Annotated in this window: 61 protein-coding genes and 1 other annotated feature (2 of these 62 cut by a window edge); of the genes, 40 read left to right on the top strand and 21 right to left on the bottom strand. The window is 36.8% G+C overall.

The genetic code is table 11. The features are described 5' to 3' along the window. A protein-coding gene (locus AC1RNS_RS03670; protein ID WP_492990836.1) for a deoxyribonuclease IV crosses the window boundary here: on the top strand, positions 1 to 20 show its end. The gene continues 877 nt to the left of window position 1, outside the view; only the last 20 of its 897 coding nucleotides appear in the window; its start codon lies beyond the left edge, outside the window; the stop codon is at positions 18 to 20. A gap of 55 nt (positions 21 to 75) precedes the next feature. Here AC1RNS_RS03670 and AC1RNS_RS03665 read toward each other — a convergent pair whose 3' ends face one another. Then, positions 76 to 312, bottom strand: coding sequence for a Nif11 family protein (locus tag AC1RNS_RS03665; protein ID WP_492990835.1), 237 nt, complete (start codon positions 310 to 312; stop codon positions 76 to 78). A gap of 249 nt (positions 313 to 561) precedes the next feature. Between AC1RNS_RS03665 and AC1RNS_RS03660 the strand changes: the two genes are divergently transcribed. From AC1RNS_RS03660 to AC1RNS_RS03650, 3 genes are read left to right on the top strand one after another with little or no spacing between them, the layout of a single operon-like run. Further along, complete coding sequence (locus tag AC1RNS_RS03660; protein ID WP_492990833.1) at positions 562 to 1308, top strand: metal ABC transporter ATP-binding protein; 747 nt, start codon at positions 562 to 564, stop codon at positions 1306 to 1308. Between the two features lie 15 nt (positions 1309 to 1323). Further along, positions 1324 to 2187, top strand: a complete 864-nt coding sequence (locus tag AC1RNS_RS03655; protein WP_492990831.1) for a metal ABC transporter permease — start codon at positions 1324 to 1326, stop codon at positions 2185 to 2187. Beyond that, complete coding sequence (locus AC1RNS_RS03650) at positions 2184 to 2609, top strand: Fur family transcriptional regulator (RefSeq protein WP_492990830.1); 426 nt, start codon at positions 2184 to 2186, stop codon at positions 2607 to 2609. Before AC1RNS_RS03655 ends, AC1RNS_RS03650 begins: the two co-directional genes overlap by 4 nt. Positions 2610 to 2991: 382 nt before the next feature. On the opposite strand, the gene serC is transcribed toward AC1RNS_RS03650, so the two are convergent. Further along, complete coding sequence (serC, locus tag AC1RNS_RS03645) at positions 2992 to 4080, bottom strand: 3-phosphoserine/phosphohydroxythreonine transaminase (protein ID WP_492990829.1); 1089 nt, start codon at positions 4078 to 4080, stop codon at positions 2992 to 2994. 679 nt (positions 4081 to 4759) lie between these two features. Between serC and AC1RNS_RS03640 the strand changes: the two genes are divergently transcribed. Continuing rightward, on the top strand, positions 4760 to 5410 hold the full coding sequence (locus AC1RNS_RS03640) for a DUF2306 domain-containing protein (protein WP_492990828.1): 651 nt from the start codon (positions 4760 to 4762) through the stop codon (positions 5408 to 5410). A 138-nt stretch (positions 5411 to 5548) separates the two neighbouring features. Beyond that, positions 5549 to 6085 carry a hydrolase gene (locus AC1RNS_RS03635; RefSeq protein WP_492990826.1) on the top strand — a complete coding sequence of 179 codons (537 nt, stop codon included), beginning with the start codon at positions 5549 to 5551 and terminating at the stop codon, positions 6083 to 6085. A gap of 110 nt (positions 6086 to 6195) precedes the next feature. Here AC1RNS_RS03635 and AC1RNS_RS03630 read toward each other — a convergent pair whose 3' ends face one another. Both AC1RNS_RS03630 and AC1RNS_RS03625 read right to left on the bottom strand, forming a co-directional pair. Then, positions 6196 to 6720, bottom strand: coding sequence for a PCYCGC motif-containing (lipo)protein (locus AC1RNS_RS03630; protein ID WP_492990825.1), 525 nt, complete (start codon positions 6718 to 6720; stop codon positions 6196 to 6198). A 76-nt stretch (positions 6721 to 6796) separates the two neighbouring features. Further along, positions 6797 to 9094, bottom strand: a complete 2298-nt coding sequence (locus AC1RNS_RS03625) for a YhgE/Pip family protein (RefSeq protein ID WP_492990824.1) — start codon at positions 9092 to 9094, stop codon at positions 6797 to 6799. Between the two features lie 193 nt (positions 9095 to 9287). On the opposite strand from AC1RNS_RS03625, the gene AC1RNS_RS03620 reads away from it, so the two are divergent. From AC1RNS_RS03620 to AC1RNS_RS03595, 6 genes are all read left to right on the top strand, one after another. Continuing rightward, positions 9288 to 9767, top strand: coding sequence for a thioredoxin family protein (locus AC1RNS_RS03620; RefSeq protein ID WP_492990822.1), 480 nt, complete (start codon positions 9288 to 9290; stop codon positions 9765 to 9767). A 108-nt stretch (positions 9768 to 9875) separates the two neighbouring features. Beyond that, a complete protein-coding gene (locus AC1RNS_RS03615; RefSeq protein ID WP_492990821.1) occupies positions 9876 to 10577 on the top strand; it encodes an O-linked GlcNAc transferase in 702 nt (233 codons plus the stop codon). Between the two features lie 254 nt (positions 10578 to 10831). Further along, a complete protein-coding gene (locus tag AC1RNS_RS03610) occupies positions 10832 to 13009 on the top strand; it encodes a bifunctional diguanylate cyclase/phosphodiesterase (RefSeq protein ID WP_492990820.1) in 2178 nt (725 codons plus the stop codon). Positions 13010 to 13393: 384 nt separating this feature from the next. Further along, on the top strand, positions 13394 to 14593 hold the full coding sequence (locus AC1RNS_RS03605) for an NAD(P)-dependent malic enzyme (RefSeq protein ID WP_492990819.1): 1200 nt from the start codon (positions 13394 to 13396) through the stop codon (positions 14591 to 14593). An 84-nt stretch (positions 14594 to 14677) separates the two neighbouring features. Beyond that, positions 14678 to 15235 carry a hypothetical protein gene (locus AC1RNS_RS03600; RefSeq protein WP_492990817.1) on the top strand — a complete coding sequence of 186 codons (558 nt, stop codon included), beginning with the start codon at positions 14678 to 14680 and terminating at the stop codon, positions 15233 to 15235. A gap of 585 nt (positions 15236 to 15820) precedes the next feature. Then, the gene (locus AC1RNS_RS03595; RefSeq protein WP_492990816.1) at positions 15821 to 16474 is read left to right on the top strand and encodes an alpha/beta hydrolase; all 654 of its coding nucleotides are present in this window, start codon (positions 15821 to 15823) and stop codon (positions 16472 to 16474) included. A gap of 48 nt (positions 16475 to 16522) precedes the next feature. On the opposite strand, the gene proC is transcribed toward AC1RNS_RS03595, so the two are convergent. Beyond that, positions 16523 to 17323 carry a pyrroline-5-carboxylate reductase gene (gene proC / locus AC1RNS_RS03590; RefSeq protein ID WP_492990814.1) on the bottom strand — a complete coding sequence of 267 codons (801 nt, stop codon included), beginning with the start codon at positions 17321 to 17323 and terminating at the stop codon, positions 16523 to 16525. A 328-nt stretch (positions 17324 to 17651) separates the two neighbouring features. On the opposite strand from proC, the gene cyoE reads away from it, so the two are divergent. Beyond that, complete coding sequence (gene cyoE, locus AC1RNS_RS03585) at positions 17652 to 18575, top strand: heme o synthase (RefSeq protein ID WP_492990812.1); 924 nt, start codon at positions 17652 to 17654, stop codon at positions 18573 to 18575. A 30-nt stretch (positions 18576 to 18605) separates the two neighbouring features. Here cyoE and AC1RNS_RS03580 read toward each other — a convergent pair whose 3' ends face one another. Further along, positions 18606 to 19340 (bottom strand): metallophosphoesterase, encoded by a 735-nt coding sequence (locus AC1RNS_RS03580; protein ID WP_492990811.1) that lies wholly within the window; start codon positions 19338 to 19340, stop codon positions 18606 to 18608. 298 nt (positions 19341 to 19638) lie between these two features. Here AC1RNS_RS03580 and AC1RNS_RS03575 point away from each other — a divergent pair, with 298 nt between their 5' ends. Both AC1RNS_RS03575 and AC1RNS_RS03570 read left to right on the top strand, forming a co-directional pair. Next, positions 19639 to 20148 (top strand): RNA polymerase sigma factor, encoded by a 510-nt coding sequence (locus tag AC1RNS_RS03575; RefSeq protein ID WP_492990810.1) that lies wholly within the window; start codon positions 19639 to 19641, stop codon positions 20146 to 20148. After that, complete coding sequence (locus AC1RNS_RS03570; protein ID WP_492990809.1) at positions 20141 to 21091, top strand: hypothetical protein; 951 nt, start codon at positions 20141 to 20143, stop codon at positions 21089 to 21091. Before AC1RNS_RS03575 ends, AC1RNS_RS03570 begins: the two co-directional genes overlap by 8 nt. A gap of 74 nt (positions 21092 to 21165) precedes the next feature. Here the strand turns inward: AC1RNS_RS03570 and AC1RNS_RS03565 are convergent, their stop codons facing one another. The 5 genes from AC1RNS_RS03565 to AC1RNS_RS03545 form a co-directional block, all read right to left on the bottom strand. Beyond that, complete coding sequence (locus AC1RNS_RS03565) at positions 21166 to 21615, bottom strand: helix-turn-helix transcriptional regulator (RefSeq protein ID WP_492990808.1); 450 nt, start codon at positions 21613 to 21615, stop codon at positions 21166 to 21168. A 277-nt stretch (positions 21616 to 21892) separates the two neighbouring features. Further along, a complete protein-coding gene (locus AC1RNS_RS03560; protein ID WP_427544735.1) occupies positions 21893 to 22297 on the bottom strand; it encodes a hypothetical protein in 405 nt (134 codons plus the stop codon). 166 nt (positions 22298 to 22463) lie between these two features. Beyond that, positions 22464 to 23792, bottom strand: coding sequence for a hemolysin family protein (locus tag AC1RNS_RS03555; RefSeq protein WP_492990806.1), 1329 nt, complete (start codon positions 23790 to 23792; stop codon positions 22464 to 22466). A 32-nt stretch (positions 23793 to 23824) separates the two neighbouring features. Beyond that, positions 23825 to 24166 (bottom strand): MerR family transcriptional regulator, encoded by a 342-nt coding sequence (locus tag AC1RNS_RS03550; protein ID WP_492990858.1) that lies wholly within the window; start codon positions 24164 to 24166, stop codon positions 23825 to 23827. 253 nt (positions 24167 to 24419) lie between these two features. Then, positions 24420 to 24914 carry a hypothetical protein gene (locus AC1RNS_RS03545; RefSeq protein ID WP_492990805.1) on the bottom strand — a complete coding sequence of 165 codons (495 nt, stop codon included), beginning with the start codon at positions 24912 to 24914 and terminating at the stop codon, positions 24420 to 24422. A 189-nt stretch (positions 24915 to 25103) separates the two neighbouring features. Here AC1RNS_RS03545 and AC1RNS_RS03540 point away from each other — a divergent pair, with 189 nt between their 5' ends. From AC1RNS_RS03540 to AC1RNS_RS03530, 3 genes are all read left to right on the top strand, one after another. Then, on the top strand, positions 25104 to 25232 hold the full coding sequence (locus AC1RNS_RS03540) for a hypothetical protein (RefSeq protein ID WP_492990803.1): 129 nt from the start codon (positions 25104 to 25106) through the stop codon (positions 25230 to 25232). A gap of 688 nt (positions 25233 to 25920) precedes the next feature. Continuing rightward, a complete protein-coding gene (locus tag AC1RNS_RS03535) occupies positions 25921 to 28008 on the top strand; it encodes a methyl-accepting chemotaxis protein (protein ID WP_492990801.1) in 2088 nt (695 codons plus the stop codon). A gap of 163 nt (positions 28009 to 28171) precedes the next feature. After that, entirely contained in the window at positions 28172 to 30259 is a 2088-nt protein-coding gene (locus tag AC1RNS_RS03530; protein WP_492990799.1) for a methyl-accepting chemotaxis protein, read from the top strand. Between the two features lie 62 nt (positions 30260 to 30321). Here AC1RNS_RS03530 and AC1RNS_RS03525 read toward each other — a convergent pair whose 3' ends face one another. The 4 genes from AC1RNS_RS03525 to AC1RNS_RS03510 all read right to left on the bottom strand — a co-directional run bounded on the left by AC1RNS_RS03525 (position 30322) and on the right by AC1RNS_RS03510 (position 33033). After that, on the bottom strand, positions 30322 to 30894 hold the full coding sequence (locus tag AC1RNS_RS03525; protein ID WP_492990797.1) for a 5' nucleotidase, NT5C type: 573 nt from the start codon (positions 30892 to 30894) through the stop codon (positions 30322 to 30324). Between the two features lie 12 nt (positions 30895 to 30906). Then, positions 30907 to 32022 (bottom strand): flavodoxin-dependent (E)-4-hydroxy-3-methylbut-2-enyl-diphosphate synthase, encoded by a 1116-nt coding sequence (gene ispG / locus AC1RNS_RS03520; protein WP_427544747.1) that lies wholly within the window; start codon positions 32020 to 32022, stop codon positions 30907 to 30909. A gap of 95 nt (positions 32023 to 32117) precedes the next feature. Beyond that, positions 32118 to 32462: a hypothetical protein gene (locus AC1RNS_RS03515; RefSeq protein WP_429982421.1), complete on the bottom strand. Its 345-nt coding sequence runs from the start codon at positions 32460 to 32462 to the stop codon at positions 32118 to 32120. A gap of 52 nt (positions 32463 to 32514) precedes the next feature. Then, a complete protein-coding gene (locus AC1RNS_RS03510; protein ID WP_492990794.1) occupies positions 32515 to 33033 on the bottom strand; it encodes a DUF1189 family protein in 519 nt (172 codons plus the stop codon). A gap of 194 nt (positions 33034 to 33227) precedes the next feature. Here AC1RNS_RS03510 and AC1RNS_RS03505 point away from each other — a divergent pair, with 194 nt between their 5' ends. From AC1RNS_RS03505 to AC1RNS_RS03490, 4 genes are all read left to right on the top strand, one after another. Beyond that, entirely contained in the window at positions 33228 to 34859 is a 1632-nt protein-coding gene (locus AC1RNS_RS03505) for a Na/Pi cotransporter family protein (RefSeq protein WP_492990792.1), read from the top strand. Between the two features lie 67 nt (positions 34860 to 34926). After that, positions 34927 to 35406, top strand: a complete 480-nt coding sequence (locus tag AC1RNS_RS03500) for a DUF456 domain-containing protein (RefSeq protein ID WP_492990790.1) — start codon at positions 34927 to 34929, stop codon at positions 35404 to 35406. 173 nt (positions 35407 to 35579) lie between these two features. Then, complete coding sequence (locus AC1RNS_RS03495) at positions 35580 to 36185, top strand: superoxide dismutase (RefSeq protein ID WP_492990789.1); 606 nt, start codon at positions 35580 to 35582, stop codon at positions 36183 to 36185. 314 nt (positions 36186 to 36499) lie between these two features. Further along, a complete protein-coding gene (locus AC1RNS_RS03490) occupies positions 36500 to 38704 on the top strand; it encodes a peptidoglycan D,D-transpeptidase FtsI family protein (protein ID WP_492990788.1) in 2205 nt (734 codons plus the stop codon). A 122-nt stretch (positions 38705 to 38826) separates the two neighbouring features. On the opposite strand, the gene AC1RNS_RS03485 is transcribed toward AC1RNS_RS03490, so the two are convergent. Beyond that, positions 38827 to 39021, bottom strand: coding sequence for a hypothetical protein (locus AC1RNS_RS03485; protein WP_286927283.1), 195 nt, complete (start codon positions 39019 to 39021; stop codon positions 38827 to 38829). A 229-nt stretch (positions 39022 to 39250) separates the two neighbouring features. Between AC1RNS_RS03485 and AC1RNS_RS03480 the strand changes: the two genes are divergently transcribed. The 9 genes from AC1RNS_RS03480 to AC1RNS_RS03440 all read left to right on the top strand — a co-directional run bounded on the left by AC1RNS_RS03480 (position 39251) and on the right by AC1RNS_RS03440 (position 48341). After that, positions 39251 to 40225, top strand: coding sequence for a PstS family phosphate ABC transporter substrate-binding protein (locus AC1RNS_RS03480; protein WP_492990787.1), 975 nt, complete (start codon positions 39251 to 39253; stop codon positions 40223 to 40225). Between the two features lie 64 nt (positions 40226 to 40289). After that, positions 40290 to 41237, top strand: coding sequence for a phosphate ABC transporter permease subunit PstC (pstC, locus tag AC1RNS_RS03475; protein ID WP_492990785.1), 948 nt, complete (start codon positions 40290 to 40292; stop codon positions 41235 to 41237). 1 nt (position 41238) lies between these two features. After that, complete coding sequence (pstA, locus tag AC1RNS_RS03470; protein ID WP_283868682.1) at positions 41239 to 42117, top strand: phosphate ABC transporter permease PstA; 879 nt, start codon at positions 41239 to 41241, stop codon at positions 42115 to 42117. Between the two features lie 12 nt (positions 42118 to 42129). Further along, complete coding sequence (pstB, locus tag AC1RNS_RS03465) at positions 42130 to 42963, top strand: phosphate ABC transporter ATP-binding protein PstB (protein ID WP_283868681.1); 834 nt, start codon at positions 42130 to 42132, stop codon at positions 42961 to 42963. Between the two features lie 13 nt (positions 42964 to 42976). Continuing rightward, the gene (phoU, locus tag AC1RNS_RS03460; RefSeq protein WP_283868680.1) at positions 42977 to 43636 is read left to right on the top strand and encodes a phosphate signaling complex protein PhoU; all 660 of its coding nucleotides are present in this window, start codon (positions 42977 to 42979) and stop codon (positions 43634 to 43636) included. Between the two features lie 173 nt (positions 43637 to 43809). After that, a complete protein-coding gene (locus AC1RNS_RS03455; RefSeq protein WP_492990782.1) occupies positions 43810 to 44682 on the top strand; it encodes a vWA domain-containing protein in 873 nt (290 codons plus the stop codon). Between the two features lie 71 nt (positions 44683 to 44753). Continuing rightward, the gene (locus AC1RNS_RS03450; RefSeq protein WP_492990780.1) at positions 44754 to 45827 is read left to right on the top strand and encodes a mechanosensitive ion channel family protein; all 1074 of its coding nucleotides are present in this window, start codon (positions 44754 to 44756) and stop codon (positions 45825 to 45827) included. A 39-nt stretch (positions 45828 to 45866) separates the two neighbouring features. Then, positions 45867 to 46074, top strand: a binding site (T-box leader). A 312-nt stretch (positions 46075 to 46386) separates the two neighbouring features. Continuing rightward, complete coding sequence (gene trpE / locus AC1RNS_RS03445; protein ID WP_492990779.1) at positions 46387 to 47772, top strand: anthranilate synthase component I; 1386 nt, start codon at positions 46387 to 46389, stop codon at positions 47770 to 47772. Further along, positions 47769 to 48341 carry an anthranilate synthase component II gene (locus AC1RNS_RS03440; RefSeq protein WP_492990777.1) on the top strand — a complete coding sequence of 191 codons (573 nt, stop codon included), beginning with the start codon at positions 47769 to 47771 and terminating at the stop codon, positions 48339 to 48341. Before trpE ends, AC1RNS_RS03440 begins: the two co-directional genes overlap by 4 nt. A 52-nt stretch (positions 48342 to 48393) precedes the next feature. On the opposite strand, the gene AC1RNS_RS03435 is transcribed toward AC1RNS_RS03440, so the two are convergent. After that, entirely contained in the window at positions 48394 to 48885 is a 492-nt protein-coding gene (locus tag AC1RNS_RS03435) for a hypothetical protein (RefSeq protein WP_492990856.1), read from the bottom strand. A 3-nt stretch (positions 48886 to 48888) separates the two neighbouring features. After that, on the bottom strand, positions 48889 to 49341 hold the full coding sequence (locus AC1RNS_RS03430; RefSeq protein WP_492990776.1) for a hypothetical protein: 453 nt from the start codon (positions 49339 to 49341) through the stop codon (positions 48889 to 48891). A gap of 285 nt (positions 49342 to 49626) precedes the next feature. Between AC1RNS_RS03430 and rpmG the strand changes: the two genes are divergently transcribed. The 5 genes from rpmG to AC1RNS_RS03405 all read left to right on the top strand — a co-directional run bounded on the left by rpmG (position 49627) and on the right by AC1RNS_RS03405 (position 53196). Next, positions 49627 to 49776: a 50S ribosomal protein L33 gene (gene rpmG, locus AC1RNS_RS03425; protein ID WP_008408521.1), complete on the top strand. Its 150-nt coding sequence runs from the start codon at positions 49627 to 49629 to the stop codon at positions 49774 to 49776. 152 nt (positions 49777 to 49928) lie between these two features. Then, positions 49929 to 50513, top strand: a complete 585-nt coding sequence (locus AC1RNS_RS03420) for a 5-formyltetrahydrofolate cyclo-ligase (RefSeq protein ID WP_492990773.1) — start codon at positions 49929 to 49931, stop codon at positions 50511 to 50513. A 1-nt stretch (position 50514) separates the two neighbouring features. Further along, the gene (locus tag AC1RNS_RS03415) at positions 50515 to 50727 is read left to right on the top strand and encodes a YqgQ family protein (RefSeq protein WP_283868673.1); all 213 of its coding nucleotides are present in this window, start codon (positions 50515 to 50517) and stop codon (positions 50725 to 50727) included. A gap of 278 nt (positions 50728 to 51005) precedes the next feature. After that, positions 51006 to 52901, top strand: a complete 1896-nt coding sequence (locus tag AC1RNS_RS03410; RefSeq protein ID WP_492990771.1) for an LTA synthase family protein — start codon at positions 51006 to 51008, stop codon at positions 52899 to 52901. 157 nt (positions 52902 to 53058) lie between these two features. After that, a complete protein-coding gene (locus AC1RNS_RS03405; RefSeq protein ID WP_492990770.1) occupies positions 53059 to 53196 on the top strand; it encodes a hypothetical protein in 138 nt (45 codons plus the stop codon). A gap of 135 nt (positions 53197 to 53331) precedes the next feature. On the opposite strand, the gene AC1RNS_RS03400 is transcribed toward AC1RNS_RS03405, so the two are convergent. Then, a complete protein-coding gene (locus AC1RNS_RS03400) occupies positions 53332 to 53508 on the bottom strand; it encodes a DUF2759 domain-containing protein (RefSeq protein WP_492990769.1) in 177 nt (58 codons plus the stop codon). Between the two features lie 169 nt (positions 53509 to 53677). On the opposite strand from AC1RNS_RS03400, the gene AC1RNS_RS03395 reads away from it, so the two are divergent. From AC1RNS_RS03395 to yidC, 3 genes are all read left to right on the top strand, one after another. After that, positions 53678 to 54322: an MBL fold metallo-hydrolase gene (locus AC1RNS_RS03395; RefSeq protein ID WP_492990768.1), complete on the top strand. Its 645-nt coding sequence runs from the start codon at positions 53678 to 53680 to the stop codon at positions 54320 to 54322. Positions 54323 to 54385: 63 nt separating this feature from the next. Next, a complete protein-coding gene (locus AC1RNS_RS03390; protein ID WP_492990766.1) occupies positions 54386 to 54646 on the top strand; it encodes a hypothetical protein in 261 nt (86 codons plus the stop codon). Between the two features lie 31 nt (positions 54647 to 54677). Beyond that, on the top strand, positions 54678 to 55334 hold the full coding sequence (gene yidC, locus AC1RNS_RS03385) for a membrane protein insertase YidC (protein WP_492990765.1): 657 nt from the start codon (positions 54678 to 54680) through the stop codon (positions 55332 to 55334). A gap of 104 nt (positions 55335 to 55438) precedes the next feature. On the opposite strand, the gene AC1RNS_RS03380 is transcribed toward yidC, so the two are convergent. Both AC1RNS_RS03380 and AC1RNS_RS03375 read right to left on the bottom strand, forming a co-directional pair. Further along, positions 55439 to 55681, bottom strand: coding sequence for a DUF2626 family protein (locus tag AC1RNS_RS03380; RefSeq protein ID WP_024361272.1), 243 nt, complete (start codon positions 55679 to 55681; stop codon positions 55439 to 55441). A gap of 117 nt (positions 55682 to 55798) precedes the next feature. Beyond that, a complete protein-coding gene (locus AC1RNS_RS03375) occupies positions 55799 to 56509 on the bottom strand; it encodes a helix-turn-helix transcriptional regulator (protein WP_492990763.1) in 711 nt (236 codons plus the stop codon). Between the two features lie 325 nt (positions 56510 to 56834). Here AC1RNS_RS03375 and comGA point away from each other — a divergent pair, with 325 nt between their 5' ends. Further along, positions 56835 to 57671, top strand: partial view of a competence type IV pilus ATPase ComGA gene (gene comGA / locus AC1RNS_RS03370; RefSeq protein WP_492990761.1) — the 5' portion only. It continues 183 nt past the right edge of the window; only the first 837 of its 1020 coding nucleotides appear in the window; the start codon lies at positions 56835 to 56837; its stop codon lies off the right edge, out of view.

Raw genomic sequence — 57671 nt, 5'->3', positions numbered from 1 at the left:
CTGCGCTAAAAGAAGGATAAGAACACAAAATGCCCGAAATCAGTGAATTGAACACTGTTTTTCGGGCATTTTCAATTATTTCGTAAAAAGTGCGATAAGCTGACGAGAGCGCTTTCTACCTAAAACAGCTTCAACCTCTACAAGTATATCTTTTGGTATGCCTAAAAAAAGCCAAGAAAATGAGAATTGCTCCAAATGGGGCCGAAGCTTTTTTACTTCAGATGTCGTAATGTCAAATCCTTCAGCACGAGCGATGGAAACAATTTCCTTATCACTACTTTGCGCTAATTGCTGTAAAAATTGAATACTCAAAGAGAATCCTCCTTCAAAATTTTATTTTATGAAAATTTTCACATGAGCATATGAGCACGCGACAAATAGGGCAATCGTTCAAATTGCACTGGAAGCAACTTCAACCCTTTAAATAAAATTGCTTGAACACAACATTTCTACCAGAACATAAAACATAGGAATCTTTTTTTCTTTACAAAAACCAAGCTTTCATATATACTAACATTTTGTAAATCGTAATGATTTTGAATTAGAAAGAAGCGATCATGCATGAAAAAATCATTAATTAACATTGAAAACGTGTCATTTCAATATGACTATACACAAGTATTAAAAAATATCTCTTTCCGTGTAGAAGAGGGAGATTTTTTAGCACTGCTCGGTCCAAATGGCTCTGGGAAATCTACATTATTAAAAATTATTTTAGGACTATTAAGACCTATGTCTGGAGAAATAAAGTTATTTGGTGAACCAAGCACAACTTTTAAGCACCGTGAATGGATAGGGTATGTTTCACAAAAATCCAATGCCTTCAATTCAGGATTTCCAGCAACCGTCCAAGAGGTAGTAAAAAGTGGATTAACAAAAAAATTAGGGCTATTTAAAAGACCAGGACGCGATGCAAAAGAAAAAGTACTGGAGGCCTTAAAAGCTGTTGGAATGGATGCTTTTATGCATCGCAATATTGGTGATTTATCAGGCGGGCAGCAGCAACGGGTCTTTATTGCACGAGCCTTAGTTAGTGAACCGAGGTTGCTAATATTAGATGAACCAACTGTCGGCATTGATCATGAGAATGTGCAATCATTTTATGATATGCTGGCGAAATTAAATCGGGAACAGGGAATTTCAATGATTCTTGTCACACATGATGTCGATACAGTGTCCAACCGCATCAGTCATGTGGCATGTTTAAATCAAACAATTCACTTCCATGGTTATAAAAATGAATTTGATAGCATTTCTCAGGATGCGCTTGATGCTTGGTATGGTCATTCTGTCCGAAAGATTCATTAAGAAGGGGAAGGCACTATGATTGAAGCGATTTTACATTATGAGTTTTTACAAAATGCCTTTTTCTCTGGGCTATTAATCGGCATATTGGCGCCACTATTAGGTGTCTTTATTGTTGTACGTCGATTGTCTCTGATTGCAGATGCCTTGTCACATGTAACACTAGCTGGTATAGCAGGAAGCTTATACATCAGTCAGTCTGTGACAGCCTTAGCAATGCTTAATCCTATTTATTTAGGCATACTTGCCTCTGTAAGTGGTTCCATATTAATAGAACGACTGAGACGGCTGTATAAGCACTATGAAGAGCTTGCCATTCCCATTATTATGTCTGGTGGTATTGGTATTAGTGCTATCTTTATATCGCTTGCTAGTGGCTTTAGTACAGATTTAATGAGCTATTTATTTGGATCTGTATCGGCTGTTTCACGTCAGGATTTGTGGGTAGTTATCGGCATTGCTGCGGTTGTTATCATTTTTTTATTATTATTTTTTAAAGAGCTTTTTGTTCTATCTTTTGATGAAGAATATGCGAAAGCGAGTGGTCTACCTGCACGTTGGATTCACCTACTATTTATGATTGTGACAGCACTTGTCATTGCTGCAAGTATGCGCATTGTTGGAATCTTACTTGTGTCATCTCTTATGACACTTCCTGTGGCTGCTGCCATGCGGCTTGCTAAGGGCTTTAAACAAACAATTATTTATGCCATAGTGTTTGGGGAAGCGGCTGTGCTAATAGGGCTAGTGAGTGCTTTTTATTTGGATTTAGCGCCAGGTGGTACGATTGTGGTCACTTCCATCCTCATTTTGTTACTTGTTATACTAGGGAAGAAAATAGCATTTAAAATGGCTGCAAAGCAAGGGGAGGTAGCGTCATGAATATTACAAGAGCGTGGGAAATTTTAAAAGAGAACGGCTATAAAAAAACAGATAAGCGGGAGTTAATATTAGATATGTTTGCAGCAACTGATAAATATCTAACTGCTCGTGACTTATTGGATGTGTTGAAAAAAGATTTTCCTGGTATGAGTTTTGATACCATTTATCGCAACCTAGCTACATTTGTGAAACTTGGCATACTGGAGGAAACAGAATTATCTGGAGAACGTAATTTCCGTATGCATTGCGAGTCAGAGCATCATCACCATCATTTTATTTGTATGGATTGTGGTAATGTCAAAGAGCTAAACGTATGTCCAATGGAAATGCTTGGAGAAAAGCTGCCAGACTATGAAATTGAAAATCATAAATTTGAGATTTATGGTAAATGTCCAGATTGTAAGCATGAAACGCTGTCTTAATCTTTCAAGCCTACAAAAAGCAGTATTGGAAAAGGGGTAGTGCCAAGTCTCGGTACTATCCCTACTTTAGTGTGTGCCTGGCATGCGCAACAACTAGGTGGCGAAAGTCCACTACAGGCTTGGCAGTAGGAACTGTTAGCGAAGGGTGTCCATGGTGACGTGGAATCTGAAGGAAGTCGGACGTGAAATCTCGAACTGACGAACAGCAATCAGATATAAGGCTGAATTGGAATGAAATAGTACTAAACAATCGACTACTTTTTAGAAGGATAGTGGGGGATTAACGGAGAGACAAAAAGACGAAAGAATAAGTAATCTATTCTTTCGTCTTTTTACATAGGTTGAATAATATAAGTGAAGTGTTAGAGCCAATACTCTTGGACTATTGATGCTTTTGTTGGAAAGCTACCATGAAGTCACGTAATGCTTCACAAGCCTCTAGTGGTACAGCATTGTAAGTTGAGGCACGGCAACCACCTACAGAGCGGTGTCCATTTAGTCCGATAAATCCTGCTGCTTTTGCCTCAGTCAGGAATTGTTTTTCAAGCTCCTCGTCTGCGACACGGAAAGTAATGTTCATTAAAGAACGACTTTCTGTTGTAGCATGTCCTTGGTAAAAGCCATTGCTATTGTCAATCGCATCATAAATAACCTTTGCCTTTAATTCATTGTGCTTCGCGATTTCAGCAACGCCGCCCTTTGCTTCCACCCATTTTAATACCTCACCTAACATATAAATCCCGAAAGTTGGTGGTGTATTATATAAGGAATTGCCATCAGCATGTGTTGTATATTTCAACATAGTTGGAATATTTTTATTCTCTTTTTCTAGTAGATCTTTACGAATAATGACAACAGTTACGCCAGATGGACCAAGATTTTTTTGAGCTCCTGCATAAATAAGTCCAAATTTGCTTACATCGATTGGTTTTGAAAGAATATCACTTGACATATCTGCCACTAATGGAACATTGCCTGTTTCAGGGAATTCCTTCCACTGTGTACCATAAATAGTATTGTTTGAAGTAATATGCACATAAGCATCCTCTTCGTTAAAGTGAATATCTGCTAACGCTGGGATATTACGATATTGATTTTCTTTTGTACTTGCCGCTTCTACAGGTGTACCAAATAATTTGGCTTCCTTGAAGGCTTTTTCAGCCCATGAGCCTGATAAAATATAGCTTGCCTTTTGATCTGCTTGAAGGAAATTCATTGGTATCATTGTAAACTGAAGGCTGGCACCACCTTGTAGAAACAGAACTTCATAGTTTTCTGGGATAGCATAAAGCTTTTTTAATAAAGCAATTGCTTCATTATGTACTTCATCAAAAATAGCACTACGGTGACTCATCTCCATAATGGACATACCTGAATCACGGAAGTTTACTAATTGCTGTTGAGCTCTTTCTAGTACTTCTAGCGGTAGAGCAGATGGACCTGCGTTAAAATTGTATGCGCGTTGTGTCAAAGTGGTACACTCCTTGTTTTTTAAAGTGAGTTTTGTTCATTCAATGGGAGTCAGTTCTCCTAGTGAATGTTAGATAAATCCATCAGGCTTTTACGGAACGTTCATATACACACATTCTAAAACAATGGATGATTAACTAACCGTGAAAGCAGGATAAAAGAACTTTACTGGATTATAACTCAATTTTCAATAGAAAAAATAAAATTCTCAATATTTAAGCAAAATAGTGTCAGTCTCGCTACAAAATGTACACAATTAAGTAAATTAAAAAAGACTATTAAGCTAAAAATACGAACAAAAATATAATTATATAGGTGTTTATTGAGATTATATTCGTAATTTATTAACCATTATAATTTGTTTTATATTAAATGTTCGTGTTTGTGTGGCGGGAAAAGGTTTGAGTACCCAAACTTCTATCTTCTTTTTATAGCTTTATTCTTTTCTTTAAATCTAAAGAATTTATTTTCAGGGGCTATATAAGACCACTTATATTCGTTTTAGGACCACTTGTAGAGCAAAGGTAGAATCCAATAAATTGAAATGCTACAGTATAAAACAGAGCGAGGGAATGTGGTTAAAATTATCTACTATTCATATATTTTCAGAGGTGTATGGAGAAAAGCATACTTAACTTATGTAGAAAAAGTTAAAAAACTAAATTTTAGGAGATTGTAGTATGAATAAAAAAGCATGGCTAATTGTTAGTTGTTGTTTAGCGGTTATAATATCTAGTTATTCTATTGTTCAATATTTTTTTATGGACGCACATGAAGCAGGGTTTGTAAAACTAAAGCTTATGTTGAATTCTACATTAAGCTCTCTGTGGTACATAATGCTATATATACATATTATATTTGGTGTTTTAGCATTAGTAATCGGTCCCTTTACGTTATTCTCAAAATTTAGAGAAAAAAATATTAAACTCCATCGTACAATGGGAAGAATTTATATGATTGGTATTTTATTTGGTGGTATTTCAGGGCTTTATTTGGCATTTCATGCAACTGGAGGGGTAATGTCTCAGTTAGGCTTTGGCCTTTTATCTATATTTTGGCTGATTACAGCTTCACAGGCACTTGCTAACATTAAGCATAAAAAAATTGATACACATGAAAAGTGGATGATTAGAAATTATTCCTTAACCTTTGCAGCTGTCACATTAAGAATCTGGCTAGCTTTATTTACGGGATTATTCGGATTTCAACATTTTGAAATTAGTTATACAATTATCGCTTGGGTCTGTTGGGTACCTAATTTAATGGTTGCGGAATGGTTTATTAAACGGAAACATAAAAAGAGGGAATCAAAGTTACTAGTTGGAACATAAAATTTTCTAAAGTCGAACCTATTATTTAGCTATCAAAACATGCTGACTTATGCAGCTTCAAAAAACAAGGCTGAAAACAGATAAACAACACAACTTTCGGTATAATGAATATTGACAATGATTCAAAGGGGTGTTCAAATGTTTACAGTAGAAGAAGCATGTTTAGTGGTTGTCGATGTACAAGGGAAGTTAGCAACGATCGTGGATGAAAGTGATGCCATAATTCAAAATGTCTCTAAACTGACTCAAGCAATGCAAGTACTGGGAGTACCGGTTTTATGGCTAGAGCAGAATCCAAGCCGTTTAGGTGGTACCGCATTAGAAATTGCCCAACATATTCAGGGGCAGCCGATAGCCAAAATGGCATTTAGTGCTTGCCAAGAGGAAGAATTTATGACAGCATTAAAAACCACTGGTCGTTCACAATTTGTTGTGACTGGAATTGAAACGCATATCTGTGTCTATCAAACAGCCCGACAGCTGAAAGAGCAGGGCTTTGAGGTTGAAGTTGCCGTAGATGCGGTATCCTCTCGTACAAAGGAAAATAAAGAGCTAGGGATAGAGAAAATGAAGGCGCTTGGCATTTTACCAACAAGTACGGAAATGATTTTATATGAGCTCCTGCAAAGAGCAGATCATGAGCATTTTAAAACAATACTGCAACTTGTAAAGTAAACGATAGAAAAAATACGGGTTTTTCATGGATGTTTGAAGGGGTATTAAGGATTTGTTCAAACATCTCCAAAAGAAAAAGCAAAGTCGCATATAGGTGCGACTTTGCTTTTTTATGCAGGCATTTCAGTTGGTGTTGGTTTAGCATAGCCTTCTTTATATGTGTCATCTATTGCTTGACGAATTTCCTTAAGACTCATGCCGTCCTTATGCATTTTGGCAGATTGTACAGCAATTTCGAGACATACCAAACAGCGAGTACCATGATCATCCCAGACGATTACACCATCTTTACGTTTCTCCTGGATAAAACAGTTTAAATTACTTTTATGTCCTACAGATTCGCCACAGCCACAATAGCATGGAATCCACTCCAGAATTTCTGTGGCTTGTCCTGCAACTTGATACACTAAGCGAATATTTTCAGGTTGACTGTCTAAAAAGGAAGGGAGAACGTCAGCAGACGCTGTTTCTTCCTGAATATCACCAGAATCATGGGCATGTCCCTCATGTGAAGCTTCTTTTTGCTCAGAGTTCTGATTCGAATCCTGATTTGATTCCACAGCCTTTTTTTCATCACTGCAAGCACTTAACACTAATAACGACATAGCAAAAAGAAAAATTAGTTTTTTCAACATAACGCCTCCTAGATGTTAACACTACTGCCATTATAGCATCGGTAGCTGAAACAATTATAGGAAGAGTAGGGAAGATTTAATGAAATATATCTAAACCACGTGTTTTGTTCATGAAATGTTCCATTTTCTCACTCAATAATTTTTTTAAGAAGTAGCCAAATAAAATAAAGACTAACCAGAAGCAAGTTAAAAAGGCTAAATCTATCCAGACCTTTGTCCAAATTATACCGCCAACTGCCTCTCGCATCATTTCTATTGCGTAGGTAAAGGGCAGAAATGGGTTAATCAACTGGAAAAAACTTGGAAGTAATTCAACTGGATATGTGCCACCAGAACCAGCAATTTGTAGCACTAGCATAACAATTGCTAATGCTTTTCCTACATTTCCGAACACGGATACGAGTGTATAGACAACTGTTACAAACACTAAGCTAATAAAAAGGCCAAAAGGTATAAAGTAATATGGAGAACTAATGGATCCATCTAAAAGAACAATATCGCCAATTGTAATAATCAGTGTTTGGATTAAAGAAAACGTAGCAAAAGTTAATAGTCGCCCAAAATAGATAGCACGAATACTATATTGTGAATGATTGTAAACATCTACGGCTAATAATGAAATTAACAATAAACAACCCACCCATATAGACAATACTGTATAAAATGGAGTCATAGCGGTTCCATAATTTGCGATAGGAAACATTCTATGCTCCACAAGCTTAATAGGCTCTTCAAAGAATTCACGTTCCGCATTAACGTCATTTTTTAGCAATTGAACAATTTCAGATATGTCTGCTTCATTTTCTAATGTTCGAAGCTTCTCTGCAAGATCTCTAATTTTGGTACTAAGAGTAGGAAAATCGGCTTGTACTTTAGAAATGGTATTATTGGCTGTTTCTAATGTTTTTTTGGCATTTTTTAAGCGATTTGTTGCATCTGGTATGGAATTTTTTACATTTTTTAACATGGCGGATGCATTTGTTAATGTATTTTTAGCAGATGACAAGGTTGTATAAATTTGTGGTTCCAGATTATTATTATAATGCGTAACGAATTGTTGAAGGTTGTTAGCAGCAGTTTGTGCAATGGCTTGAAGATCAGCGAGATCCTTTTTTATGGTTTCTTCATCCAAGACATTAAGTTTCTGCACGTTTGTGTGGACATCTAATAGTAACGTGTTGAGCTGCTGTAAGGATGTTAATGTGTTGAATGAATAGTCAGTTAAACTTGGATTTACCTGTAAATTTCCTCTTATAGCTTCAAGTTTTGCGATAGGCTCCTTATTGACATTTTCAGCATTGTTTTGCTGAAGAGACGCAATAATCGTATCAAGTGTGCTTTCAAGTTGCTTGCGTGAAGATGTGTCAGCTTGGGTTAAATCTTGGAGTGCTTCAAGAGTCTTGATGCTATTATTGACTTTTTTACGTGATTCCTCTAGCTGTTTTTGAATCGTTTCCTTTGTTTGTGCAATTTTCAATGTATTCACAGATGGACTTTTTAACTTCTCTAATAGCTCTGAAAAATGTTGGGCAATTTGTTGAACAGTTTCTAAATCCTTTTTAATGGTTGGAGATAGCTGATTAAACAGTGTCTCTGCTTCATTCATTAATGTTAAACCATGCTGTATAGTTGTAAGTCCATCATTGGTTAATGCCTCAACCTTTGGCACCTGTTTAATGGTGTTATCTAACATTGATTCGGCTTCCTTACCACCTTTTGCAGTTTGTGCTAAAAATGTTTCAATATCAGGTAGATGATGCTCAATGGTAAATATATAATGTTCAAATTTTCTAAAATCAGGTATTTCCCGTTCCATTTCAACGCCTATCGTATTAAAAATAGAAAAAAGTGTTCCATTAACAGTTGAAACAAATTCATTAGAAACCTGTTGCGTCAGCACACTAGCCCCTTTACTAGTGATTTTTGGTGCAATGGGATTGATTTTTTCATTCACGTAATAATCGATATGTGCTTTTGTTGGCTGATTGGATAGGATAGAGGTGAGTTTTTGAGAAAAATCACTAGGGACAATGATCACCGCAAAATAATCGCCATTTTGTAATTGATGAATGGCTTGTTTATGAGATAAAAATTTCCAAGAAAAATTTTTATTTGTTTTTAAATTGTTGACTACCTCATTCCCAACATTGATCTCCTCTCCTCTAACGGTAGTTCCTGTGTCTTCATTGACTACAGCAATTTTCATGTTGGCTGTGTGAGCGTACGGATCCATAGATGCGTAGATATTAAGCCATGCATATAGAGAGGGTAAAAAGATGAGCCCGCCAATAATGACAGCAACTACCCAGTTTGTTAAAATATTATGGATATCTCTTTTATAAATTTGAAAGCTATGTTGGATAGTGTGTTTCATAGTAACCACTCCACATTCATTTTGAGCTAAACCTTTATTATGTATGTTCCCAAATTTGGGCGAAATTATGTTTGAATTGTGGAAAAACTTATTTTTAAAGGCAAATTAGTTTACTAGGATTTCAAAACACTTTATAATCAAATCGCGAATACACTAAAAGTAGGGTATTTTTAGTGTCTAAAAGGAGGAACGCATGAAAAAATTACTAATTATTGGCTCCATTATTGTTGTACTATTTGCAGCAATTATTGTGCTAACAAATGTGTCGAACAAAAGTAAGTTAGCAAACGCAAAGGATCTGTATGGCGACAAAGATCTAAAACAAGAAACAATCGATCAATTAGATGATAAAAACTACCAAAATATTATGCTACCTGATGAATTAGAGAAAAAAATAAAAGCTGGAGAAGATGTAAACGCTTATTTCTTCAGTCCAGTATGTATGCATTGTAAAGCATTTACACCTGTATTAATGCCGATTGCTGATGAACTTGGTGTTAATATTGCCCAGTTAAATATTTACGAATTTGATGATTTATCTAATAAATACAATATCGAAGCGACACCAACATTTATCCGCTTCGAGGGCGGTAAAGAGGTTAACCGCTTTGTAGGTGCATTATCCGAGGAAGATTTACGAACATTCTTAAAGACAGAAGTACTAAAAAAATAGCATGAATGATGAGACTGTCTCAAAAGTTAAAATTTTGAGCAGTCTTTTTTTAATTGTAGTTAGTGTATACTAAATATACTGAAAAGTTGTAAATTGGAGGAATATGGAATGACGATGGATGATTATTTTTATAATGGAGAGTTAATGAAATGTTATGAAGCAGCTAAGCAAGTGACAGATGAAGGGGAAAAGGCATTAGCTGATAAATATATAAGATTATTGGAAGAGTATGATTTTGCTAACTACCCAAAGCCTATGCTAGCAGTTGAAATGCAGCAGGAGGAGCGTGCAGATGAAAGCTATCCTGAATCGGATGCTGTCGTTGAAATTCGTGTAATAAAGGATGAGACGGAGTTTTCTAAGCGTATCCAGGAGTTAGAGAATATAGCGAAAATAGGTACACCCTATGAAAAGGCACAATCATTTTTTACGCAGGGTGAATTATTTTTGTTTGCGCACCATTACAATGAAAGTGTACATTGTTTTAAACAAGCAGTGAGAGAAAATCCAAATAAGGCTTTATACTGGGGAATTACTGGACAAACAATGCATCGTTTTGGTTGGATGCCCTTTGATGCACTTGGTTATATAGAGCAAGCGATTCATTTAGATCCCAAAAATGCACGCTGGAAATGGAATAAAGCGCTTGTCCTGATTCAATTAGCGAAGGATTTACAGCTGGCACCGTTTATGGCAAATGCTGCGATTACCTTAGAGGAGGCCCTTGCTGCTTGTGGAGAGCATCAGCGCTCATTGCGAAAAGCTATTCAAAATACAATTGATAATATGGATAGCTACGTATTTTCATAATAACGGAAAGATGTCTCAAAAATCGAGGCATCTTTTTTTAGTGAAATCATTCAAGTTTTATCGTGCTAAAATTATCTAGCATTTGAAGGGAAATGGTATTGAAGCTAATATTTTTACGGCAATAATCTGTGTTTTCTTAATAATAAAATGGATATTAGAAACCTCTGTTTTTAGAGATGTTTTATAGTATAATTATTCCAATATTTCTATATGAAATATTTGAAAGTAATCTTAAGCAAAGGAGGGAAGTAACAATGTGGAAATTCAATGATGATTTTTCATTTGTAAAGAGAGGGAGTCAATTTCTTGTATTAACAGTAATTTTCTTAAGTGTCGTTGCTTTAGGTGGTGACCAATTCTATGGGATCTTCGGTAAGAACAACTATGTCACAATTCATTTAATGATGGAAATCCTTATAATTGTGGTAACGATGGCGATTTCGATTCAGGCTTGGCTAGTTTCTCCTTATATTTTATCGAATCGAGTTCTCTATGCTGGCGCTTTATTTTTAACCATTAGCTTAATAGAAATAGCCCATACCCTATCCTATAAAGGAATGCCTTTCTTCATTACAGAAAGTACACCGTATGCTGCCACATGGTTCTATATACTAGGGAGATTGCTATTATCGATTGGTGGTCTTATTCTTCTTTTCACGAAAGACAAGGAAGTTAAAATAACCTTTCGTTGGCTAATTTATACGCTGCCATTTTTAATAATCGTAGCTTGCTTTGCCATTATTTATGCCCCAACATCTATCTTGCCATCACTAATCATTGAAGGAGAAGGACCTACAGCATTAAAAAATACTTTGCAATATTTAGCAATAGTGTTACACATCGTCATTATCATTGTTTTACTAAGTAAGTTTAAGCAAGCACCAAAAATAATTTTTCTTTCCGTGAGCAGCGCAATTTATTTAATCATGAGTGATTATCTTTTTACAATATATCGTGATGTTTATGACATTAAAAACTTTATTGGTCATATTTTTCAGTTAAGCTCCTTCTACCTTTTATTTAGAGCAATTTATTTTTCATCTATCGAAAGGCCTTTTCAACAACTAATTGATACACAAGGTCATCTAGAAAAATCTCGTGAACAAATGCATTATATGGCCTATCATAATGAAGTAACGAACCTGCCAAATGAGCGTTTTTTTATGGAAACATTAAAAAGAAATTTATACATAACTTCATCGCAAAAAGCTATTCTTGCCATTGGTATAGAAAGAATTTCAGCCATTAAAGCATCTTTAGGTAATACATATGCAGACCAGATGATTGATCTGATTGCACAACGGCTGAAAAACGTTATACCAGAGAAATTTGATCTTTGTATGTTGCGAGAGGATTATTTTGTAATTTTTATCGATGAAGTGGCTCATACCAATCAATTAACCCAGCTGAGTCAGCAGCTTCAATTGGTCATGGAGGAGTCATTTCAAGTACAACATTTTTCACTCAATAGTCAGCTCAATATTGGAATTTCATTATTTCCCACAGATTCAAATAGGGAAGAAGAACTTCTTAGATTTGCACTCTATGCGATGCATGAAGCACATAAAATCCCATCACGTATACGTTTTTATGAATCCACCATGTCTAGTGAAATGACAGAGCGGCTTGTATTAGAAAATGATTTACATGATGCATTAAACAATCAGGAGCTTTATTTGGAATATCAGCCTCAAATCCATTTACAGTCAGGTGAAATAAAGTCAGTGGAAGCTTTAATCAGATGGCAGCATCCAAAAAAGGGATGGATTTCGCCAGGGGTTTTCATTCCAATTGCGGAGGAATCCGGCTTGATTATTCCTATTGGACAATGGGTGTTAGAAACAGCCTGTACACAGGTGAAACAATGGGAAGCAGCTGGCCTACCCCCTATGAAAGTAGCTGTCAATTTATCATTAGGCCAACTTTTTCAGCAAAATCTAGTGGAAATGATACATCATGTGCTTGACAAGACACAAATAGAGCCACACTATTTACAACTGGAAATTACAGAAAGCATGACAATCAACAGCAATCATATGACGACAATTTTACAGCAATTAAAGGGACTTGGTGTAACCATTGCAGTAGATGATTTTGGCACAGGCTATTCATCCCTATCATATCTGAAGGATTTCCCGATTGATTGCTTAAAGATAGATCGATCTTTTGTTCAAAAAATACATGCAGATTCTACAGATAAGGCATTAGTAGACATGATTCTTTCAATGGCCAAACATCTACAGTTAAAGGTAGTAGCAGAGGGAATAGAGGAGATAGATCAGCTAAGCTATTTAGTAAGTAGTAAATGTGATGCTGTACAGGGCTTTTTATTCAGTAAACCCATACCGCCCGAAAGATTGCAGGAATCTTACAAATCGCTTCACAATCATGTGAAGAGTATTTTAGATTCAATTTCAGTTCTAGAAAATTAATATAAACGAGGCTGTTCAGTAAGTCTCATAGATTTCAAAATACTTCGTATACGAATAATGAATGCTAAATAACATACCTAGTTGTAAAGGGTTTTAGACTCCACAGTAACACATATAGTGTAATTGTGGAGTTTCTTAGCCATTGTAGGGTCATCTAAACCTATTTTTGGATAATATTCCTATGTAAACGATTTCATTTATTTGTAATATTCATAAAATAATAACAATTTATGATTCTCTTGAGAACATTGGCTTTATAGCGTTGACTTTACTTAAGTGAAGTAATATAATTTTCAAAGTTAAATTGTTTGAATAGTTTTGCAATAAAAATAAATTTGATAATTTCTTAGGATGAAATTTGTTAGTAGGATGGGAGTTTATTTAATGGATATTATGCAAAAAGCAGCGGAGATGCATAGAGAAGCACAGGGGAAAATGAAAATCGTTGCAAAAGTACCTGTACAAGATACATATGATTTAAGCTTAGCGTATTCACCAGGGGTTGCACAGCCCTGTATCGAAATCGAAAACAATCCTCAGGCTGTGTATGATTATACAATCAAAGGAAATTTAGTGGGTATTGTTACGGATGGTACAGCTGTACTTGGGCTTGGTGATATTGGACCTGAGGCTGCACTGCCTGTAATGGAGGGAAAGGCTATTCTTTTAAAACGCTTTGCGGATGTTGATGCATTTCCAATTTGTCTTGCAACAAAGGATGTAGATGAAATTGTGCGTACAGTCAAAGCTATTGCTCCAACTTTCGGAGGAATTAATTTAGAGGATATTTCTGCTCCTCGTTGTTTTGAGATAGAAGACCGCCTTCGTCAGGAATGTAATATTCCTGTATTTCACGATGACCAACATGGCACGGCTATCGTAGTAGGGGCAGGCTTATTAAATGCTGTGAAAATTGTTCATAAAAAACCACAGGATATGAAAGTAGTTATTAATGGTGCTGGTGCAGCAGGGATTGCCATTTTACGTTTATTACTTCAAATGGGCTATGAAAATGTTATCATGTGCGATACAAAGGGAATTATTTATGATGGTCGTCAAGAGGGAATGAATAAGATTAAGGACCAAATTGCGAAGCTTTCTAACCCAGCTAATCTTGAAGGAACATTAGAGGATGCTATTACTGGAAGTGATGTTTTTATCGGTGTTTCAGTTGCCAATCTTTTAACAAAAGCCCATATAGAATCTATGAATGCAGATCCAATTGTCTTTGCTTTAGCAAATCCAAATCCAGAAATAACTTATGATAATGCGCGTGCATGGGGCGTTCGTGTAATGGGGACGGGCCGTTCTGATTATCCTAACCAAGTGAACAATATGTTAGCATTCCCAGGAATTTTTCGTGGTGCACTAGATGTTCGAGCTACAGATATTAACGAAGCGATGAAATTAGCGGCAGTTGAGGCGATTGCATCATTAGTGTCAGAAGAAGTGTTATGTGAAGAGTTTATTATCCCAAAATCTATGGATGAGCGCGTTGCGGGTGTTGTAGCCAAAGCAGTTGGAAGTGCTGCCATTGAATCTGGCGTTTCAGTGTTATTCCAACAACCAACACTACAGGCATAAGTGCTGCCCGTTTCTTTATATTCTACAATCATGGTATGATAGGAACAAAATGATTTGATTTGTAGATATAAAGGACGGGTTTTTATGGCACAAGAAGTGGCAAATAAGTTTATTGAAAATGTGTGCAATCATTTAGTGCGCAATATGAATATTTCAAAGGTAGAGCAGCACTTTACAGAGACAATTGCGATGCAGCGTGAATCGGCACAGTCTCAAATTGATTTTTGGGATAGACTGATGGTAAATATGCTGTATTTTACTGAAAATGAGCAAGTTTGGGAAAATGAATTTCTAAAAATGCTTGTAAACAAAGAGTGGCTAAAGCCAGCAGTGCTTGAGGAAGAGTTATTGATGCATCAGCTGCGCATCCGTCAACAGGTTGCTGAGCAAATCGATGAAGCGAAAGAATTGTTTCATAAGCAGTATGTGACAGATGGATTAGTAGAAGAAGATATCATTTACGATTATGCTTATAGTTCTGCTGGACATTCAATGCGTATGGATTTGATAACGGTGTTAGTGACAACCGCAGAGCAATCAAAATTACTATTTGACGCTAATCCACAAGAAACCATTCGTATTGTTAATGGTTATATTGCATACCATACAGATCAATTAATTAATCGAACAAAATTGATATAAGTTTTTCTAAGAGGCTACCTAATACGTTAGGTAGTTTTTATAATGTCTGAGTAGCATATTGACAAAATGATGGATAACAGTGTACTTTTGAATTAATATAAATGATAATGATTTTCGTTATCGGTAAAATAGGAGGTTGTTTTGTGAGATGTTGCCACTTTAAGTGATACAGAACAAATTATAGCATTTAATGCATTAGCAGCAGCTGGCATTGTAATGACAGGAGAGAGTTTTAAACCAAATGACATTGTAACCTGTCAACAAGGAGCGTTAATGTTGTATCGTGCCATAGGCTATGCCACACAAAAAGAGCTTAATTTTTGGTTCAACACTTGTCTATGTAGATGAAGCAAGTATTTCAAATGTCGAAGCTAGAAAGGCTTTGCACTGTTATACGTAGGAGGTATGATGACTGGAAGGAAAGAATACAGCAGGGGCACTAGTGATAGAGCCAAATGCACATTTAAAGCGTACACAAATGGCAAAAATTTTAAACGGTGCACTGAAATATATGAGCACTAAATAAGTGATGCAGGAATTGAATATGGTAAGATAATAATGATTCCATTTGAAAGGATTTTGTTCATGAATACACCATTTACCTTTAAGCATACACAACCTACTACTATGAACCCTCAAAAAAAATATCCAGCGATTTTTTTATTGCATGGAATGGGTAGTCATGAAGATGATTTACCACAATTAGTGCAAGATTTTAAAGAACAATGCCATGTTTTTAGTCTACGTGGACCTATTACACAAAAGCCTGGTTATGCTTTTTTCACTATCCAGGAGATTGGTAAACCAGACCGTGAAATCTTTGATAAAGTGTTAGTGGCATTACAACGGTTTGTGTTAGAGGCTATTGACGAATATCAAATTGATCCACATAAAGTATTCGTGTTGGGCTTTAGTCAAGGGGCAGTTTTGGCACAATCACTTGCTTTTGTAATGGGCAATTTAATTACTGGTATAGTAGCATTAAGCGGCTATACACCAAAATTTGTCACAGAAGAATACGCAATTCGCCCAATCAATCATTTACGAGCGTTTATTTCTCACGGTGATTATGATTATGTTATTCCGTCACAATGGGGTGCTGAAAGTAAAGAAACTTTCGAACAATTTGGAGCATCGGTAACATTTAAACAGTACGCAGATGGACATGGCGTTACACCAGAAAACCTACGCGACCTAACTACCTTTTTAGCGCAGGAATTACAAGAAAATTATCAATAATGAAAGCCGAGACACAGTTCGTCTCGGCTTTTCATATTGTTTAGAATTTTATTTGGATAAGCTTCGATCTTTATCAGTCACAGCAGCTACTGCATCATGAATCGTTGTTTCAAAATGATTGCTTTGTAAGGAGGATACACCTTGAATGGTAGTTCCACCTGGTGAGCATACCTGATCTACAAGTGCCCATGGATGCTCCTGTGATTGTAAAATCATTTTAGCACTGCCGAGTACAGCATTTGCAGCTATATCTAGCGCCATATTCTTCGGCATTCCTTCGCGTACAGCTGCACGTGCTAAAGCGTCGATATACATATAAGTAAATGCTGGTGAAGCTCCACCTATTGTAGTAAAAATAGAAAATAAATGCTCTGGCACCTCAATAATAGTGCCGACTGTTTCAAACAAGGAAATAATGAGTTGAAGCTGTGCAGTTGATACTTGTTCACTTGCTGTATAGCAGCTTGTGGATGCACCGATAAGGGCATTAATATTAGGCATTACACGAATAATAGGGGTATTTTTAGATAAACGATCTTGTAGATATGTAATATTTTTGCCTGCAGCAATGGAAACAATGACGTGATTGTCATGTAAATATTTTTTCACTTCTGATAAAACCTCTGGCAGCATTTGGGGTTTAACACCAAGGATAATGACATCACAATTTGACATAATGTCTGCGATAGAGCTTGCAGCTTGAATTCCGTAAGAGGTTGCTAATTTTGTTGTTTTGGCTTTCGTCCGATTATAACCATAGATTATGGTAGAATCGAAATCCCCGCTTTTACACATTCCTTTAATAATCGCTGTTGTCATATTTCCAAGGCCGATAAATCCATATTTCACGTGGTGACACTCCTTTATTTAGTTCAAACATATACATTAGTATAAATTAGATTGTTTTTCTTGAATAGCAATATGCAAAGAATCAAGGCAATAAGGTTCAAATTCACAGCAGTCGGTGGTATTATAGAAGATGTTGTGAATGGAACTGTATCTTTAACCTCATTTCGCAAAAAATAAGACGATCAAGAAATCATGTACTTTATGTGAACATAGAGACAGATTCTAGCTAAAAGAGGTAAAATAATAATTTAATATGTTTAATGCAAAATTTGTCGCTTTCTATCGAGGATAGCTTGTAGAAATTAAGAGAGAAAAGGAATTAAGATGAATGGAACAAAATCTAAAAACGGAGCATCAACAACAATCTCGCTCTTCTATTTTAGCGCAAACAGTTAAAACTGGGATTATTAAATCCAATTTAATTCCTATGTGGGCTGGTTTAACGCTAGGGATGTACAAAAATAAAATGACTTTTATCGAGAATATACCTGAAATTATTTTTGCCACGATTGGATCCGCGCTTGTTATTGGAGCCGCTGGGGCATTTAATAATGTCTATGATCGGGACATTGATGCCATTATGCCTCGTACACAAAGTCGTCCTACAGTTACAGGCGAGATGTCCGCAAAATCTACACTGGCTTTAGCGTTTGCTTTGCTTATTTTGGGTGTGGCTGTACTATATCTTGCATCACCTCTAGCTGCGGCATTTGGCTTTCTTGGAGTATTTTTGTATGTAGTGCCATATACAATGTGGACAAAGCGCCGCACTATCTATAATACAGAAATTGGGAGTATAGGAGGGGCAATTCCACCTGTTATTGGTTGGGCCGCAGTTTCTTCCGATATTACACATCCTGCGATACTTGGATTATTTTTTGTCATGGTTATATGGCAGATGCCTCATTTTTATGCGATTGCTATTCGTAAGCATGCTGACTATGAAGCGGCAAAAGTTCCAATGCTTCCCGTTGTAAAAGGAATGCGCCGAACGTATTATCAAACGAACTTTTATTTACTATTACTGATTTTATCAAGCTTCCTATTCGGCTCATTAAGTATTGGTATTATGCTTGTGGCACTATTGCTAAGTATCGCATGGCTTGTTATGAGTATTTACGGCTACCATAGTAACAAGGATCAAATTAAATGGGCGACAAAAATGTTTGTGTTCTCACTGTTCCATATGACTATTTTGTTTTCAACAGTGATTGTGTACTCTTTAGTAGGTGTTATTTTTAAATTGTATTAATGTCATCCTATTACACTAAAAGCCAACAAGTTATTCGTTACTTGCTGGCTTTTTCTTATCCACTGATATGATTTCGCGACTTGGCCATTCCAATGCATGTAATTGCCCGCCAAAGACAGCCCCGCCATCAATGCCAATAATATGATTTTCACCAAAATAGACATTGTAATTAGTTGGATTTTGATGAAGTCTATACGTGGGGGTATGACCAAAGACGACTGTTTTATCTCCTTGATAGCCTGTATGAAATTCTTCTCGTATCCATAACAATTGCATAGGGTCAGTTTCTGCCAAAGCTACACCAGGAACAACACCACCATGCACAAAGATAACATCTTCTAACTCAATATAAGTTTCAAGTGTTTCGATAAGCTGTAAATGTTCTTCGAGCTTCGGTAAGGTCTGAATAAAAGTTGGTAAGGTGTTATTACGAATGGCTTCTTCAAAATCCGCTACCTGATATCCATAGCTTGCAAGCGTAGCATCCCCGCCACATAGCCCTACCCAATGATTCCAAGGCTTTAAATGGCCAGAGCGACAAGCTTTTAGCATAATCGCCTCATGGTTTCCTAGTAGAACCCGTGCACCCATTGCTCGCAATTCGCTCACTAGGTTTAACACACCGCTTGAAGCAGGTCCTCGATCAATATAATCACCTAGTAAAAATAGCTGATCATACGCAGCATTATAATTTGCTGCGATTAATAGTTCCTCAAAGAGTTCTAATTCACCGTGTATATCACTAATAGCTAGTATTCTATTCATACAAGTGCATCCTTTCCAGTTAAGTACAGTTACTATTTAGTATAGAGAATAGTTCTGCAAAATTCGACTTTTCTACCTCTAGACGGATGAGTGATTATGAAAGTTTTCACTTTTCCTAAATAGTATTGATAAATGGAGATTCTTATCTTGTTAATGTTTTCAAGCAAAAGAGATGAATCAAGTCCTATTATCTTAAAATTTTCACTAATGAAAAGTTTACTTTATCATATGTCAGAGTGATTCCAATTCCTTATTCGTTCGTCTATAGTGTTGGGATAGTGGAAAGGAGGGAGCATAGTTGCTACAGCAATTTCAACAAGATTATGAGCAGCACAGTGATACTATTTTTAAATATATTTATTATTTGGTAGGAAACAAGGAACTAGCAGAAGATTTAACACAGGAAACATTCTTTAAAGCCTATCAATACATGCATACATATAGGAAGGAAGCAAACATTGTTACATGGTTAAGAAAAATAGCTCGAAATTTAGTATACGATTACTTTAGACGTAAGCGAATTTTCCAATTTATCCCGTTTTTTCAGAAGGATTGTTTACAAGATAAAGCCTTGTTACCAGAAGAGTTTTTATTGAAAGGAGAAATTTTTTTAGCTGTTTTTCAAGCACTATTTAAGATAAAGCTTGAGTACCGAGAAGCTATTATTTTACGTTACATCGAGGAGCTATCAGTTAAAGAGGTCAGTGATTTACTAGGCTGGAGCGAAGCAAAGGTGAAAAATAATACGACGCGAGGACTTAGGGCAGTACGAAAAATACTAGGGGAGGAGGGGATATGCTATGAATGATCCAATAAAAAATGCTTTACGACAATTACAGGATTTAAAACGATCAACAGAAGACAAAGAGCTAACGTGGAAAAATCTAGAGATAAAAATGCAGGTAGAAACAAAGCGCCATCAATGGCAGTATCGTACAGCTTTTACAGGTGTACTTGTTATGTTATTTTTATTCATCATCTTATTGTTAAATGGCAATGAAAGTTCCAAAAATGCGATGTTTCCTTTAAAGGAGGAAATAGCATCAGTTCATTATGTAGCATCTGATACAAAAAGCCATTTCATTGGTAAAGATTCAAGACTTTATTTGGGCGTGAAAAAGCTATCTTCAAAGTCCTATAGGCAACTAGAAAAATTTTTAGCCCTACATCAAGTAATAATTCCAAGCAAAAGTGAAATTCAAGCGTTTGATAATAATACGTATGATTTAGTTATTACTTTTAAAGATGGACATCAGCAACGCCTAAAATGGAATCGTTATGTTAACGAAAATGGAGAATTATTAATGCTTGATTGGGATAAAAAAATATATTATAAAATCCCTAAAGACATAGCCGTGAATATGAATGAGGAAATTTTAGCACTCAAAAATGATTTTAAGAATTGGTCATTATGGCCACTTATTATTCTAGGAGTTATGATAGTGGAAACTCTTTTGAATTTTTTAATACGAAAAAAATACAGGCTCCCGAAAAAGCCAGACCTCTGTCCAGAAAAAAAGTGGATGCTAGTGGATTTTGGTGTGTTAATGCTTATACTTTTTGCAGCAATTAATTTAAAGAGTCCATTGTATGTAGGTTGGTTAATACCTGTCGCAATTCTATTATGCTGTTGGCAATTTTGGATTAATCAAAAATTAACGCCACACCGTGGTTATATGGAACTTCGATTATTACGTGTTGCTTATCTTTTATCCATTATTATGTATTTAATAATTATGTTTGCATCATAAATAGGTGGCCATCAACTAACAGTCAGTGGGGATAAGGAAAACCCCACCGATTGTCTTATAGACAGTATGTTTGTTTATTCTTTGAGTTTTCGCCATGCTTGCTTTGCAATATTTTCGTCAAATGTTGATAGTAATCGATAGTTATTGGAATCTAGAATTCGAAAATGTTGACTAATGACATTTTGCTGTAGGCGATAACTACTGTATTCACTTAGGTTTTTCCACCATATGTAACCACCCATTGTTTTTTCTTTTGGCTGTAATGTTCCATTGTTCGCAATCAAATCCACAACCTCAAGTGGATCGCCACCAAGCTCATGCTGTAAAATTGAGCTTTCTCGGCATAAGGTACAAACTGCCACTGTTGTTGTCCAACCAGTGTGTATACGACCTTTTTCAATTTGAACAAGTGTTTTTTTAGAGAGCCCTAGTAAATCGCTCATCTGATCCTGTGTTAAATTTTTTTCAGTACGGATTAATTTCAGTTTTTCTGAAATAAGTGTGATTAATTGTTCACGATTCATCCAAACACCCTTTCTTTCAGATCGTTAAGTACCATTATACATCAAAGCATGGAGAGCATGTTTTCGGTTTTGTTGTATTCAAATTGGCTAATAGTAATGTAAAACAGACTGTTCAAATGATTTTGAACAGTCTGTATTATCCTGCATACAGTAGAGCTCCTACTTCAACATGTAGGTGAAGCTTATAATTGAAGTAAGAGTTATACTATTCACCAAAACTCAATTGGTTTAGGCAACAGTATTTTAGTCACACAGGATATGAAGTTTCACCGTATCGTTAAATTTCGTATTTTTTTGTGTCTGAAATAACGCGGAAATGAATTCCTTTAATTTGAGCGCTTATTTTATGACGAAGAGTATCAATATCGACAAGCTCATCTTTATCATTCACACATTCTGCAATTTCCTGTAATAGCTTCGTAAAGGCTTCTTTGAAGAGTGTGCGCATATTATCGAAATCCAGACTACGGAAGTTGCCATCAATATCAAATGCTTCGACAGAATTTAATTGCTTTGAAGCTCCAGCAAAACGATCGTCGTAAACTGTATAGTTTTCATCCGTGACAACGATAATATATAATATTTCACCTGTAATCGTTTTTAGTTCGATATTCGTTTTGTGTTTTTTGACGTCCGTAATAATGTGTATACCATCCGAATGATATAGCTTAAACAATTTCATATGTGATACCCCCTGAAAATAGAATCATATTCACACTTCATTATATAGGGATATGGCTAATAATGGAATAAGGCGAAAGTATATGAAAAATTAAAATAGCCCTATTCATGAAATACCAGTAAAACTAAAAATGATTTAAACTATCAAAAAAATCGTATCTTAGTTATTAGGCTTGAACAATAGAGGGTGCTGCTTTTCGAAGAGGTCGCACCTCAATATAATGTAGTTGATGCCCTTGCTGCTCGTAGATACTAAAAACATATGGAGCTAGTTCAATGTTTTTCATAGCTTTAATCCCATTATTTACTGTTAAGAACCATCCGCCGAGCGTTTCAACTTCTTCTGCTTCAAGCGTAATATTTAATAAATTTTCAACATCTTCAACAAGCATTTTAGCATTTAAAATGTAGTGATTGTCATTTATTTTTCGAATTTCTGCAATTTCATCATCGTCAAATTCATCACGAATTTCACCAACAATTTCTTCTAAAATATCCTCGACAGTAACAAGACCTGATGTACCACCATATTCATCCATTAGAATGGCCATATGAATGCGTTCCTTCTGCATGCGTACCAATAATTGTTGAATAGGAATCGTTTCAATCACTCGAATTACAGGATTGATGAAATCCTCTAATACTAGTGATTCGTCCGTTAGTTGCTCAAGCAATCCGTAGGTAAATAATTCTTTGGCGTTAATAAAGCCTAAAATATTATCACGATCTCCATCATAAACAGGGTATCGTGTATATTTTTCATCAGCGATAAAATGGATCATATTTGTAAAAGATTCGTTCTTCTCAATTCCCGCAATTTCTGTGCGAGGTACCATAATTTCACGAGCAATACGTTCGTCAAACTCAAACACATTATTCACAAATTTGAGCTCAGTTTTATTGATTTCACCGCTTTTAAAGCTCTCCGATAGTAGTAATCGTAATTCTTCCTCAGTATGTGATAATTCATGCTCAGAAGCAGGCTTCATGCCAAAAAGTCCAACTAGTACACGAGCAGAACCATTTAAGAACCAAATAAATGGATACATCATCTTATAGAATAGCATAATGGGCTTGGCAAACAACAATGTAATCGTTTCAGCCTTTTGAATAGCAGCAGTTTTAGGTGCTAATTCACCGACAACAACATGTAAAAATGTAGCAATCGCGAAAGCACTACCAATTGTGAAAATCGTCATATATTTATCAGAAATGCCAACCATCTCGAAAAGGGGATGCAGCATAAATTCAAAAGTTTTTTCACCAACCATCCCGATACCAAGTGCTGTTACAGTAATACCAAGCTGACAGGCAGATAAGTATTCATCCAAATGATTGACAACATGCTTAGCAGGAATAGCTTTTTTATTGCCCTCCCCAATTAATTGATCTAGCCTAGAGGAACGAACTTTTACGATGGCAAATTCAGTTGCTACGAAAAAGCCAGTTAAAGCTAATAAAATGGTAAAAATCGATAAGTTAAGTATGGTCTCCAAATAGTCGTTCTGTATAAACAGAACGTCACCTCCTAATTATGAATAAGTAAAAGCAAAGATTGCATGAGTGCAATGCTTTCGGGTGAAACATTTTTTTTAATTTTTTCAATATGTTTAGTATCTTGTTTGTTCATTTGCGCAAGAAGAGAAGTGACATCGTGCTCTAAATCTTGCATTTTTAAACGAAGTATTTGTACATCAATTTCTTCATATAGTGTGATGTTTAACTCATGCTGGATCTCTACAAGGGATAAACCCTCCTGTTTGCGCTGCTCAATAAAATGAAGTCTTTCAATCATAGCAGGGGCATAATAGCGATAGTTTGTGGCAGAGCGTTCAGCTTCTAATAAACCAATGTTTGTATAATAATCGATTGTTCTTTTTGTAATGCCTGTTTTTTCTGCCAGCTCACCAATTCTTAATTTCTCTGTCCCAATGCAAACACCTCCAAACCATCACGTGATACTTTAATTATAACGTGATGGTTTTATACATTCAAATTATAGAATTCAATATTTCAAAATTGTAAGATTTCTTTTAACAGATATTTTAATACATAGAAAATTTCAAGATAGAGAGAAGAAAAAATCAGCGGGAGGTGTGTGCCCACTGATCGAAGTTATTACGTTATTTTTTTAAATGTGTATCGTAAAGGTAAGCTAATGCCTCTTCACCAGTCATTTCTAAAATTGTTTCATTGTTAAAAACTAATGACACCTCTGTAAGCGAGCCATCAATTTGGTCATCATTTATCACACATGTAACGTTTACCACGCCTGTTTCTGCTAGCTGTTTTTTCATAGTATCATCCCACGATTGTTTGGAAAATAGTGGTGCCTGCCATGTCCCTCTCACATGAAGCTCTTTTTTGTCAGGGTCATAATCCCAGCGTATGTCACGTAAAATAGATTTAAATAGGTCATTAACCGTAAAAGTTGTGTCCTTATAGTTAATGGTAATGGCACGTATAGCATGTACATCACGACCAACAGCACTAGCTGCAGAATCAGCTGCTGAATTAATGCCTGAAGCTGCATCTTTAATTTCAGACAGTCGTTCCCCGCAGCCGGCTAGTAGTGAACATAAACATGCTACACATGCTAACTTTGTTATCCATCTCACAAGTAGTCCCCCCAGTTTTGCAAGTTGTTACTACTATATTATCGAAAAGAAAAATACGAAGAAAGGGCATGAAGGCGGCAGATTGTGACGGTTTTGCAACGATACGACCTCCACTTGAATGTTCAAGAAATTGGAATTTTTAGTATCTGAAAATTTAGTAAACTCACAAAAGAAAGGGAGCGATTTGGGATGAAGATTAATGATGATTTACTGGAACGATTAGGAACATATTTTGTCTATCACGCTGTCTATGAAAATTATGGGATTACATTTGAAAATTTTGTAGAGCGTTGGTTACGTGGAATACTTGAAATATAGTGAGCTGCCCCCTTTTAACAGGGATATTTATCTTCATTCAGCAGTAGACTCCCACCTCTACAGGTGGTGAGATGAATGCAGTTTTGGTTCCTTTTCAGTGCCAAACACCTACTGAAATAGCGGAACTCAGGCTAAGAACTTCACTTCCTATGAAAACGCCTGAGTGACCAACAACATGCTACTGACGCTACGTTAGCACTACGCTTTCGCGAAAAAAACATCATGTTGCTGCCGCTTCGTTAGAACTACGCTTTCGCACAAAAAACATCGTGTTGCTGCCGCTTCGTTAGCACTACGCTTTCGCACAAAAACATCTGTTGGCCTAAAGCCTCTAGCGGATGTCACGGATTTTCAAAGGAATGAATAAAAGGATGTTAGCCTAAAACCTTCGCATCCTGCGAAAACGGCTAACTGACCTGCATCGGTAAAAACGCCACCCTGAGGCATTACCGAAATGACCGACATCGTGTCGGCCCTCGTGCAGGCCTGGGCACAATTCAAAATCCGGACGTATTGTTTATCTGTAGCGAAAGCAAAGCGGCAGCTACAATTACGCCAAGGCGAAATTGATTTATAAAAAAGACATATATCCCTCTACTTTCAACACTTTTCACTGTATAGCTCATGCTATAATTAACTTAAATAGTTAATTATCTATTACTTTGTATCTAAAGGGGGGCTTATACATATGAATTTATTGGGGAGAATGCTCATAACTGTTATAGGAACAGTGTTTATTGTATTTGCTGTTATAACAGTGGTGAATATTTATCAAACGAAAAACTTAACGATTGAGACAGCACAAAAAATGGCACAGGCAGAAGCATCTGACAATGCCAACCAGCTTCAAATTCAGCTTGATTATGCAATGGATACTGCGCGTACGCTCGCAGCCAGTTTAACAACAATGGTGGAGGAACAAAAGGCTGACCGTGCTTTAACAGATGCAATGTTCCAGCGTATTTTAGCGGATAATGAGCAGTTTATGGGCGTTTGGGCTGTATGGGAACCTAATGCCTTCGATGGGCAAGATGAAAAATATGTGAATACGGAGAGGCATGATGCAACAGGACGCTATCTTCCATTCTGGACGCGCGATGGCAGTAGTATCGTTCATTCTCCTATTATGGATTACGATACATCTGATTTCTATGTACTCCCTAAACAACAAGGGCAGGAAATGATTTTAGAACCGTTCGTTTACCCTGTCGTTGGCAAGGATGTTCTATTAACGTCCATCATTGTACCCGTTACAATTAACAATGAGTTTAAAGGCATTGTTGCTGTGGATATGAGCTTAGAAACATTAGCTCAATTAAGCCAAAAAGTAAAATTATTTGATAGTGGATTTGGTTCGATTATCTCGAATAATGGCATGTTTGTGACACATCCAAACAGTGACTATGTGACAATGCCATTAGCTGAGCATGAACATTATACATATATCAAGGATATAGAGGCAGCCATTCAGCAAGGAAAGGCTTCAGTTGTCAAAGATTTTTCAAGCTATTTACAAGAGGAAAGCTATATTGTCACTGCTCCAATCCGCATTGGAAAAACAGAGACACCTTGGTCATTACTTGTTACAGTGCCAACCGAAGAGGTACTAGCACAAACAACAAAGCTAACCTGGACAATGATTATAATAGGTGTTGCCGGTATGATCTATCTTTTTATCGTATTAACATGGCTGATTCGTCGAATTGTCAAGCCTATTGTGTTGACAGTTGGACAGGTACAAGCAATTGCAGATGGGAATTTAGCCCTGGAGCCATTAGCAGAGAATAGCAAGGACGAGCTTGGTCAATTAGCACGAGCTGTCAATATTATGACAAATAACACACGAACATTGATTCAAGAAGCAACGCAAATCTCAAATCAGGCTAGCACATATAGCGATCGACTCATGTCCTCTACAAATAATATGAGTATGAGTATTGACCAAGTGTTAACAACAACAGGCGAGTTGGCAGCCGGAGCCTCCTTACAAGCAGAGCAAGCAGCAGTCACGTTGGGAGTGACACAAGAGGTTGGGCAGAAAATACAAGCGATTCAAGTTGCGATTAAGGAAATGACACATCGTTCTCAGCAGACAACACAGGCATCCAAGCAAGGTCTATTGCATGCTGAACAATCTATTCAAGGCATGGAGGCGATGTCGGAACAAGTCACACTAACAGCTGCGGTTGTGCAGCAGCTAAGTGACCAATCGACTGAAATTAATCGTATTTTACAAGTAATTGATGCCATTGCGGGTCAAACAGATTTACTGGCACTTAATGCAGCAATTGAGGCGGCACGTGCAGGGGAGCATGGAAAAGGGTTCTCTGTCGTAGCAGAGGAAGTACGCAAACTTGCTGAGGAATCCGCCAAATCGACGAGTCAAATTGCAGCTATTATTGATACAGTTGTAAGAGAGGCTGTGAAAGCAAGTGAAGCCATGCAGCATGTCGTGACTGCCGTTCAAACCAACACACAGTATATTGATGCTAATAAACAGGCACTCGATGACATCTTACAACATATTGTCGATACAGTAGCGCAAATCGACGATGTGACAACGGCCTCCCATTTAATTCAAAAGGAAACAGTGGAGGTGGTACGAGCAGTAGAAAATATGACAGCCGTTAGTGAGCAATCCTCAGCAGGAACAGAGGAGCTATTAGCGACAATGGAGCAGCAAAATACCGCTGTTCATGAGCTACAAAGTATGGCAGAAAGCTTAACAGCCATGACAAACTCCCTACAACAAACATTAGCGAAATTCCATTATTAATAGAAAACAGTAGCCGCATGTCATCTAATGTACAATGGGATGACATGCGGCTTTATTAAAAGATATATTTCTAAATATTTTTTCTGAATATTCTGCTATTTCAACGTGTAAATGGTATAATTAATTAATTAATTAAGTTGCTATAGGCAAGGAGCTGGTTCATATGAAATTATTACATAAAATTTTACTGACTACATTGTCAACGATGATGATTGTTTTCATCATTATTTTAAGTGTCAATATTGTAAAAACCAATACATTAGCGGTGAACGATGCACAACAGCTCGCTCAATCACGTGCGTCTGAAAGCGCATATAAAATGCAGATTGAACTGAATTATGCGATGGATACAGCGAGAACATTAGCCTCCAATCTCCAAACAATGGTAGCAAATCATAAGGGAGATCGGGATTTAGCAAATGACATGCTCCAACAATTACTTGAGCAAAATAACACATTTCTTGGAGTTTGGACGATTTGGGAGCCAAATGCATTTGATGAACAAGATGCTCGCTTCGCCAATCAGGAGGGGCATGATGCAACAGGTCGCTTCCTGCCATATTGGGCACGAAGCGGCAATGGTGTGACTGTAGCTCCTCTTGAAGGCTATGAGGAAAGTGACTATTATCTATTGCCTAAAACGCTGAAGCAAGAGGTTATTTTAGAGCCGCTTACTTACCCTATTGATGGGCAAGAGGTACAGATGACTTCAACAGCTATTCCTATTCAAATAGATGGACAGGTCGTTGGCATTGTCGGAATCGATATAAGTTTAGAAACATTGATTGCCATTAATCGTGAAATCAAATTATATGATACAGGCTATAGTGCGATTGTGTCACATAAAGGGATGCTTGTCTCCTATCCATCCTCTGATTATGTCAATAAGCCATTAGCTGAAATGGAAAAGTATAAAAAGACAGATCAAATTTTAACTGCTATTGAACAGGGTAAGCCATATTTAATAGAGGATTATTCCTCTTATTTAAAAAAAGCCTCCTTTATCGCTGTGTCTCCTATCCAAATTGGTCAAACAGCGACACCTTGGGCATTGCAGGTAACGATTCCATCCGATGAGGTAATGGCAGAAGCAAATGAGGCAATGTGGCTATCTATACTATTATCTATTATTGGTATTATTGTGTTAGTTGTAGCGATTATTTGGATTGCTCGACGTATCGTAAAGCCTGTGATTCAGACAGTAGAGCAGGTCAAAACCATAGCTGCTGGAAATTTAGCGGTGGAGCCGTTGCAGGTAAATTCAAAGGATGAAATTGGTGAGCTTGCACATGCCATGAATCATATGACAGATAATATGCGTGAGCTAATACAAGCAGCTACTACTATCTCCAATCAGGTGAATATATATAGTGGTGATCTACAGTCTTCTACCAATGATATGAGCATCAGTATCGACCAAGTGTTAACGACAACAAGTGAGCTTGCGACAGGTGCTACCTTACAAGCCGAGCAAGCGACGACAACATTAATGGTTACGCAAGAGGTTGAACAGAAATTACAGGCGATTCAAGTGGCAATCGAGGAGATGCTACAGCGTTCTCAGCAAACAACTGCATCTTCTAAGGAAGGATTGGTTCATGCAGAACAATCTATTCAAGGGATGGAGGCAATGGCAGAAAAAGTGTCACTGACAGCTTCTGTTGTGCAACAGCTCAGTGACCAATCGACAGAAATTAATCGTATTTTGCAGGTCATTAATGCTATTGCAGGTCAAACAGATTTACTGGCACTCAATGCAGCGATAGAAGCGGCGCGTGCAGGTGAGCATGGCAAGGGCTTTTCTATTGTGGCAGAGGAAGTACGCAAGCTCGCAGAAGAATCCGCCAAATCAACAAGCCAAATTGCCACGATTATTGATATGGTTGTTAGGGAAGCGGCTAAGGCAAGTGACGCGATGCAAAGTGTTGTACTAGCTGTGCAAACCAACACACAGTATATTGATGCCAATAAACAGGCACTGGATGCAATTTTACAGCATATTGTGGATACCGTCGCCCAAATTGATAATGTGACAGTCGCTTCCAGTGTGATTCAAAAGGAGACGCTGGAGGTTGTGCGTGCAGTAGAAAATATGACAGCTGTGAGCCAGCAATCCTCTGCAGGAACGGAGGAGCTACTGGCAACGATGGAACAACAAAATTTAGCAGTTCATGACATCAACAGCAAGGCACAGCAATTGGCTGCTATGGCTGACTCTCTGCATATAGCATTAGCTAAATTTCAATATTAAAAAATAGTAAGAGCTGTTGGCAAGGCCAAGTTTTCATTTGACCTTACCAACAGCTCTCTTGTTTATTTAAAAAATTGTGTAATAAATTGATTAGCTTCTTGCCAATTATAGACCCGTACAACACTGTCAGGCACAGCAAGACGGTTATAAGGTGTGTCAAATAACACGACGGGTATTTTTAACTCTTCCGCTAGCATAACAGCATTATCGTGCTTATCCTCAAAGAACGCTTCTACAGCATGTTTTTTTGCTGCTGCTAGTTTATCATGGCTACCTAGAAGCTCGATATGATCGTACGGAATTGCTTGTGTTTTAAACCAATTAACAGTAATATCTACTAGATTTTCACTGCGGGCAGAAATATAGTAGAGCTCAAAATTGTTTTGCCAAGCACTTAAAGTATTTTTAGCATCTTTCGCCACCTCAGATACTTCATACATATAAGGTTCGTTTTCCTTAAACCATGTATTAAATACGCCTCGATCAACAGGGTGCGGAAATGCTGATAAAAAATCATATTCACAGACATCATCAAGCGTAATATTTACATTGTATTGTTTATTAATATGTGGAATGAGTGTACTAGGACATGTCACTGTTCCGTCAATATCAATACCAAAGCGAGGTTTTCTCATGCTAGCACCTCCCTAGGCGTTTGCTTTTGCTGCTTCTTCAGCTGCTCGCTTTTCTTCCATTTCAGCTGCTAATTTATCAATTTCCTTTTTCAGCTCTTCTACCATCGTTTCTTCAGGTACTTTTCGAACAGTTTTGCCCTTCATAAATAGTAAACCTTCACCACGTGCCCCTGCAATACCGATGTCAGCTTCACGTGCTTCACCAGGACCGTTTACTGCACAGCCAAGCACCGCTACTTTTAGTGGTACATTTAATTTTGAAATATACTCTTCTACTTCATTGGCAATGGAAATTAAATCAATTTCGATTCGGCCACATGTTGGGCAGGAAATTAGCGTTGCCATATTAGAAGCCAAGCCAAAAGATTTTAATAGCTCACGTGCGACTTTTACCTCTTCTACAGGATCAGCAGATAATGAAATACGAAGCGTGTTACCGATTCCTTTTGAAAGTATAGCACCTAAACCTGCTGCGGATTTTACAGTTCCTGCAAATAGTGTGCCTGATTCTGTAATCCCTAAGTGAAGTGGGTAATTAAAGGCCTTCGACGCTTTTTCATAGGCCTCAATTGCAAGATTTACATCTGATGCCTTCATGGATACGATAATATCGTGGAAATCCAAGTCTTCCAATATTTTAATATGATGCAGAGCCGATTCAACCATCCCATCTGCAGTAGGATAACCGTATTTTTCTAAAATATGACGCTCTAAAGAACCGGCGTTAACACCGATACGAATCGGAATGCCTTTTGCTTTTGCTGCATTGACAACCGCCTCTACTTTTTCCTTACGACCAATATTCCCAGGGTTGATACGTACTTTATCAATACCATTTTCAATTGCTTTTAATGCTAATCTATAATCAAAGTGAATATCAGCTACTAGAGGAATATGGATACGCTTTTTTATTTCTGCAATGGCATCCGCTGCACGCTCGTCTGGTACTGCGACACGAACAATTTGACAGCCTGCTTCCTCTAGACGAAGTATCTCTGCTACTGTTGCTTCAACATCATGTGTTTTTGTTGTACACATACTTTGAATGAATAATTCATTACTACCACCAATTGTTAAGTTACCGACACGTACAGGACGTGTATTTGAACGGTGACAAATTTCACTCATTAACTTTCTCTCCTTTTCGGGCCATACTTTCAGCCGTCACTGTCATTTATTTTAGCAGTGTAAGAAAATAAGGACAAGGAAGAAACGTTAACATTTCATTTTCCACATTTGTTTTCAAATTCAAATGACAATGGAAGCTTTATATTTTCACCAGGAATAAGTGCCTGTAATTGTAAATGAGGGTTTAATTGATAAAATAACTCCAAGCGTTCAGGAAAGGTCATGGGTACTTTTGCAGGATGTAGTGCAAAGAGGCTGTGAATTGTATCTCCTTGAATAGTTTGTACAGTAATATAATTAGGTTCCCGCTGTTTTTCACAAAGAGCGTTATCTGAATTTTTTAAGGAAAATGCAGAAAATTGTAAGGAGCCCTCAGTTAAATCTACTTTCACAACAAAAGCAATAATAATGATAATGGCTGTTAACACGAATGCACGCAAAAAATCCCCTCCTTTTCTACACTATATTTAGAAGAGGGGGGAATCATGCACATTATTTTGCAATTGGTTGTTTTGGATATTTTGTAAAGGCAACAATTAATAGAGTGACTGTTAAAAGTAAGGAAAAAACAGAGATAATGGTGCTGTTAATCGGTAAATAATCTGATAGCATGCTGATAAGAGTAGCCCAGGTCATGGCAAATGTTGTTGTTCGCCAAATATGGCGGTATTCTCCGCGGCGCTTCATCACCTTTAAGATAAATAGACCCGCCAAGGCATAGAGTGCGATTTGCCCAAAGATAAGCATGGTTGTAAAAACGAAAAGCATGATGAATGTTACAGGGTACAATAGCCATTTAATGCCCTCTATATATTCAGTTAACCCGTTTATACTTGTCATATCAAATGTGTCTACGGACATACCAGCTGTAAAGCGACCAAAAGAGAAAACAGTCACGATTGTTATGAGCAGAAAGGTATATTGAATGACTTTTCCAATAGGTAATAAACGGTAGGCAGCTAGTTTTTTAGGATGAATTAAGCTGTCAATAAATAGTTGTGAGTGTTTCATAGCATATCTCCTCCAATCGCTATTCTATCATGTTCAACTTTGACAAGATACGAGATAAATAGTAATAGCTGAGAATAGAATGATAAAATGTTAACATTGTGTAAAGAAGTTAAAGGTTTTCTTTACTTTTTCTACACTATCATTTAAAGATTAGGAATAGAGTAGTAGAGATGTAAGAATTGGAGCGAATACAATTGACGATAGATTGGCAAAACATACTGTTTCAATTTTTAGGCGGGTTAGGGGTTTTCTTATTTTCCATTAAATTTATGGGAGATGGGCTTCAAAAATCAGCAGATGATCGACTGCGGGAATGGTTGAATCGATTTACAACAAATCCATTAATGGGTGTACTTGTAGGAATAATTGTGACGATTTGTATTCAATCAAGCTCTGCAACAACGGTCATTACGGTTGGACTTGTCAGTGCGGGCTTTTTAACATTGCGTCAAGCAATCGGTGTTATTATGGGTGCCAATATTGGCACAACAATCACGGCATTTATTATTGGCATTAATATTGGTTTTTATTTTTATCCATTGTTGGCGATAGGTGCTAGTTTATTATTCTTCTTTAAGAAAGCAACCTACCAGCATATTGGACAAATCGTATTTGGCTTTGGGGGATTATTTTTAGGCTTGGAGTTAATGAGTGCCAGTATGCAGTCTATTCATCAATTGGCTGATTTTGCATCATTAACACTGCACTTAAGAGATCAGCCCGTTATTGGCATCTTTTTAGGAACAGTGTTTACATTGCTTGTGCAAAGCTCAACAGCCACTGTCGGTGTGCTGCAGGGCTTATATGCTGAGCATCTTATTGGTTTAGACAGTGCATTGCCTATTTTATTTGGAGAAAATATTGGTACAACGATTACAGCTGTTTTAGCATCGCTTGGGGCTTCTATTTATGCGAAGCGTGCAGCTGCGGCACATGTGCTTTTTAATGTTATCGGAACTGTTATTTTCATGATTTTTTTTACACCCTTTATACAGTTTGTTCAATGGATTAGTGAGCTTTTCCATTTAGAGCCAAGGATGCAGATTGCCATTGCACATGGCTCCTTTAATGTATTTAATATGATTATTCAGGTACCATTTATTGGTGGATTGGCAGCGGTTGTGACAAAGCTATTGCCTGGACGTGATGGAAATATTGATGTCACAACGAAGCATTTAGATCCATCCTTTATTGACTCCTCTCCAGCAATTGCACTTGGGCAAGCGAAAGAGGAAGTGTTGCGAATGGGTGAGCATGCACTACGTGGTCTTGAAGAAACATTCTTATATATGAAAACAGGTGAGGCTGTCCATATTCCGACCGTTTTACAGCTAGAGGCAGGACTGAATCATTTAGATAAGGAGATCACTAATTATTTAGTCATGGTGTCTAAGCAGCCACTTTCTCGTGCAGACTCTGTAAGACACCACACATTGCTGACAAATGTACGCGATATTGAACGCATTGGCGATCATTTTGAAAATATTTTAGAGCTTTTACAATATAAGGATCATCATGAGGTAAGCCTAAGTAAGTCTGCACGCCAAGATTTAATCGGGATGTTTAGCTTGGCAATTGAGGCGGTACGCAAGAGCATTGAGGCACTGGATACTGCAAGTTTAAGCTTGGCCCAGGAAGTAACAGAGCTGGAAAGTCTGATTGATGATATGGAGGATAAGCTGAGACAAAAGCATATTGCACGCTTAAATGCAAATGAGTGCAGTGGAGCGGCAGGGATTGTTTATACAGATATTGTTAGCAACTTAGAGCGTATCGGAGATCATGCTGTAAATATAGCTGACTCTATTTTAGGAATTCGACATTAAGAAATTGAAACTTTTAGCTTTGCAAGTACGTATGAAAGGCAATGCACAGCAGAAGGAGCGAATATAGATGGAAATTGTTGGCTGGATAGTAGTGATTGCCTTCTTTATCATTTCATTTATTGGTTTGGTGTACCCCATCATTCCAGGAGTTATTTTTTTACTTGGTGGCTTTATAGTATATGGGTTATTTTTCTCGTTTACTGATTTAAGTTGGTTGTTCTGGACAATCGAAATATTATTTGTTGTGCTGTTATTTGGTGCAGATACTGTAGCAAACGCCTTTGGAATTAAAAAATTCGGTGGTACAAATGCTGGTATGTGGGGCAGTACCATTGGTTTATTAATTGGACCGTTCGTTATCCCTGTTGCGGGAATACTAGTAGGACCATTTTTAGGAGCAGTAATTGCTGAGTTACTTGTGGAACGTCGACCATTTGGTGAATCCGTTAAAAGTGGTGTTGGTTCACTTGTAGGCTTTTTAACTTCGACGGTAGCAAAGGCGGTTATCCAAATTGTCATGATTATTGTGTTCTTTATCGCTATCTAATTTTTCATACATGTTTAGTTATATGAGAATAAGGGTAGGATAGTAAACGTATTGGTTTTTCAGTCAAAAGGCTGAAATCTTTAATTTGAAGTATTTTTCGTTGAATGGTTTGACCAATTTTGATAATCTATGAATGTACTAATTATTTCTTTATTTTAGGGAGGAACATAACAATGGCTTATGAATTACCACAATTAACTTACGCTTATGACGCATTAGAACCACATATCGATGCAAAAACAATGGAGATTCACCATTCTAAACACCACAATACGTATGTAACAAATTTAAACGCTGCTGTTGAAGGCACTGAATTTGCAGAGAAAGATATTAACGATCTAATCGCAAACCTTGATGCGCTTCCAGCTGACAAACAAACTGCTGTACGTAACAATGGTGGTGGACATGCTAACCATACATTATTCTGGGAACTAATCGCTCCAGGCGGTTCAAACACACCAGTTGGTGAAGTTGCAAAAGCAATTGACGCTAAATTCGGTTCTTTCGATGCATTCAAAGAAGAATTTGCTAAAGCTGCTACAACTCGCTTCGGTTCAGGCTGGGCTTGGTTAATTGTTGATGGTGACTCAGTTGCTGTTACATCAACTCCAAACCAAGACTCTCCGGTTATGGAAGGTAAAACACCGATCCTAGGCTTAGACGTTTGGGAGCATGCTTACTACCTTAACTACCAAAACCGTCGTCCAGATTACATCGGTGCATTCTGGAACGTAGTAAACTGGGATGTAGTAGAAGCTAAATTCCAAGCAGCAAAATAATGATTGAGTAATAAAAGGCTATGTCAACGGTGATTCACCACCCTGATATAGCCTTTTTTGATGGTTTGATGGATAGAGAGGCAAAAATGACGAATTGAACAATCAAAAAGATGGATAGAGAAGACCAAGTAATGGATAGAATCCAAAAACTTTAAGTAATTGATTGGGAATAGCAACCTTTCGCTTCAATATGCCGTCAAATAAATGATGTTTTCAAACATGAATTCGCAAGTGCATGCTTTCCTGACGTACCTTTGAATGGTATACTAGGTATCGTGTATTTAAACTGTTATTAGATAAGGAGGGGGATACATATGCGCAAAGCACCAGGGAAAAATCGCGCGGCGAGTGTTAAAGCAAAACATCATTCTAATTTAACATTTCGTATGAATGTCCTTTTCTTTGCTATATTTATCATATTTTCGATGTTAATTTTTAGGCTTGGCTATATGCAAATTGTTAAAGGGGAGGAATATGTACGTTTTTTAGAGAGTACAGAAGAGGTCCCTGTTAACACAAGTGTGCCAAGAGGACGTATGTATGATCGTTACGGGCGTATTTTAGTTGATAATCATCCTGAAAATGCGATTACGTATACGAAAATGCAGACTACAACCACCGAGGAAATGCTAGACATAGCTGAAAAACTAGCGCAATTGATTGAGCAGCCAATAAACCGTGTCACGTTGCGTGATAAACAGGATTTTTGGATCTTAAAAAATCATGATGCTGCTTATGCAAAGGTAACGAAAGCCGAAGAAAGTAAAATTAAAAAACAAGAAAATATTACAACAAGTCAAATCAACGCACAGATTGATAAGCTAGTTCGGGAACGTATTACAAACGAAGAATTATTACAGCTGTCAGATGCTGATTTAGAAGTTCTAGCAATCTACCGAGAAATGGCATCAGGCTATAGTTTATCACCTCAAATTATCAAAAGTGAGAATGTATCTGCCGACGAATTTGCACGTGTCTCCGAGCGACTAACAGAATTTCCAGGCGTCAATACAACAACAGATTGGAAGCGTGTAAAATTATCATCTCTTTCTATTCTAGGGCGAACAACTGTCCCAACAAAAGGGATTCCAAAGGAAAAGCTGAATTACTATTTAGCCCGAGATTATTCACGTAATGACCGTGTTGGTGAAAGTTATATTGAAGCTCAGTATGAGGATTTACTACAAGGACAAAAAGCAGTTGTTAAAAATATAACGAATAGAAAAGGGCAGGTAGTCGATACCGTTACAACCTATGAAGGTGAGCCTGGTAAAGATTTGGTATTAACACTAGATAGTGAATTAACTGCTGAAACAGAGAAAATCGTCGAAGAAGAATTACTTAATATAAAAGCACGTTCCGGTTCAAAATTATCAGATCGCGCCTTTTTAGTTATGATGGATCCAAATACTGGAGACGTATTATCAATGGTTGGTAAGAAGATTGAAAAAGATTCAGAGACAGGAAAAAATGTAGTCGTTGATTATTCGTATGGCAACTTTACAACAGCTTATGAGGCAGGTTCTGCAGTTAAGGCAGCAACATTACTAACGGGGTACAATCTAGGAGCCATTACACCACGGACTGTATTAGGCGATGAACCAATTACCTTATTAGGTACTAAGGCAAAAAAATCTATTTTTAACCGTTCTGGCTATATCTCAATGGATGGTTTAAGAGCCTTAGAGCAATCTTCTAACGTGTATATGTTTAAAACTGCTCTACTGATTAATAAAACACCTTATAGCTATGGAATGCCTCTACGTTTAAAGGACGATACATTCCAAAAAATGCGTAATTCCTATGCACAATTCGGTTTAGGAGTAAAAACAGGGATCGATTTACCAAATGAATTTAGCGGTGTACAAGGTCCTTCTGGTCCAACCTATGGAGGGAAGTTACTTGACTTAGCGATTGGACAGTATGATACGTATACACCATTACAATTAGCACAATATATTTCAACAGTTGCTAATGGCGGCTATCGAATTCAGCCACATGTTGTTAAAGAGGTACGTCAGCCATCAAAAGATGGACAGGAGCTTGGTCAATTAGTAACAGAAATTGGACCAACGATTTTAAATCAAATTGATAATTCATCAGATGAAATTAACTATGTAAAACAAGGGCTTCGCCGTGTCTATACAGGTGCGAATGGTACAGCTAAAAGACAGTTTGCAAATGCACCATATACAGCGGCAGGGAAAACAGGAACAGCTGAGGTAATATATTATGGGGATTTACGAGAAAATTGGGGTACATATACACTTACGTATACACATGTTGGTTTTGCCCCTTATGAAAATCCTGAAATTGCCTATGCTGTAGTTATTCCTTGGGCATCAACAAACCCTAGTCAACCTTTTTCGGCAAATAGTGATATTGCAAGAAAGGCTCTGGATAAATACTATGAGTTAAAAGAAAAATATAAAACTGAAAAAGTAACAGATAGTGATGTAACACAGCCTATTTTACCAGCTGTGACAAAGGATAAAATTGGTGAAGATGAACAACAATAAAAGAAACCGCTAGGCATCTCGATGCTCTAGCGGTTTTTATCTGTCATGATATAGAAAACACGGTATGAGAGGTAGAGTCTGCATACCGTGTTTTCTTCTATATAATAGTGCATATGAAAATCTTATGCAGATAGTTGTTGAATAGCTAATTCAAATTGTTGCTTTGGTTTTTTCCCATAAAGCTCTATATTATTACAGAAATAGGACTCAACCATAAAATCAACAGCTTCCTGTAAAGAGAATTCTCGATGTTCCATTACGAGTGTTAGATATGTTTTGAAGTAATCGGCATTTTGTACTTTTACATGCTTAATCACAAAGTCAAACTCCTCTTCTATTAATTCTTGACACAATTGCTTATTATAGCATCTTTCAATAAGGAAGCAAGTATTTGCAATTGTAAATTCTTCTTTACAATCGTTTACAAAGCATTACATTCCTTTACGTCTCTTTTACGAACTGTTTATACGACTTCAACAATCAAACATTATAGTAAAGATTGTAAGACAAACAACTATAAAAAAGTTAGTGACGGAGGCAAATGAGATGAAAAAGTGGAAGTACTTAACGATGACAGCGGTAATGGGTTCAGCTTTAATGCTTGGTGCATGTGGCAGTGACTCTGCGCAAAATGGTAACAATGCAGAAACAAAAACACCAGCAAGCTCAGAACAAGACACTGCTGACAAAAAACTGCAAGGGGCTGTAGCTGGGGATGGCTCATCAACAGTAGCACCTATTATTGAAGCAGTTGTTGAAGAGTATGCAGGAACTCAACCAGATGTCAAAGTATCGGTAGGTGTTTCTGGTACTGGTGGTGGCTTTGAAAAATTCATCGCAGGTGAGACAGACTTTTCTAACGCATCTCGTAATATAAAAGATGAAGAGAAAGCAAAACTTGAAGAAGCAGGAATTGCTTTTACTGAGTTAGCTTTAGCATATGATGGCTTATCAGTAGTAGTGAACCCAGAAAATGATTGGGCAAAGGATTTAACGGTAGAGCAATTAAAGAAAATTTGGATTGAAGACGGTACTGAGAAAAAATGGTCTGATATTGATCCATCTTGGCCAAGTGAAAAAATCGTATTCTATTCTCCAGGTACTGACTCAGGTACGTATGATTACTTTGATGAAGTAATTTTAGATGGTGCTGATTTAGTAAGTGCTGCTACATTATCTGAGGATGATAACATGCTAGTTCAAGGTGTTGCTGGTGACAAAAATGCAATTGGCTTCTTCGGCTATGCTTACTACTTAGAAAATAAAGATAAATTAAGCATTGTGAAGGTAAATGGTGTTGAGCCAACAAATGAAACAATCGAAGCAGGCGAGTATTCACCACTTTCACGTCCACTATTCACATATGTAAAGAATAGTGCAATGAAAGATAACGAAGCAGCATATGATTTCATCAAATTTACACTTGAAAATGCAGGGGATATGGCAGAGGCAGTTGGTTATGTCCGTCTACCTGAAGACAAATATGCTGAAGGCTTAAAAACATTAGAAGGCTTAAAATAAGAAGACATGCATAGAGGGAAAGAGATGTATGCTCTTTCCCTCTCTTATTTGAAAGGAGCACCCCATGGTTTCTCAAAAGGAAAATAAGACATCATCTGTGCAGCAATTAATTGCAAATTCGCGCAATCAAAAAACAAAGAAAATAGTGGAAAAAGCGATGCCAGCTCTATTATTTTCTGCAGCCCTTATTTCTATATTGACAACGTTTGGCATTGTTTTCACCCTTATTTTTGAAACGTTTGAATTCTTTAAACGTGTTTCGATTACGGATTTCCTTTTTGGTACACAGTGGTTACCATTTTCAGGGAAGGAACCGTTATTTGGGATACTACCATTAATTGCTGGAACAATGAAAGTTACATTAATAGCAGTAGTTGTAGCAGTACCATTTGGCATTGCTTCGGCTATTTACTTAAGTGAATATGCGAGTGAAAAAACTAGACGTACAGTGAAGCCTATTTTAGAGGTATTAGCAGGAGTACCAACAATTGTTTACGGCTTCTTTGCTCTAACATTTGTAACACCTTTATTACAAGAAATTGTACCAGGCCTTAAACTTTTTAATGCACTAAGTCCTGGGATAGTTGTAGGAATTATGATTTTACCAATGATAACATCTCTATCAGAAGATGCAATGTCCTCTGTTCCAAATAGCATGCGAGAAGGTGCATTGGCTCTTGGGGCAACTAAGTTTGAGGTTGCCATTAAAGTTGTATTACCTGCAGCATTATCAGGAATTATCGCTTCAGTTGTTCTGGCTATTTCCCGGGCAATTGGTGAGACTATGATTGTATCTCTTGCTGGTGGTTCAACACCAAAATTTGATTTAGATGTGACTGACTCCATTCAAACCATGACTGCTTATATTGTACAAGTTTCTACTGGTGATGCTGGTTATGGTACAACTATTTATTACTCTATTTATTCTGTTGGATTCACATTATTCATTTTTACATTAGTGATGAATTTATTAGCTCACTATATTTCGAAACGCTTCAGGGAGGTTTACTAGCATGCGCTATATCAATGACACAGTTGTCATGAAACGAATGACAAAGCGTATTTCAGCCAATAAAGTCTGGAAGATCTTATTTTTCTTAGCAACTACCTTTGCACTTGTGACACTAGCCATTTTGCTTTATCGTATCGTGACACAGGGCATAGACTATTTAAATATTGATTTTTTAACAAACTTTGCATCTCGTTTCGCTGATAAAGCGGGGATTAAAGCAGCTCTTGTAGGTTCCCTTTGGTTAATGGCAGTTGTTGCACCAGTATCCATTATTTTAGGAGTAGGGACAGCTATTTATTTAGAAGAATATGCAAAGAAAAATAGGCTAAACGACTTTATTCGAATGAATATCTCCAATTTAGCAGGTGTGCCTTCCATTGTTTTTGGTTTATTAGGGTTAACAATTTTCGTTCGTATGATGGAATTAGGAAAAAGTATTTTAGCAGCAGGATTTACAATGAGCTTATTAATATTGCCAGTAATCATTGTGGCAGCTCAGGAGGCAATCCGCGCAGTGCCTAATGAGCAACGTGAAGCTTCATATGGAATGGGGGCAACAAAATGGCAAACGATTCTACGAGTTGTTCTTCCAGCAGCTATTCCAGGAATTTTAACAGGGAGTATTTTAGCCTTATCTCGTGCCATAGGTGAAACAGCACCACTTGTTGTTATTGGAATTCCTGTTATTTTGCAATTTTTACCAAATGGTTTATTGAGTCAATTTACTGCGTTACCAATGCAAATTTATGATTGGGCAAAACGTCCACAAGAGGCTTTTCAATATGTTGCGGCAGCCGGTATTTTAGTCTTGATGTCAGTGCTTTTATTGATGAACTCTATTGCAATCTTTATTCGAAATAAATTCCAAAAACGTTATTAATGAGGTGACCTTATGGTACTAGATTTTCAAGAGGAAAAATCAGTTGTCAAATCGATTCAAACGGCTTCTAAGCTTTCGGCTGATGTGGCTAAAAATATAGTATATGATACACGTAATTTAAACTTATGGTATGGAGATCATCATGGCTTAAAAGATGTCAATTTAAGTATCTATGAAAATGAAGTAACTGCTATTATTGGTCCTTCAGGTTGTGGTAAATCTACGTATTTAAAAACATTAAATCGAATGGTAGAACTAGTGCCGATTGTACGCACATCTGGAGAAATTGTCTATCGTGAACGTAATATTTTAGACAAAAGCTATACAGTTGAGGAATTACGTACTCGTGTAGGGATGGTATTCCAAAAGCCAAACCCATTCCCAAAATCTATTTATGATAATATTGCCTACGGTCCGCGTATCCACGGTATTAAAAATAAAAAGATTCTTGACGAAATTGTTGAAAAATCATTACGAGGTGCGGCGATTTGGGATGAGGTAAAGGATCGTTTAAATCAAAATGCATATGGCTTATCGGGAGGTCAGCAACAGCGTATTTGTATTGCTCGTTGTTTAGCGATTGAACCAGATGTTATTTTAATGGATGAGCCTACATCCGCACTTGACCCTATTTCGACATTAAAAGTTGAGGAACTTGTTCAAGAGTTGAAAAAGGATTACTCAATTGTCATCGTTACACATAATATGCAGCAAGCGGCACGAATTTCTGATCGTACAGCATTTTTCTTAAGTGGAGAGGTTGTTGAATACGATAAAACAGACGTTATCTTCCAGACACCTGCAGATCAACGTACTGAAGATTATATATCCGGTCGTTTCGGTTAAGGAGGAGTCAATAATGGTTGTACGTGAACGTTTTGAGCAGGAATTAAAAGAAGTGCAGGCGCAATTTGTTGAGATTGCTACGAGTAGCATCAATGCTTTAAAGCTAGCATTTCAAGCATTAATAGAGCAAGATTTAGAGAAGTCCCTAAAAATTCTTGAAGATGATTTAGTGATTAATCGACTTGAGGAAGCCATTAATGATCATGTAATATTGTTGATTGCCAAGCAGCAGCCTGTAGCTACTGATTTACGTCGTCTTATGGTATTAGTAAAGGCTGCATCTGATATGGAACGAGTAGGCGATTATGCAGTTAATATCGCCAAAGAGACAATCCGCATTGGAAAAGAGCCGTTAGTCTTTTCTACTACGAATTTACAAACGATGTGTAATAAAACAGTAGAGATGCTAGAGAGTGTTATTAAAGCCTTTACTGAGGAAGATACGGTTCATGCTAAAGAAATTGCAGAATTAGATGATTATATCGATGATTTATATGGCGCAACAATCACACTTTTACTTCGTGCAGGGGCTGAAAATCCATCTCATATTTCTCAAATCACACACCTAACTTTTGTGTGCCGACATTTAGAGCGCTCAGCGGATCATGCCACAAATATTGCTGAACACTTATTTTACTTAGTAAAAGGCAAACATTATGAATTAAATAATTAATGAAAAGAAGAGCTAGCTAATAAGCTCTTCTTTTTTTATGCAAATAATGTGATAACAGCAACAATGTTTGCCAAAATAGCGTCAAATACTAGGGTCGATTTGTATTGTCAAATAATTATTTTGGTTATACTATAGACATTATTTAAATAAATGTGCAAAGGAGATGCTGCTTCGTGAAAGACCCTGTAGATTCACTCATAGAAAAATTCGCTATTGAAATCACGTCAGAGCAACGTGACTATTTCCGCTTCCTATATGAAAACTTACATCTTGAAGAATTAAGTGACAAAGAACAGCATTATTTTATTGATTATTTCTACAAAAGTGAAACATTACGGAATATGGCAGCATTTGCACTTGAGTTGGCAGATATCATGCAAGAAATTCAAGAAAATATACCAGCGATTGAGCAAGCAGAGCGACTAGCCAATGGGAAAGAACAGCGCTCATATTATGAGCATAAGTGGGAGGAAGTAAGACGTCAAAAACTAAAGCATCAAACAAGAAAAAATGGAAATATCCTATATGTTCCATTTAATGAGTATAAAAAGGACCCTGGTCCAATCATTATATGCCTTGAACAAACAATGGGGATGGAAGCATATACGGAGCTTTGTAAAAGTATGATTTTACCATTGTTTATGAGTGCACATCGTGAGCATAGAGATTTATACATCGTCCCCTACGACTATCAAATTCATGTACACTATCGCTTTGAAAATGGTCATTTGAATTTACCCGATTTTAAGGATTTTATTGAATACAAGGCAAAAGGAGAAGCTGCAATACTGCCCGTATTACATTTTGTTAAAGGCTTGCTACAGGAAAATCAACATTGCAGTGAAGCTGAGATTATTATCTTCACTGAAGGAATGCCTATTGATGGTCAACATCTAATTGGAAAGCAAGCAAAAATAATGCTAGAGGAAATAAAGCGTAAGTATCACGCTGAATTTTCGGTTATAGCTATGCATGAAAATAATTTTAATGAGCAGCAATTTTGGTTTGCCAATAAGGCTTTTTTTGCAGATGATGCTATTCAATAACAATAAGAGCTGATCGTCAAGGTGATTGGCTTTTATTGTGTGCATATACATAGTAGTTAGAGGAGAAAAATATGAATTTTTTGAAATGGTTAATACCATCTAGTTTTACAGTACCGACCTGGATGGATGTAATTATAGCCATCGTTCTTTGTGGTATTGGTTGGCTCTTTCAGTATTTTGTTATAAAGAAAATAATTAATCGGATTGTTGTATTTTTAGAAAATCGTCAGCGCAACTTTCAGGCAACGGTGCTAGCGCAATTTAATAAGGCGATTCGATATGCATTTATGACTTCCGTTATTGTAATCAGCTTATCCTATTTGATAGATGTTTCCTTATTCACACATAAAGCGTCTAAAAACTTTGTGTTGTCGATTATTGTTTTCTTCGCTTTTAAAGGGGTATACGACGTTTTAAACTTTTATACAAAACAACCTTTGCAACTAAATGGTGAAGAAGAAGCAAATGTCCTACTACCTTTTTTTCTTCGTATAGGAAAAGTGCTCATCATGATTTTTGCGATGTTTACCATTGCTTCCTTTTGGAACTTTAACTTAAATGGCTTTTTAACAGGAATTGGCTTAACTGGTGTAGCAATTGCCTTTGGTATTCGGGATACGCTTGCACATGTCTTTGGTGGTATGTCAGTTGCTTTGGATAACCCATTTAAAATTGGCGATTGGATTGCAACAGATGACCAAAAAATTGAAGGAACGATTGAGGATATAAACCTTCGTAGCACGTTAATTCAAACAGGTGATAAAGGACTTGTATATGTACCGAATTCTTATTTGGTCAATCGTCCTATTTATAATTTATCGAGACGAGAAAAACGAAAATGTGAGCATTTTTTATATGTCGCCGCTGAAAATAAAGAGGAATCCATACGCAGTGCCTTAAGTGCCATTCAAAAAGAAATTTATTTGCATAATAAGACTGAAAAAGAATTGATTCATGTCTTTATTGATGAGTTTTATCCGAGCTATTACCGTGTCCTTGTGCGTTTTTATGTAGCAAGCAATGAAACGGCTATCATGCTAGATGTACGTCAGGATATTTTATTTGCGATTCGTCAAATCATTGAGGAACTACAAATTGTATTAGTAAATCCAACAGAAGATGAATGGTTTGATACTAAAAAATAATTTGAATTGTTAGTTTTTTTGGTTTACAATGAAGGTGAGTTATCAGCTTTGATGAAGAGTAGTAGCTATTATTATTTGTTATAGAGAGCTAGTGGTTGGTGGAAACTAGTGCAAAAGAATGGCGAATGGACTTCGGAGCTCTAATCCTGAATAAAGTATGGATTAGCGTTTGCCTACGTTATAAGGCTTAGAGAGGGTCTTTATAGGAGACCAATGAAGGTGGCACCACGGCTTTTCCGTCCTTTTGTGATGGAAAGGCCTTTTTATTTTGATTCAGCAAATCTTTCTTGTGCGAAAGCAAAGCGACAGCAACAGTTCTTTCCTGTGCGAAAGCGAAGCGTCAGGTACAGAATACTTCCACCTCTAATGCGTTTTTTCGTATTGAGCCGGCGTTTGTATGCACGGTGAATCAAGATAAGGTCTTTCGGCGGTTGTCACAAATTTTGAAGAGGAGCTTTTCGAGAGAGCCTCGAAAAAATCCGAATGCAATTACGTTGAGGCGTAATTGATATGTTTTAAGATGTAGAAGAGTAGAGCCTAGAGAAGGAGAGAAAGAATTATGACAGTTGAGCTTAGAACGTATACTATGAAGGTACTACAAGGGGATATGATGACGCCAATTTCCGTCTATCAATCACTTGAAGGAAAGCATAAAATGCTTTTCGAATCGTCAGCCAAGCATAAGGAAAGTGGTCGATACTCATTTATCGCCGTCAATCCAATTGCAGAATTAATTGGCGATCAGAATGGTTATTCTTTTACCAAAGATTGTCATACAGAAAAGGGGAGCGAAAATGTACTTGTTAAATTAAAGCAGGTAATGCCGTTCCATCAGGAGGACTATCCTTTCGCCTTTTTTGGGGGTGCCATTGGTTTCTTTGGATATGAAACCGCTTTTTATACAGAGAGAATAGGTGAATACTTACAGGATGATCTAGAAATGCCAGATATCCATATCTTTTTCTATGATACGTTTATTGTGTTTGATCATTTAAAGCAAGAGATTACATTGGCAGCTATTGATTTATTTGCTGAGGGACGTTCTCTTGAAGAAATGAAAAATGAAATTACTAGGATTGAAGAACAGTTATACGCAGGAGCGACGTTTGAGGAAATGCAGCTTGGAGAGCTAGATTTCAAGCCAATGATTGCAAAAGAGCAATTTATCGCATTGGTTGAACGTGCGAAACAGCATATTCTTAAAGGTGATATATTCCAAATTGTATTATCCCAACGCTTCACCTCATCCTTTACTGGAAATCCATTTGCCTTATATCGTCAATTACGTACATCTAACCCTTCGCCTTATATGTTCTATATGGATTATGGAACGTACACTATTTTGGGCACTTCTCCAGAAAGTTTAGTGAAGGTAAAGGATCGTAGAGTAACGACAAATCCTATCGCTGGTACAAAGCCTAGGGGGCAAACAGAGGAGCAGGATAAGGCTATTGCAGAGGGCTTATTAAATGATGAAAAAGAAATCGCTGAACATCGGATGTTAGTGGATCTAGGGCGTAACGATTTAGGACGAATTTCAAAAATTGGAACAGTGAAACTTGTAAAGTATATGAATATTGAGCGTTATAAGCATGTTATGCATATCGTCTCAGAGGTTATTGGAGAATTACGTGAGGATGTGCATGTTTTAGATGTTCTCCGTGCCTGTCTGCCGGCAGGTACAGTATCAGGTGCACCGAAAATTCGTGCTATGCAACTTATCAACGAGTTAGAGCCCGTAAAGCGTGGTGTTTACGCTGGCGCAGTTGGCTATATTTCTACAACTGGGGATATGGATTTGGCACTAGCCATTCGTACGATGATTATTAAGGATCAACGTGCCCATGTTCAGGCAGGTGCAGGTATTGTGTACGACTCTGTGCCATTGTCTGAATACGAGGAAACATTGAATAAAGCACGCGCGCTATTGGAGGTAAAAAAATGATTTTACTAATCGATAACTATGATTCGTTTACTTATAATCTATATCAGCAAATATCAATGCTTGGGAAGGAAGTAAAAGTAGTTCGTAATGACGAGCTAACTGTAAGTGATATTGAAAGCATGCAGCCAGAGGCGATTATTTTATCCCCTGGTCCAGGAACGCCAACTGAAGCAGGAATAACAGTGGGTGTAGTAAAAGAGCTGTACAAAAAATTTCCGATTTTAGGCATTTGTCTTGGACATCAATCTATTGGGCAGGCTTTCGGAAGCAATATTGTGCAGGCTAAAAATATTATGCATGGTAAGCTATCTACACTTCAATATGAAAAAGTAGGTCTATTTGCACAATTAGACGGGGAAGTTGAGGTTATGCGCTACCATTCCCTTATTATTGAGCAGAGCACTCTACACGAGGAGTTTAACATTTTAGCAACCTCCAGTGACGATGGCGAAATTATGGCAATACAACATAAAAATTATCCGCTTTTTGGTTTGCAATTCCACCCAGAATCTATTGGGACAGAAGAGGGCGGTCTCATGATGCAAGCCTTCTTAGAACAAATTTCATAAAGGAAATAGAAAAGGCTGTCACTAATATCTTTTATTGACAGCCTTTTCTTATTTATTGTTTTTTTCCTGTAATTAACTTTGCAATTTCCTCTAAGGACATTGAAGAATTGACCTCATAGGAACCAATTTGTAAGCTTCGTGCGTATTTTGCATTGGCAAGTAAGAGCTCCATCTCCACACTATTGTCAATGATACCACCATCTTCTAGCTTTTTTGCTACTGTATATGGTGCCATGCCGCTATAAATTTGAAGCGTCATAGTAGCTACATTGTTAGAGCTGTCTACGGACTTATTTATGTCCTTCGATTCAGATGGTTTTGGCTTCTCGGTATTTTTCTCAGGAATTTGCTTTATTTGCTCCTTTAATGAAGCAATTTCTTGATTTGACTGTGCAAGCTTTTTTTGTAGTTCCTCTACTTGCTCCCCATTTGAGGAAGCTTTTGTAGGTAGACCGATGTTGAAATCGAAGCGAGCAGCTAAAGCTAGTAACGCTCCCACAAGAAATAAGGCAATGCCAAATGCGCGGATTGCAGACTTATTCATCAATTATCGACCTCCGTTTGCAATCACTTGTCTGACTTGTTCCTCAGTTAAATTAGAGCGAATACTTATATCTGCTACGGACATACCCTGCTTATTAAGTTCAAGCACCTGACTTACAATAATTTGATGGATGGGTTTTGTTTTGGTAGCTGCTTGTCCATTTTTTGATACTTGAGCTGCTTGTTGCACAGCTTGCATGACCTGTTGAACCTTTGGATTTGAAACTGAGTTATTTATTGATGACGGTGTTTTAACCTGAAACTCAGGCTCAAGTAGTAGTTCTTCTTCGACAATTTTAAGTCGTCGCTTTAAATTGTTGGTTTCCTGGAAAATAGAGATCGATAATTCTTCTACGTCCTGTTCGACTTTTTTTACATTATTTTTGAAAAAGAACGATACAATAATTAGAACAATGCCTACACTCATAAGTATGATGGATAAATCCAATAGTTTCACCTCATTAAAGTATGTAATTATCCCGCATAAACGTGCAGTAATTTATTGAGGCCAACACGATGTTGGTCACACAAGCGTGTACGCAGGATGAGAAGTGCTTAGCTTAACAATCAGTGGAGAATGAGGAATATCCCATTGATTGAAGTTTCACTTTATAAGATATTTTACCATATGCAAACTTAATATGAAATGAAGGTAGATTTTTTTTCAGTTTGTGTTATAATAGGTTAGTCGTATAAATCATGCTCAAATTTAAATTCTTGATATAGAGTGGGAGGGTTAATGATGCGCGTAAACATTACTTTAGCTTGCACAGATTGCGGCGAACGTAACTACATTTCTAAAAAGAACAAGCGTAACAATCCAGAGCGTCTTGAACTTAAAAAATATTGCTCTCGCGAGAAGAAATACACTCTTCACCGTGAAACTAAGTAATCGCTCATTAAGCCAAAACCACAAGTGGTTTTGGCTTTCTTCATTATTTTATCTTCATTAAACAGAAGAATGTGGATGAGTTTTTTTCAATGGGCATCCAAAAACCAAAACAATTACGCCTAGGGGAAATTGATTAGGGGAGGTAGCTTGGCATGGATAAAACAACATTACGAAACAAGGTAAAGGAAGCGCTTGCAACTATGAGTGAAGCAGCTTATCATGAGCAGTCTTTAGCTATAGTAAAAAAAGTGCTACAGGAACCATATATAATAGAGGCAAATACGATTGGTATTACCATTTCCAATAAACCAGAAGTCGACACGCTTCATCTTATTGACGAATTATGGAATCTTGGTAAAAAAGTTGCTGTTCCAAAATGTAACCCAAAAACAAGAGAAATGACATTTCACGTTATTAATTCTTTTGAACAGCTAGAAACTGTGTATATGCATTTGCGTGAGCCGATTCCAGATAAATGTGAGTTTGTTGACGCAAATGAGATGAATGTTCTACTTGTTCCAGGTGTTGTTTTTGATCAATATGGCTATCGAATAGGCTATGGCGGTGGTTATTATGACCGCTATGTATTAAACTATAAAAAGGGTAAGCTCATGTCATTGCTATTTGACGAGCAGCTAGTTGATCGTGTTCCGACAGAAGGGCATGATTGCCCAGTAGATATCATTGTGACCCCCACAATACGTATAGATTGTGTTGCGCAACGAGGAGCGAATTAAAATGGATAAAATGCTAGATATTTATGAATTATTAAAAACATATGGTACTTATATTTATACACGTGATCCTATTGGAGATTTAATGCTAATGGAGGATGAAATTCGTGAATTATATAAAGCAAATGTGCTAGATAGTAAAGATTACCAAATGGCGTTGTTACTAATTCGACAAGAAACTACAAAACTTCGTATGAAAGAAAATAATCAATCATGATTAAAAGATTATGAAATTGGGTATTGTAAAAATAGTGTAACATGTTTGTAATATTCTAAGAAACAGTGGCTTTCCACTGTTTTTATGATTTTATGAAACTTTTTACAATGCATAACGTATATATAAGTATCCAGCGCATAGAGAGTAAGGAGAAGGGTTTTCTAAAAATATATCTGTTGATTATCTGTAAAAAAAGGATTAAGATATATTTTGTTTCAGTAACAAATTGTTAAAAATTATTATTTTTTTGTGTAAGAAAAGTAGGGAGGATGTTAGGAATGAAATCAATTAAGTGGCCTAAACATTCATTTATGATACTAGCAATTGTAGCAACTTGGATAAAAACGGTCATTGTTTATCACACAAGCTTTGAGATGAAAATTGAAAATGCGATGCAACAATTTATCTTGTTTATTAATCCATTAAGTTTCTTACTGTTTGCTTATGGATTAGCGTTGTTCTTTAAATCAACAAAGACTAAAAATCGATATATTATAACTGTCAGTGTTCTTTTGTCAATTGTCTTATATGGTAATGTGGCGTTCTATCGTTTCTACAATGACTTTATTACCTTACCGGTATTATTCCAAACAAGTAATTTCGGTGATTTAGGAACGTCTGTGGCAGCGATTGTAAGCCCGTGGGATTTATTGTATTTTATTGATGTACTAATTCTAATTTTAGCTAATAAATATGTACCTAGAATGAAAGAAGCAGTAAAGGTTAACGTGGAATTCCGTCGTGCGTTCTTCGTGTTAGCGATTGCTATGTCTTTCTTAAACTTAGGGCTAGCAGAAACAGAGCGTCCGCAACTATTAACACGTAGCTTTGATCGCGAGTTACTTGTGAAAAATATTGGTACGTACAACTATCACCTGTACGATATTTATATTCAATCAAAATCTTCTGCTCAACGTGCATTAGCGGATGGTAGTGAATTAGTAGAAGTGAATAACTATATTCGCTCTAACCAGGCAGCCATTAACCCTGAAATGTTTGGTAAATACAAAGGACGTAACTTAATTGTTGTGTCAATGGAATCTTTACAAAACTTTGTCATTAATAATCAGATGGATGGTCATGAAGTTACACCATTCTTAAATTCTTTAACAAAAGATAAAGATACGTTTTATTTCAGTAATTTCTACCATCAAACAGGCTTAGGAAAAACGTCTGACTCAGAGTTTATTTTAGAAAACTCCTTGTTCGGCTTAGGTCGTGGTGCAGTATTCTTCACACATGGTGGAAATACGTACAACTCAATGGCTGAGCGTCTTGGAGAAAACGGCTACTTTACAAATGTCATGCATCCAAATAATAAATCATTCTGGAACCGTGACATGATGTATCAATCTTTAAATATCGATAAATTCTATGATATAGATTCATATACGATTGGTGAAGGGCAAGCTGTCAACTGGGGGATGAAAGATGTCCCGTTTGTAGAGCAATCTGCAGCATTGATGAAGGATATGCCACAGCCATTCTATTCTCGACTAATTACATTAACGAACCATTATCCATTTACATTGGATCCAGATGATGTCATGATTCCTGAATATACTTCAAATTCAGGTACTTTAAATCGCTACTTCCAAACAGTTCGTTATATGGACGAAGCACTTAAAGACTTCTTCCAAAGTTTAAAAGATCAAGGTGTATACGATAACTCTATTATTGTAATGTATGGTGACCATTATGGTATTTCAGAAAACCATAACAAGGCAATGGCACAGTATTTAGGAAAAGAAAGTATTACACCATTTGATAATGCACTGCTACAAGAAGTTCCTTTATTCATCCATATCCCTGGAGCTGGCGATGGTAAAGAAATGAATGAGGTAGCTGGACAAATGGATTTACGTCCAACAATCTTACACCTTCTTGGCGTTGAAACGTCAAAAGATATGCAAATGGGCGCAGACTTATTCTCACCAGAGCATGAAGACTTTGTTGTGTTCCGCGACGGTCGATTTATAACAGATAAATATGTTTATGCTGGTGAAGCTTGCTATGACAAAGCTACAGGTGAAGAGGTTGATGGCGAGCCATGTCAGCCATACGCTGATCGTGCCACAATGGAATTAGAAAATTCTGATGCCATCATCAACGGTGACTTGCTTCGATTCTATGATGAAAAGACTGGTAATTTGAAACAAGATGCTGTGAAATAACTGAAAGAGGGATCTCTGTTTATGGAGATCTCTTTTTTATGTTTAATCAATTTGTGGAAAAGATTGCTGGTTAGGTAGAACAGCAATTTTTCTCGGGTGGCGGGAAAACTGCCCAGGTGAGGGGAAAACTGCTCGTGTGGCGAGGGGAATCGCTCAGGTGAACGGGAAAAACGCTCGGGTAGTGAAGGAAATCGCTCAGGTGAATGGGAAAAACCCTCGGGTAGTGAAGGAAATCGCTCAGGTGAATGGGAAAAACGCTCGGGTAGCGAAGGAAATTGCTCAGGTAACAAGGTAAATCGCTCAAGTGATGAGGAAACAAGCTCGGGTAGCTACAAAAATTGCTCAGTTGAAAGAGAATGTACCCCTCAATAATGATATATAGAAAAAGAGCAGCCTCGTAATAGAGACCGCTCTTTTTTCCGTCTAAATTTTAGTGTGTTGGTGGATATCCGCTATGAATTACAGTCATAATTACGAACCAACCGAATACTGCAGCACTTAATAAGTTGAAAACAACGCTTAATAGGTTCTTTTCTTTAATTGCTTGGAATGTACCAACTACAGCAAAAATCGCTACTAGACCAAAAATAACCATTAATAAGTTCATTAAAAAATGACACTCCTTTCGACATCAGAAAATGAATGTCGTAAACAATATTCCTCCTTAATTGTAAACGTTCTACCTGTTTTTGTCGAGAACTAAAATAGCGTAAACTATGAACATTTATCGTCAAATTGTGGCAAAGGCTGTATAATAGGAAATTGAGGTGATGACAATGATGAACGTACGAAGTTATTCACTTGGACCCGTCCAAACGAATTGTTATATCGTATCGAATAAAGAGAAGAAATGCTTAATATTTGATCCAGGAGAGGAAGCGCAGCGAATTATTAAAGCTATACGCAGTAATGGTTTAACGCCATTGGCTATTTTTTTAACACATGCACATTTTGATCATATTGGTGCAGTGGATGCAGTTCGTGAAGCTTTTAATATTCCCGTATGGATCCATGAAAAGGAAGTTAGCTGGTTAGGAGATCCATCAAAGAATGGCTCTAGCAAATATGCGGCTTTACCAGATTATGTTGTTGCTGCACCAGCTGAAGAAAATATAATAAAAGAAGAACGTCTATTTGAAATAAACGATTTTGTATTTAAAGCAATTTTTACACCAGGTCATTCACCTGGCAGTATTTCGTATATATTTGAAGATGATGGCTTTGCTATTGTTGGAGATACGCTTTTTGAACAAGGTGTAGGAAGAACAGATCTAATTGGTGGTTCAACAAAGGTACTTCTAGCATCAATCCATGATAAATTATTAACTTTAGCAGAGGATACGATTGTCTATCCTGGCCATGGCAATTACACGACAATCGGAGCGGAAATGGAGACAAATCCATTTTTAAATGGATTTTAAAAACATGGTAGAAAAATTAAACAATTTCATTTATTTGTGCTAAAATAAAAATAGGTGATGTAAATGGAATTAATTTTACTTTTATCGCTGATGACTGATTTTAATTATTTGATTCAACATAGCCCGTTTATTAAAGTATACATTTATACTATTTTTGATAAAATTTCTGTTTTTGATGCGAATTTTGATGTAACGATTGATTTAACAGTTAATATAAATTTTGAAACAAAGATTTATTTATCTCATATCACACTTAATAAATGGCTGAGAACAGTAATTTACAGTAAATCCGATAATGATGAGGAATTAGTATCCCTTTTATAAGTAAAAATTATAAAAGGGGAGATAATCATTAATGCTTGAATTAGTAACACAACCATTGACAAATTTGCTAGAGGTCTTTTTTCATTTTACAGGGAGCTATGTTTTTGCAATAATACTTCTTACAGTGCTTATACGTTTAATTCTAATGTATCCAAATTTCAAGTCTTTTAAATCCCAACAGGTGGTTACGCAAACTACCCAAGGGAATAAGGAGCAATTATTAGCGTTACAAACAAAGTTAAACCAAGCTAAAACAGATGAAGAACGTAAAGAGTATCAACTGCAAATGTCTCAATTAATGATGGAGAACTTTTCAGGAATGAAAACGGGATGTCTAACAGCGCTTATACAATTTCCGATTTTAACTGGTCTGTATTTAACCATTTCTAATAACAATTCTATTATGCATGAGAGCTTATTATGGTTTAATCTTGGTTCTGCAGATATTTTTATGGCGGCTATTGCAGGTTCAGCGATGATGATTCAAATGTATTTATCATTTAAGCTAGCAGGAAATAGTAATAGTAATCCACAAATGAAAATGATGATAGGGATTATGCCTGCCATGATCGTATTCTCATCTCTATTCATGCCATCAGCCATCCCATTCTATTGGACCGTGTCCTCTATGTGGATGATTATACAAACAATTGTGTTTAATCAATATAAACCTAAACTAACTTCATAAAGTATAAATCCTCCTAACCTAAAGGGGGATTTTATTTTGCTCAAAAAATAGAAACAAAAAAAGCGTATCTCATATCTTAAATGAGACACGCGATTTTCTCTGTATTAATGACCGCCACCAGGTACGTGAATAAATGTTGTATAGTACGTGAAGCCAGCGAAGAATACAGTTAGATATGCTCCGAAAATGTACATGTACATACGTTCTGAAAGGTTTAAGAAGCCTAATAATAAGAATAAACCTGTATTACCTACGAATAATAGCGATACCTCGTTCATACCACCAAGGTAGAACATAACTGCAAAAATACCTGTCCAGAATGCCATAACTTTATACATATTATCCATGAAATTTCCCCTCCTTTTGCCCACGACACAATAATCTCTTACTCATTATAAATGATATGAAAGGTGTCTGTAAACTGGAACTTCTCCTTCTTTGTGACAAACAAATGGAATTTTAAATTAACGATCTATTTCTGTCACGTTTATTTCATATTTACAAAAATCACAGTTATGTATCATGCTTTCAATCTGTATAAATTCATTACTAGAAAATAATGCATCTAATTGACCCTTTAGATAGGATTCATGTAAAGAACATACAATTTCTGAATGGGTAGTAAGCTGTTCCTGGAACGGACAATTAAATATGGAGAATATCACCTTTTTGCCATGCTCTGTTTGCTGTATTTGTGGGATATAGCCAATTAATGCAGCATTGTCTGTTAATAGTTGAAGCTTTTGGTCGAAGGAAAGGGTATTATTTAATTTTAACTCAGCACTTACATAATTCTTCATTTGTTGGAATCCATCTTGGTAGCTGATGTCCATGCATTTTGTTAAAGCAGAAGGGCCAAATTCCTGAATTAATTGAATTGTCCACTTTAATAGTCGATCCTCATCCCGTCTTGGGAATGTTAATGATACCCCTTTTTCAGAAGCCTTATATACGCGCCCAGGTCGCCCGCCCTTACCAGTCTTGGCAAAATCAGCCGTAATTATATTAATTTCTGAAAGCTTTGTTAAGTGCAGTCGTGCAACGTTCGGATGAATGCCGAATTTATCAGCAATATTTTGAACCGTTACCGTTTTTCTCTCTTTCAATATGTACTCATAAATCGAGTATCTAGTTTCATCGGCTAATGTACTAGTAATCTTTAATGGATGGATCATTTGCTTCACCTCAATTTTATTTTTTAAATACTATTCAGTCTACCAAGTGTTAGTAAAAAAATCATGTTGATTCTATTATATTGTATTATTGAAAAAGATACAGTTCCTTTCGGCATAAATATTAACTTTTTCATGTAAGAATGTTCTTTTTTAGTGGAAATTTGCAAGTTATCCACATTTTTATAACAAAAAACTAATTTGTTAGTCGTTTTAATAGCAAATTTTTATTTTGAGAAAAGGGCTTTTCTCGTGACATTTTCGTATCTATACTAGGAATAACGAATAGGGCGGTCATATTCGAATGAACTAGAAGAGAGGTGCAAATGTGCAGAATTTCGAAACAGTTGTCGAACAAAAATGTGAGCAACTTTTACTAAGGGCTTATCATTTCGGTGCATCAGATTTATTATTAGTACCCGAAATGGAACGGTACCGTCTATATTTTCGAAAATACGATAAGCTCCTTCAGGCTGGTGAATTACCGAACGACCTGGCGGAACGAATGATTTCCTATTATAAATTTTTGGCAGCCTTAGATATTAGTGAGCGCCGCAAACCCCAAAGCGGTTCCTTTCAAAAATCAATGGAAAAAGATCCATATGCCTTTCGGGTATCTACACTTCCCTCAGTGTTTTTAAAAGAAAGTCTGATTATCCGACTTCTTTTACAAAACCATACATTCCCACTTACTTCTTTATGTTATTCCAAATTTGCAGCGAACATCTTAATGGAGCTTGTGAAGCATCGACAAGGGCTCCTATGCTTCACAGGGGCAACCGGGTCTGGAAAATCAACTTCGTTATATTCACTCATTCATTATTGTTCAACAGAATTACATCGTCATGTTATCTCTTTGGAAGATCCTGTAGAAAATAATCAAGCGAATCTTCTTCAAATTCAAGTAAATGAACGAGCTGGTGTTACATATGCTGCTGGGTTAAAGGCCATTTTACGCCACTCACCTGATGTCATTATGATTGGTGAAATACGTGATAAAGAAACTGCCAAAATCGCAATAGAGGCCGCCTTAACAGGTCATTTAGTGGTAAGCACCATTCATGCCAAGGATTCGGTCAGCTGTCTTTATCGACTAATCGACTTAGGCGTTTCTGTTGAAGAGCTTCGTCAAACGGTAATAGGTATTGTTGCACAAATACTTTTC

The organism is Lysinibacillus sp. GW821-FHT14F06 (genome assembly GCF_058803665.1).
The sequence above is the reverse complement of the archived record's forward strand: the minus strand, read 5'-3'. Positions and strand labels throughout refer to the sequence as shown.

Bases quoted from the DNA above. Each gene is read 5' to 3' on its own strand.
- AC1RNS_RS03660 (WP_492990833.1), top strand. From the start codon at position 562: ATGAAAAAATCATTAATTAACATTGAAAACGTGTCATTTCAATATGAC.
- AC1RNS_RS03655 (WP_492990831.1), top strand. From the start codon at position 1,324: ATGATTGAAGCGATTTTACATTATGAGTTTTTACAAAATGCCTTTTTC.
- AC1RNS_RS03650 (WP_492990830.1), top strand. From the start codon at position 2,184: ATGAATATTACAAGAGCGTGGGAAATTTTAAAAGAGAACGGCTATAAA.
- AC1RNS_RS03640 (WP_492990828.1), top strand. From the start codon at position 4,760: ATGAATAAAAAAGCATGGCTAATTGTTAGTTGTTGTTTAGCGGTTATA.
- AC1RNS_RS03635 (WP_492990826.1), top strand. From the start codon at position 5,549: ATGTTTACAGTAGAAGAAGCATGTTTAGTGGTTGTCGATGTACAAGGG.
- AC1RNS_RS03630 (WP_492990825.1), bottom strand. From the start codon at position 6,720: ATGTTGAAAAAACTAATTTTTCTTTTTGCTATGTCGTTATTAGTGTTA.
- AC1RNS_RS03625 (WP_492990824.1), bottom strand. From the start codon at position 9,094: ATGAAACACACTATCCAACATAGCTTTCAAATTTATAAAAGAGATATC.
- AC1RNS_RS03620 (WP_492990822.1), top strand. From the start codon at position 9,288: ATGAAAAAATTACTAATTATTGGCTCCATTATTGTTGTACTATTTGCA.
- AC1RNS_RS03615 (WP_492990821.1), top strand. From the start codon at position 9,876: ATGACGATGGATGATTATTTTTATAATGGAGAGTTAATGAAATGTTAT.
- AC1RNS_RS03610 (WP_492990820.1), top strand. From the start codon at position 10,832: ATGTGGAAATTCAATGATGATTTTTCATTTGTAAAGAGAGGGAGTCAA.
- AC1RNS_RS03605 (WP_492990819.1), top strand. From the start codon at position 13,394: ATGGATATTATGCAAAAAGCAGCGGAGATGCATAGAGAAGCACAGGGG.
- AC1RNS_RS03600 (WP_492990817.1), top strand. From the start codon at position 14,678: ATGGCACAAGAAGTGGCAAATAAGTTTATTGAAAATGTGTGCAATCAT.
- AC1RNS_RS03595 (WP_492990816.1), top strand. From the start codon at position 15,821: ATGAATACACCATTTACCTTTAAGCATACACAACCTACTACTATGAAC.
- cyoE (WP_492990812.1), top strand. From the start codon at position 17,652: ATGGAACAAAATCTAAAAACGGAGCATCAACAACAATCTCGCTCTTCT.
- AC1RNS_RS03580 (WP_492990811.1), bottom strand. From the start codon at position 19,340: ATGAATAGAATACTAGCTATTAGTGATATACACGGTGAATTAGAACTC.
- AC1RNS_RS03570 (WP_492990809.1), top strand. From the start codon at position 20,141: ATGAATGATCCAATAAAAAATGCTTTACGACAATTACAGGATTTAAAA.
- AC1RNS_RS03565 (WP_492990808.1), bottom strand. From the start codon at position 21,615: ATGAATCGTGAACAATTAATCACACTTATTTCAGAAAAACTGAAATTA.
- AC1RNS_RS03560 (WP_427544735.1), bottom strand. From the start codon at position 22,297: ATGAAATTGTTTAAGCTATATCATTCGGATGGTATACACATTATTACG.
- AC1RNS_RS03540 (WP_492990803.1), top strand. From the start codon at position 25,104: ATGAAGATTAATGATGATTTACTGGAACGATTAGGAACATATTTTGTC.
- AC1RNS_RS03535 (WP_492990801.1), top strand. From the start codon at position 25,921: ATGAATTTATTGGGGAGAATGCTCATAACTGTTATAGGAACAGTGTTT.
- AC1RNS_RS03530 (WP_492990799.1), top strand. From the start codon at position 28,172: ATGAAATTATTACATAAAATTTTACTGACTACATTGTCAACGATGATG.
- AC1RNS_RS03525 (WP_492990797.1), bottom strand. From the start codon at position 30,894: ATGAGAAAACCTCGCTTTGGTATTGATATTGACGGAACAGTGACATGT.
- ispG (WP_427544747.1), bottom strand. From the start codon at position 32,022: ATGAGTGAAATTTGTCACCGTTCAAATACACGTCCTGTACGTGTCGGT.
- AC1RNS_RS03510 (WP_492990794.1), bottom strand. From the start codon at position 33,033: ATGAAACACTCACAACTATTTATTGACAGCTTAATTCATCCTAAAAAA.
- AC1RNS_RS03500 (WP_492990790.1), top strand. From the start codon at position 34,927: ATGGAAATTGTTGGCTGGATAGTAGTGATTGCCTTCTTTATCATTTCA.
- AC1RNS_RS03495 (WP_492990789.1), top strand. From the start codon at position 35,580: ATGGCTTATGAATTACCACAATTAACTTACGCTTATGACGCATTAGAA.
- AC1RNS_RS03490 (WP_492990788.1), top strand. From the start codon at position 36,500: ATGCGCAAAGCACCAGGGAAAAATCGCGCGGCGAGTGTTAAAGCAAAA.
- AC1RNS_RS03480 (WP_492990787.1), top strand. From the start codon at position 39,251: ATGAAAAAGTGGAAGTACTTAACGATGACAGCGGTAATGGGTTCAGCT.
- pstC (WP_492990785.1), top strand. From the start codon at position 40,290: ATGGTTTCTCAAAAGGAAAATAAGACATCATCTGTGCAGCAATTAATT.
- pstA (WP_283868682.1), top strand. From the start codon at position 41,239: ATGCGCTATATCAATGACACAGTTGTCATGAAACGAATGACAAAGCGT.
- pstB (WP_283868681.1), top strand. From the start codon at position 42,130: ATGGTACTAGATTTTCAAGAGGAAAAATCAGTTGTCAAATCGATTCAA.
- phoU (WP_283868680.1), top strand. From the start codon at position 42,977: ATGGTTGTACGTGAACGTTTTGAGCAGGAATTAAAAGAAGTGCAGGCG.
- AC1RNS_RS03450 (WP_492990780.1), top strand. From the start codon at position 44,754: ATGAATTTTTTGAAATGGTTAATACCATCTAGTTTTACAGTACCGACC.
- trpE (WP_492990779.1), top strand. From the start codon at position 46,387: ATGACAGTTGAGCTTAGAACGTATACTATGAAGGTACTACAAGGGGAT.
- AC1RNS_RS03440 (WP_492990777.1), top strand. From the start codon at position 47,769: ATGATTTTACTAATCGATAACTATGATTCGTTTACTTATAATCTATAT.
- AC1RNS_RS03435 (WP_492990856.1), bottom strand. From the start codon at position 48,885: ATGAATAAGTCTGCAATCCGCGCATTTGGCATTGCCTTATTTCTTGTG.
- rpmG (WP_008408521.1), top strand. From the start codon at position 49,627: ATGCGCGTAAACATTACTTTAGCTTGCACAGATTGCGGCGAACGTAAC.
- AC1RNS_RS03420 (WP_492990773.1), top strand. From the start codon at position 49,929: ATGGATAAAACAACATTACGAAACAAGGTAAAGGAAGCGCTTGCAACT.
- AC1RNS_RS03415 (WP_283868673.1), top strand. From the start codon at position 50,515: ATGGATAAAATGCTAGATATTTATGAATTATTAAAAACATATGGTACT.
- AC1RNS_RS03410 (WP_492990771.1), top strand. From the start codon at position 51,006: ATGAAATCAATTAAGTGGCCTAAACATTCATTTATGATACTAGCAATT.
- AC1RNS_RS03400 (WP_492990769.1), bottom strand. From the start codon at position 53,508: ATGAACTTATTAATGGTTATTTTTGGTCTAGTAGCGATTTTTGCTGTA.
- AC1RNS_RS03395 (WP_492990768.1), top strand. From the start codon at position 53,678: ATGATGAACGTACGAAGTTATTCACTTGGACCCGTCCAAACGAATTGT.
- AC1RNS_RS03390 (WP_492990766.1), top strand. From the start codon at position 54,386: ATGGAATTAATTTTACTTTTATCGCTGATGACTGATTTTAATTATTTG.
- yidC (WP_492990765.1), top strand. From the start codon at position 54,678: ATGCTTGAATTAGTAACACAACCATTGACAAATTTGCTAGAGGTCTTT.
- AC1RNS_RS03380 (WP_024361272.1), bottom strand. From the start codon at position 55,681: ATGGATAATATGTATAAAGTTATGGCATTCTGGACAGGTATTTTTGCA.
- AC1RNS_RS03375 (WP_492990763.1), bottom strand. From the start codon at position 56,509: ATGATCCATCCATTAAAGATTACTAGTACATTAGCCGATGAAACTAGA.